Source organism: Hydrocarboniphaga daqingensis (assembly GCF_900129825.1).
GTDB lineage: Bacteria > Pseudomonadota > Gammaproteobacteria > Nevskiales > Nevskiaceae > Hydrocarboniphaga > Hydrocarboniphaga daqingensis.
Genome location: NZ_FQWZ01000004.1, coordinates 92,333 through 150,003, shown reverse-complemented (window position 1 = coordinate 150,003; position 57,671 = coordinate 92,333). Strand labels below are relative to the sequence as shown.

At 65.7% G+C, this 57,671-nt stretch carries 46 protein-coding genes and 1 tRNA gene; 29 read left to right on the top strand and 18 right to left on the bottom strand.

The genetic code is table 11. The features are described from left to right. Positions 1 to 161: 161 nt before the first annotated feature. From BUB09_RS09285 to BUB09_RS09245, 9 genes are all read left to right on the top strand, one after another. Positions 162 to 3,119, top strand: a complete 2,958-nt coding sequence (locus BUB09_RS09285; RefSeq protein ID WP_072896930.1) for a TonB-dependent receptor — start codon at positions 162 to 164, stop codon at positions 3,117 to 3,119. 317 nt (positions 3,120 to 3,436) lie between these two features. After that, the gene (locus BUB09_RS09280) at positions 3,437 to 6,031 is read left to right on the top strand and encodes a TonB-dependent receptor (protein WP_175550157.1); all 2,595 of its coding nucleotides are present in this window, start codon (positions 3,437 to 3,439) and stop codon (positions 6,029 to 6,031) included. 19 nt (positions 6,032 to 6,050) lie between these two features. Further along, positions 6,051 to 6,827, top strand: a complete 777-nt coding sequence (locus BUB09_RS09275) for a DUF3450 domain-containing protein (RefSeq protein ID WP_072896920.1) — start codon at positions 6,051 to 6,053, stop codon at positions 6,825 to 6,827. Next, positions 6,827 to 8,215 (top strand): MotA/TolQ/ExbB proton channel family protein, encoded by a 1,389-nt coding sequence (locus tag BUB09_RS09270; protein ID WP_084083304.1) that lies wholly within the window; start codon positions 6,827 to 6,829, stop codon positions 8,213 to 8,215. The genes BUB09_RS09275 and BUB09_RS09270 overlap by 1 nt, the downstream gene beginning before the upstream one ends. Further along, on the top strand, positions 8,208 to 8,732 hold the full coding sequence (locus tag BUB09_RS09265) for a MotA/TolQ/ExbB proton channel family protein (protein ID WP_072896918.1): 525 nt from the start codon (positions 8,208 to 8,210) through the stop codon (positions 8,730 to 8,732). The genes BUB09_RS09270 and BUB09_RS09265 overlap by 8 nt, the downstream gene beginning before the upstream one ends. 37 nt (positions 8,733 to 8,769) lie before the next feature. Further along, positions 8,770 to 9,192 carry an ExbD/TolR family protein gene (locus BUB09_RS09260; RefSeq protein ID WP_072896916.1) on the top strand — a complete coding sequence of 141 codons (423 nt, stop codon included), beginning with the start codon at positions 8,770 to 8,772 and terminating at the stop codon, positions 9,190 to 9,192. A gap of 29 nt (positions 9,193 to 9,221) precedes the next feature. Then, positions 9,222 to 9,635, top strand: a complete 414-nt coding sequence (locus BUB09_RS09255) for an ExbD/TolR family protein (protein ID WP_072896915.1) — start codon at positions 9,222 to 9,224, stop codon at positions 9,633 to 9,635. Between the two features lie 4 nt (positions 9,636 to 9,639). Then, positions 9,640 to 10,347, top strand: coding sequence for an energy transducer TonB (locus tag BUB09_RS09250; protein WP_072896913.1), 708 nt, complete (start codon positions 9,640 to 9,642; stop codon positions 10,345 to 10,347). 13 nt (positions 10,348 to 10,360) lie between these two features. Then, entirely contained in the window at positions 10,361 to 11,707 is a 1,347-nt protein-coding gene (locus BUB09_RS09245) for a tetratricopeptide repeat protein (protein ID WP_072896911.1), read from the top strand. An 84-nt stretch (positions 11,708 to 11,791) separates the two neighbouring features. Here the strand turns inward: BUB09_RS09245 and BUB09_RS09240 are convergent, their stop codons facing one another. Next, positions 11,792 to 12,610 carry an acyltransferase gene (locus tag BUB09_RS09240; protein ID WP_072896910.1) on the bottom strand — a complete coding sequence of 273 codons (819 nt, stop codon included), beginning with the start codon at positions 12,608 to 12,610 and terminating at the stop codon, positions 11,792 to 11,794. Positions 12,611 to 12,857: 247 nt separating this feature from the next. Between BUB09_RS09240 and BUB09_RS09235 the strand changes: the two genes are divergently transcribed. Further along, positions 12,858 to 15,173 carry an amidase family protein gene (locus BUB09_RS09235; RefSeq protein ID WP_175550156.1) on the top strand — a complete coding sequence of 772 codons (2,316 nt, stop codon included), beginning with the start codon at positions 12,858 to 12,860 and terminating at the stop codon, positions 15,171 to 15,173. Between the two features lie 47 nt (positions 15,174 to 15,220). Here BUB09_RS09235 and BUB09_RS09230 read toward each other — a convergent pair whose 3' ends face one another. After that, on the bottom strand, positions 15,221 to 16,249 hold the full coding sequence (locus BUB09_RS09230) for an acetamidase/formamidase family protein (protein WP_072896908.1): 1,029 nt from the start codon (positions 16,247 to 16,249) through the stop codon (positions 15,221 to 15,223). 147 nt (positions 16,250 to 16,396) lie between these two features. Between BUB09_RS09230 and BUB09_RS09225 the strand changes: the two genes are divergently transcribed. Next, positions 16,397 to 18,049: an amidase family protein gene (locus tag BUB09_RS09225; protein WP_245793218.1), complete on the top strand. Its 1,653-nt coding sequence runs from the start codon at positions 16,397 to 16,399 to the stop codon at positions 18,047 to 18,049. 35 nt (positions 18,050 to 18,084) lie between these two features. After that, entirely contained in the window at positions 18,085 to 19,686 is a 1,602-nt protein-coding gene (locus tag BUB09_RS09220) for an amidase family protein (protein ID WP_072896907.1), read from the top strand. 131 nt (positions 19,687 to 19,817) lie between these two features. Here BUB09_RS09220 and BUB09_RS09215 read toward each other — a convergent pair. The 3 genes from BUB09_RS09215 to rplM all read right to left on the bottom strand — a co-directional run bounded on the left by BUB09_RS09215 (position 19,818) and on the right by rplM (position 20,846). Then, positions 19,818 to 19,891: transfer RNA gene (locus BUB09_RS09215), tRNA-Gln, on the bottom strand. Between the two features lie 107 nt (positions 19,892 to 19,998). Continuing rightward, the gene (gene rpsI, locus BUB09_RS09210) at positions 19,999 to 20,394 is read right to left on the bottom strand and encodes a 30S ribosomal protein S9 (RefSeq protein WP_072896905.1); all 396 of its coding nucleotides are present in this window, start codon (positions 20,392 to 20,394) and stop codon (positions 19,999 to 20,001) included. A 14-nt stretch (positions 20,395 to 20,408) separates the two neighbouring features. Then, positions 20,409 to 20,846 carry a 50S ribosomal protein L13 gene (rplM, locus tag BUB09_RS09205; protein ID WP_072897431.1) on the bottom strand — a complete coding sequence of 146 codons (438 nt, stop codon included), beginning with the start codon at positions 20,844 to 20,846 and terminating at the stop codon, positions 20,409 to 20,411. A gap of 282 nt (positions 20,847 to 21,128) precedes the next feature. On the opposite strand from rplM, the gene BUB09_RS09200 reads away from it, so the two are divergent. Continuing rightward, positions 21,129 to 21,788, top strand: coding sequence for a lysophospholipid acyltransferase family protein (locus BUB09_RS09200; RefSeq protein ID WP_072896903.1), 660 nt, complete (start codon positions 21,129 to 21,131; stop codon positions 21,786 to 21,788). Positions 21,789 to 21,795: 7 nt separating this feature from the next. Here BUB09_RS09200 and BUB09_RS09195 read toward each other — a convergent pair whose 3' ends face one another. Genes BUB09_RS09195 through BUB09_RS09185 form a run of 3 tightly spaced genes read right to left on the bottom strand, consistent with a single transcriptional unit; the run spans position 21,796 to position 25,059 of the window. Beyond that, the gene (locus BUB09_RS09195; RefSeq protein ID WP_072896901.1) at positions 21,796 to 22,857 is read right to left on the bottom strand and encodes a PilT/PilU family type 4a pilus ATPase; all 1,062 of its coding nucleotides are present in this window, start codon (positions 22,855 to 22,857) and stop codon (positions 21,796 to 21,798) included. Then, positions 22,854 to 24,020 carry a PilT/PilU family type 4a pilus ATPase gene (locus BUB09_RS09190; protein ID WP_072896899.1) on the bottom strand — a complete coding sequence of 389 codons (1,167 nt, stop codon included), beginning with the start codon at positions 24,018 to 24,020 and terminating at the stop codon, positions 22,854 to 22,856. The genes BUB09_RS09195 and BUB09_RS09190 overlap by 4 nt, the downstream gene beginning before the upstream one ends. Position 24,021: 1 nt before the next feature. After that, complete coding sequence (locus tag BUB09_RS09185) at positions 24,022 to 25,059, bottom strand: type IV pilus twitching motility protein PilT (RefSeq protein WP_072896897.1); 1,038 nt, start codon at positions 25,057 to 25,059, stop codon at positions 24,022 to 24,024. Between the two features lie 93 nt (positions 25,060 to 25,152). Here BUB09_RS09185 and BUB09_RS09180 point away from each other — a divergent pair, with 93 nt between their 5' ends. Both BUB09_RS09180 and rpiA read left to right on the top strand, forming a co-directional pair. Then, positions 25,153 to 25,881: a YggS family pyridoxal phosphate-dependent enzyme gene (locus BUB09_RS09180; protein WP_072896895.1), complete on the top strand. Its 729-nt coding sequence runs from the start codon at positions 25,153 to 25,155 to the stop codon at positions 25,879 to 25,881. A 19-nt stretch (positions 25,882 to 25,900) separates the two neighbouring features. Continuing rightward, a complete protein-coding gene (gene rpiA, locus BUB09_RS09175; RefSeq protein WP_072896894.1) occupies positions 25,901 to 26,563 on the top strand; it encodes a ribose-5-phosphate isomerase RpiA in 663 nt (220 codons plus the stop codon). Positions 26,564 to 26,647: 84 nt separating this feature from the next. On the opposite strand, the gene BUB09_RS09170 is transcribed toward rpiA, so the two are convergent. Next, positions 26,648 to 28,120 (bottom strand): DEAD/DEAH box helicase, encoded by a 1,473-nt coding sequence (locus BUB09_RS09170; RefSeq protein ID WP_072896892.1) that lies wholly within the window; start codon positions 28,118 to 28,120, stop codon positions 26,648 to 26,650. Positions 28,121 to 28,390: 270 nt separating this feature from the next. Between BUB09_RS09170 and BUB09_RS09165 the strand changes: the two genes are divergently transcribed. After that, on the top strand, positions 28,391 to 28,882 hold the full coding sequence (locus BUB09_RS09165) for a DUF4399 domain-containing protein (protein WP_072896890.1): 492 nt from the start codon (positions 28,391 to 28,393) through the stop codon (positions 28,880 to 28,882). 42 nt (positions 28,883 to 28,924) lie between these two features. On the opposite strand, the gene BUB09_RS09160 is transcribed toward BUB09_RS09165, so the two are convergent. Further along, positions 28,925 to 29,803: an alpha/beta fold hydrolase gene (locus tag BUB09_RS09160; protein ID WP_072896888.1), complete on the bottom strand. Its 879-nt coding sequence runs from the start codon at positions 29,801 to 29,803 to the stop codon at positions 28,925 to 28,927. Between the two features lie 94 nt (positions 29,804 to 29,897). Here BUB09_RS09160 and kynU point away from each other — a divergent pair, with 94 nt between their 5' ends. From kynU to BUB09_RS09145, 3 genes are all read left to right on the top strand, one after another. Then, the gene (gene kynU / locus BUB09_RS09155; protein WP_072896887.1) at positions 29,898 to 31,130 is read left to right on the top strand and encodes a kynureninase; all 1,233 of its coding nucleotides are present in this window, start codon (positions 29,898 to 29,900) and stop codon (positions 31,128 to 31,130) included. Between the two features lie 2 nt (positions 31,131 to 31,132). Beyond that, positions 31,133 to 32,065, top strand: a complete 933-nt coding sequence (locus BUB09_RS09150) for an alpha/beta hydrolase family protein (RefSeq protein ID WP_217650276.1) — start codon at positions 31,133 to 31,135, stop codon at positions 32,063 to 32,065. Between the two features lie 134 nt (positions 32,066 to 32,199). Next, entirely contained in the window at positions 32,200 to 32,607 is a 408-nt protein-coding gene (locus BUB09_RS09145; protein WP_072896885.1) for a hypothetical protein, read from the top strand. 48 nt (positions 32,608 to 32,655) lie between these two features. On the opposite strand, the gene BUB09_RS09140 is transcribed toward BUB09_RS09145, so the two are convergent. After that, positions 32,656 to 33,867 carry an argininosuccinate synthase gene (locus BUB09_RS09140; RefSeq protein WP_072896883.1) on the bottom strand — a complete coding sequence of 404 codons (1,212 nt, stop codon included), beginning with the start codon at positions 33,865 to 33,867 and terminating at the stop codon, positions 32,656 to 32,658. Between the two features lie 141 nt (positions 33,868 to 34,008). On the opposite strand from BUB09_RS09140, the gene rnt reads away from it, so the two are divergent. Both rnt and BUB09_RS09130 read left to right on the top strand, forming a co-directional pair. After that, a complete protein-coding gene (rnt, locus tag BUB09_RS09135) occupies positions 34,009 to 34,704 on the top strand; it encodes a ribonuclease T (protein WP_084083300.1) in 696 nt (231 codons plus the stop codon). 111 nt (positions 34,705 to 34,815) lie between these two features. Beyond that, complete coding sequence (locus BUB09_RS09130) at positions 34,816 to 37,269, top strand: penicillin acylase family protein (RefSeq protein ID WP_072897428.1); 2,454 nt, start codon at positions 34,816 to 34,818, stop codon at positions 37,267 to 37,269. Between the two features lie 22 nt (positions 37,270 to 37,291). On the opposite strand, the gene BUB09_RS09125 is transcribed toward BUB09_RS09130, so the two are convergent. Genes BUB09_RS09125 through BUB09_RS09115 form a run of 3 tightly spaced genes read right to left on the bottom strand, consistent with a single transcriptional unit; the run spans position 37,292 to position 43,009 of the window. Next, a complete protein-coding gene (locus BUB09_RS09125; protein WP_072896882.1) occupies positions 37,292 to 38,704 on the bottom strand; it encodes an efflux transporter outer membrane subunit in 1,413 nt (470 codons plus the stop codon). Then, the gene (locus BUB09_RS09120) at positions 38,701 to 41,859 is read right to left on the bottom strand and encodes an efflux RND transporter permease subunit (protein WP_072896880.1); all 3,159 of its coding nucleotides are present in this window, start codon (positions 41,857 to 41,859) and stop codon (positions 38,701 to 38,703) included. The genes BUB09_RS09125 and BUB09_RS09120 overlap by 4 nt, the downstream gene beginning before the upstream one ends. 4 nt (positions 41,860 to 41,863) lie before the next feature. After that, complete coding sequence (locus BUB09_RS09115; RefSeq protein WP_084083298.1) at positions 41,864 to 43,009, bottom strand: efflux RND transporter periplasmic adaptor subunit; 1,146 nt, start codon at positions 43,007 to 43,009, stop codon at positions 41,864 to 41,866. 101 nt (positions 43,010 to 43,110) lie between these two features. Here BUB09_RS09115 and BUB09_RS09110 point away from each other — a divergent pair, with 101 nt between their 5' ends. The 8 genes from BUB09_RS09110 (at position 43,111) to BUB09_RS09070 (ending at position 52,460) form a co-directional block, all read left to right on the top strand. Then, positions 43,111 to 43,590 carry a MarR family winged helix-turn-helix transcriptional regulator gene (locus BUB09_RS09110; RefSeq protein WP_175550155.1) on the top strand — a complete coding sequence of 160 codons (480 nt, stop codon included), beginning with the start codon at positions 43,111 to 43,113 and terminating at the stop codon, positions 43,588 to 43,590. Between the two features lie 85 nt (positions 43,591 to 43,675). Continuing rightward, entirely contained in the window at positions 43,676 to 45,196 is a 1,521-nt protein-coding gene (locus BUB09_RS09105; RefSeq protein WP_072896876.1) for a glucan biosynthesis protein G, read from the top strand. A 55-nt stretch (positions 45,197 to 45,251) separates the two neighbouring features. Further along, positions 45,252 to 47,753, top strand: coding sequence for a glucans biosynthesis glucosyltransferase MdoH (gene mdoH, locus BUB09_RS09100; RefSeq protein ID WP_072897424.1), 2,502 nt, complete (start codon positions 45,252 to 45,254; stop codon positions 47,751 to 47,753). 138 nt (positions 47,754 to 47,891) lie between these two features. Continuing rightward, positions 47,892 to 48,683 carry a GNAT family N-acetyltransferase gene (locus BUB09_RS09095; protein WP_072896875.1) on the top strand — a complete coding sequence of 264 codons (792 nt, stop codon included), beginning with the start codon at positions 47,892 to 47,894 and terminating at the stop codon, positions 48,681 to 48,683. Between the two features lie 2 nt (positions 48,684 to 48,685). Further along, positions 48,686 to 49,471 carry a lysophospholipid acyltransferase family protein gene (locus tag BUB09_RS09090; protein WP_084083296.1) on the top strand — a complete coding sequence of 262 codons (786 nt, stop codon included), beginning with the start codon at positions 48,686 to 48,688 and terminating at the stop codon, positions 49,469 to 49,471. Between the two features lie 61 nt (positions 49,472 to 49,532). Next, entirely contained in the window at positions 49,533 to 50,513 is a 981-nt protein-coding gene (lipA, locus tag BUB09_RS09085; RefSeq protein ID WP_072896873.1) for a lipoyl synthase, read from the top strand. Beyond that, the gene (locus tag BUB09_RS17205) at positions 50,510 to 51,094 is read left to right on the top strand and encodes a hypothetical protein (protein WP_175550154.1); all 585 of its coding nucleotides are present in this window, start codon (positions 50,510 to 50,512) and stop codon (positions 51,092 to 51,094) included. The genes lipA and BUB09_RS17205 overlap by 4 nt, the downstream gene beginning before the upstream one ends. A gap of 136 nt (positions 51,095 to 51,230) precedes the next feature. Next, complete coding sequence (locus tag BUB09_RS09070) at positions 51,231 to 52,460, top strand: S8 family peptidase (protein ID WP_245793216.1); 1,230 nt, start codon at positions 51,231 to 51,233, stop codon at positions 52,458 to 52,460. 92 nt (positions 52,461 to 52,552) lie between these two features. On the opposite strand, the gene BUB09_RS09065 is transcribed toward BUB09_RS09070, so the two are convergent. The 4 genes from BUB09_RS09065 to murU form a co-directional block, all read right to left on the bottom strand. After that, on the bottom strand, positions 52,553 to 54,904 hold the full coding sequence (locus BUB09_RS09065; RefSeq protein ID WP_072897419.1) for a TonB-dependent receptor: 2,352 nt from the start codon (positions 54,902 to 54,904) through the stop codon (positions 52,553 to 52,555). Positions 54,905 to 54,979: 75 nt separating this feature from the next. After that, positions 54,980 to 56,344 carry a PepSY-associated TM helix domain-containing protein gene (locus BUB09_RS09060; protein ID WP_072896868.1) on the bottom strand — a complete coding sequence of 455 codons (1,365 nt, stop codon included), beginning with the start codon at positions 56,342 to 56,344 and terminating at the stop codon, positions 54,980 to 54,982. A gap of 69 nt (positions 56,345 to 56,413) precedes the next feature. Further along, on the bottom strand, positions 56,414 to 56,851 hold the full coding sequence (locus tag BUB09_RS09055) for a hypothetical protein (protein WP_072896866.1): 438 nt from the start codon (positions 56,849 to 56,851) through the stop codon (positions 56,414 to 56,416). 58 nt (positions 56,852 to 56,909) lie between these two features. After that, positions 56,910 to 57,593: an N-acetylmuramate alpha-1-phosphate uridylyltransferase MurU gene (murU, locus tag BUB09_RS09050; RefSeq protein ID WP_072897417.1), complete on the bottom strand. Its 684-nt coding sequence runs from the start codon at positions 57,591 to 57,593 to the stop codon at positions 56,910 to 56,912. Between the last annotated feature and the right edge of the window lie 78 nt (positions 57,594 to 57,671).

Sequence of the window (57,671 nt, the reverse complement as noted above, 5' to 3'; positions counted from 1 at the left end):
GTGCCGGCGACCGAGTCTGCTCCCGTCGCCTCGTCTTCTGCCAAAAGACGCGGCGAAGGTCGCGGTGGCGATGCCAAGGCGCAATGCGGATTCCGTCCAGAATGGCCTGTCCATACCAGGGCCGGCGACCCCGGCCCGTGCTGAGTGCTTTCGTTGCCACGATGACCGCCACCATGGCGATCGTCGCAACGGCCGCTGCGCAAGGTACGGCGACCACCGCAACGACGTTCCAGATCCCGAAGAGCCTGCTGGCCGACGCGCTGGATCGATTCAGCGAGCAAAGTGGCCTGCAGGTCGTCTACGACGATTCGCTACGGCCTTCGCTGATCGCGCCGGGGGCGCAGGGCACGATGCCGGCCGGCGAAGCGCTCGACCGGCTGCTGGCCGGCTCCGGCCTGCAATGGACGCTGATCAACAGCCAGACGATTGCGATCCGTCCAGCCGTATCACGCGCGCCGTTGCAGGTCCCGCACCAGGACGCGCCGAGCAGCAGCTTCGACTATGTGCCGCTGCCACGAACGGTCGACGGCAGCGTCGTCCTCAGCGAGTTGCATGTCGTCGAAGACCCCAACCGCGTGCTGCCGAGCGAAGTCAGCGGCAGCAGCTTTGGTTTTGCCAAGTCGCTGCTCGACACGCCGCGCTCGGTGTCGTTCATCAGTGAAGAGACGATCAACCGCTTCGGTATCGCTGCCGTCGAGGATCTGATGCGCGTCGTGCCAGGAACCTACACGCCGACGCGTTTCGGAATCCAAGGCGGCATCGACGTCCGCAGCGTGCCGGCCGACACGTTCTTCCGGGGTATGAAGCGATTCAACCTTCAGGGCCATGCGCCGACCGTGCTGTCGGCGATGGACTCGATCGAAGTCGTGCGCGGGCCGCCCTCGCCGATCTACGGCATGGGCAAGATCGGCGGCTATACGAATATGGTGCCTCGCTCGGGTCGCGCGGCCGACGGCAGCTATCTGGAGCAAAGCGTCGGCGATGTCCGCGCGGCGGTTGCCAGCTACGACCGCAGCGAGTTGAGCGTCAACCTGCGCGGACCGCTACAGGCTTTCGGACGGCATGGCGGCTACGACGCGTTTGTGATGAACATTGAGTCGGACAGTTATGCGCGCGGCGTGCCGGCCGACGCGAGGCTGGCGCAGGGCGCGGTCAGCCTGGAACGTATCGCCGGCGGATTCCGCCTGGAATCTGGCGTCAGCGTGCAGAGCTCGCGCAGTGCAGGCGCACTGCTTGGCCGCTTCACGCAAGACCTGGCCGACAACGGCCGCTATATCCGCGGAACGCCGCTGGTCAACCTGGACCTCAACGGCAACGGACGCATCGGCTATCGCGAGTACAACACCGCATCACCGGTGCGCGGCACGCTGAGCACCTACAACCAGCCTTTGGTCCAACGCTGGGACTGGCCGACCGACGCCGACGGTGTGCCGCTGCCGCTCGACCAGTTTCCGGTCGTACCCGGTATCCCGGAGTCGATGTACCAATACCTGAGCGAACATCCCGAGGCCGATCCCACCGGGCTGCTGCGAGCTCAGGGCGTCGGCGGACCGCGTCCGAACGGCAATGGCTATGTCCCGGTGGGCTTCGTTCTTGACCCGCGCACGGTCGGCTACGACCAGCTCGATCTGCGCCGCTTCACCGCGTTCGAGCGCGAACTGAAGGCCGAGATGCTGACGGCGTTCATCGACCTGATCGACGATCGCGATCCGGACTTCACGATCAAGAACCAGCTGTTCCTCGACACGATGGACCAGTACAAGATCAGCGAGCAGCCGTTCGGCACGGCCCAGCAGCCTCGCGTGATCGAAGACAAGTTCACGCTGACGCGCCGCTTGCGTGATCTCCCGTCATGGCTTCGGGTCAATACGCTGGCATCGGTCAATGCGCGATTCACGCTATCGCCGACGCAACAATGCTTCGGCGACTTCTCGACGCATCGCAGCGACGCGATGGCCAGTACGTGGACGACCAAGTCGGTCGGCATGACGCCGAACACGACCTTCGCGAATTGCCTGGAAAACTCCAACGTCGACGACGACGGCTTTCCGTTCACCAACGACGGTCAGACGCGCTACAGCGAACTCGGCGCCGGTGTGCTGTTCGATATCGAACTGTGGGAGAGAACCCAGTTGCTGGTCGGCGGCCGTCACGACGGCTCCGAGGCACGCAACGTCGAGTACGCGGGTACTTACAACTTCAATACCGGGACGGCGGCCAACCCGGGCGCGAAGGTCACGCAGACCACACGGGTTCGCGGCTGGGACACCGGGCCATCGTGGACGCTGAGCCTGTCGTATCAGCTGCCATGGAATCTACGGCCCTACATCACCGTCAGCGAAGCCAGCCTGACGCTCGACAACAACGCCAACCGGCTGACAGCGGCCGTGATCGAAGCCGGCCATATCGGGCAATCGCGGCTGACCGAAGTCGGAATCAAAGCCAGCTTGCTCGACCGGCGCTTGTTCTTCAGCAGTGCGCTGTATCAACAGCGGCGCATCAACGTCAGCGATCCGGATGATCCAACGATTACCGCCGAAGCGTCGTCGACGTTGACTGAGGGCTGGGAGACCGAAATCAAATGGGTGCCAATACGCGGCTTCTTCGCGTCGTTCTACGCCTTGACGCAAAAGACGCTGTACAGCCCCAACCGGGGCGGCTCGATTCTGATCGATGCACGCTCGCTAGGATTCCAGGATGTCGTCGACCCCGCGACCGGCGAGGTAATCTACCCAGCCGAAGCTTTCTTGTTCGGCGGTCGTGCCTTCGTGCAATTACCTGCGGGCGTCGACGCCTATCGCGAAAAGCAAGGCAACCCGAATACGCAGCTTGGCGCCACACTCAATGCGCAAACACGATCCGGTTTCGGCTTTACGCTGAGCGCGAACTACTTCTCATCGGTACCGGCAGGCCGCTTGCAACTGATTGAACTGCCGTCGGCCACCGTGTTGAACACGGGCGTGTTCTACGACGACAAGCGCTGGCATTTGCAGTTCGACGTCTTCAACGCCAATAACGAGCGCTACTTCCGTGCGCGCAATGGCGACACGCTCGCCGATCTGCCGGTGTCAGCAATGCCCGCACGCCGCTGGCAAGCCACGATCACACGTCGCTTCTAGCGGCACTCTACTGATCATGGTGGCTTGCGCGGCAACCCATGCAGCGCCAATGCCATGCCCGTGCCGTCGTCCGCGCGCTCGACCAACACTGCCACGCAACATGCAGCACCCGCAGCGGCTTGCTCGATCCAGGTAGGGGGCTCCGACAACGCGTCGTCTGACTCTATGACCGTTGCGTTCGCCGACACGAACGCCTTCAATCATTGGGAGATCACATGCGCAGTCGAGTCAAGCGTACGCCTCGCAGTACGACGTATCGCTTCAAAGCCACGGATCTCGCGATCGCGCTGGCCGCTTTTGCAACCCCAGGCCTTGCGATGGCGCAATCGTCCTCATCGACGAATACCGAGCTGACCGATGTCGTCGTCACCGAAGATCCGTTGACGGCCATTCTGAACGAATCGACCGGCTCATCGATCGGCTTCACCAAGCCGCTGCTGGAAACGCCGCGAACGGTGTCGTTCGTCAGCTCGGAGCAGATTGCACTGCTCGGCATCAGCTCGGTCGACGACCTGACGCGCGTCGTGCCCGGTACGTTCACGACGACGCGCTATGGCTTGCAAGGCGGCATCAACGTTCGCGGCGTCGCGGCCGACATGTACTTCCGCGGCATGAAGCGCATCAACATGCAGGGCCATGCGCGCACGTCGCTGGCGTCAATGGATTCGATCGAAGTCATCAAGGGACCGCCCTCGCCGATCTACGGCATGGGCAAGATCGGCGGCTACAGCAATCTGACGCCGAAATCCGGCCGCGCGAAGGTCGGCGGCTATCTCGACGACGTCAAGGGCTTTGCCCAGGTCATCGGCGGTGACTACCGCAAGTCGGAAGTCTCGGCCGGTGCCGGCGGGCCGGTGAACGTGCTCGGCAAAACCGGCGGCTACTACGGCTACGCGCTGCTCGAAAACAGCGAGTCGTACGTCAAGAAGGTCGGCGCCCAGCAGCGCATCCTGCAAGGCAGCATGAGCCTGGACAACTTCGTCGGTCCGTTCCGCTTTGAGAGCGGCACGCAGGCGCAGAACTCGATCACGTCCGGCGCGTATATGAATCGCACAACGCAAGCCCTGGTCGACGACGGCAAGTATGTATCCGGCCAGCCGCTGGTCAATCTCGACGTCAACGGCGATGGTGCCGTTGGCTTTCGCGAGACGCATCTGGCATCGCCGCTGAAGGGCAATGTCGGCAGCAATAACCGCCCGCTGTTCCAGCGCTTCAACTGGCCGAAGGACCCGGTGACTGGAAAGTACTACCCGATCGATCAGTTTCCGAAGATCGCCGGCATCCCGCAGACGATGCTCGACTATCTGAACGCCAATCCGTCGAAAGATCCGACCGGTGCGCTGCGCGCACAGGGTGCTGGCGGTCCGCTGCCGACGTCGGGACAGCTGCCGGTCGGCTTCGTGCTCGACCCAACCACGGTCGATGTCGTCGATGTAGACCTGCGTCGCAACGGTGCCTACGAGCGCGTGCAGGATGCCGAGCTGGCCGTCTGGTACGCCGACTTCGTCTATGACAGCGACCCGGACTTCACGGTCAAGAGTCAGTTCTTCAAGGACTACCTGAACTCGTTCAAGAACTCTTATCTGCCCTATGGCGAAAAGCAGGACATCCACGTCTGGGAAGAAAAAATCACGGTCACACGCCGCATCCCGGATGAAATCCTGCCGGAATGGTTGCGCATCAACTCCTTGGCCTCGATTAACTACCGCGAGACCAACGGCGAGATCTTCAGCTCCGGTGGCGACTTCGATTACCGCCAGGATGTGATGTTCCGCAACGGTGATCACTACCCGAATACGATCTTCTGGAACCAGCTCGACAACGACACCTACCAGACCGGCGCACCGAAAACCGTCGACCGCGAAAGCACGTTCAACGAAATGGGCTTCGGCGCGATGCTCGACATCGATCTGTTCAAGGACACCAACGTGGTGCTGGGTGCCCGTATCGACGGGTCCGAAGCCAAGGCGACCGACTTCCGCCGCTTCAACGAAAACTCCAGCAACGCCACCGTCGAAAAGTACCTCGACCCGATCACCGAGAAAGGATGGGACAAGGGCGTGTCCTGGAGCGCCAGCATCTCGCAGAAGCTGCCATGGGGTCTGCGTCCGTATGCAACGTTGGCTAAGTCCAGCGTGTCGCTCGATGGCGCCAATAACATCATGCTGGTCAATACCGTCACTGCACCGGGCGGTCACATCGGATCGGCCGAGTTGAAGGAAGGCGGACTCAAAGGCGCCTGGCTCAACGACAAGCTGACGTTCACCGGCGCCTACTTCGTGCAGACGCGTACCGACATCAGCAGCGCTGCCGATCCGACGGCCGGCGCCGAAGTGTCGAGCACCGAAACCAAGGGCACCGAGACCGAACTGCGCTGGACACCGATGCGCGAGCTGTCGATCCAGGCCTATGCGATCTGGATGAAGGCCAAGTACATCGTCGATGCGCCGGTCACGACGATGGAGCTCGATGCCCGCACGCTGGGCTTCCAGGACGTCTATGCCGACGATGGGTCGCTGCTGTATCCGGCCGAAGCCTTCCTGTATGGCGGCCGCTGGAACATCACGATCCCGACCGAACTGCTGCCGCAGTACCGCGACAAGGTCGGCACGCCCGAGCAGCAGTACGGCATCAACGCCAACTACACGATGAAAAACGGCGTCGGCTTCCTGCTCGGTGGCACGTACTTCTCGTCGACCTATGCCGACCGCTTGAAGACGCTGGAACTGCCGGCCGCTTTCAACTTAAACGCAGGCGTTACCTACGACAAGGGCAACTGGCACCTGCGCGTCAATGGCTACAACGTGCTCGACGAAGTCACGTTCCGCGCCCGCAACACCGATACCGGTACCAACCTGCTCTCGGTCATGCCGGGCGCGCGTTACGAAGTCACCGCCAAGCTCGACTTTTAATCAAGGATCAGACATCGCCATGTTCGACATCCGCAATAACCGTCTTCGCCTGATCGTCGTCGCTGCTTGCGCGATCTCGGCGCCCATCCCCTATGTGATCGCGGCCGAGCCGGCCAAGGTCGATGCCGTGATCGGCGAGCAGACCAAGTCGGTCAGCGCTGCCAAGACCTCGCAAAGCACGGTGACCAAGCTCGACGATGAAGCCGGCACGATGCTCGGCGAGTATCGCCAGGCGATCGAGGAATACCAGAGCCTGAAGGCCTACAACGACCAGCTGGCAACGCAGGTCAGCTCTCAGCAAGAAGAGCTGGCTGCGATCAACGCGCAGCTCGGCGACATCGACACCACCTCGCGCGAGGTGCTGCCGATGCTGATCCGCATGATGACGACGCTCGAACAGTTCGTCGCCGTCGATGTGCCGTTCCTGCCCGACGAGCGCGCCAAGCGGATCAAGACGCTGAAGACGACGATGGAGCGCGCCGACGTGTCGCTGTCGGAGAAGTACCGCCGCATCGTCGAGGCCTACCAGATCGAGATGGAATACGGGCGGACCATCGAATCCTACGCCGGCAAGATCGGCGACAAGACGGTGGAGTTTCTGCGCGCCGGCCGCGTATCGCTGCTGTACCAGACGCTGGACGGCAATGAGACCGGCTACTGGGACAACAGCAGCAAGAAGTGGGTCGTCGATAACGCGTACCGCGAAGACATCAAGTCGGCGATCAAGATCGCCAAGAAACAAGCCGCACCGAACTTTGTCGCGCTCGCCGCGCCTGCACCGAAGGAGGCCAAGTAATGTTCCGCCATACCCTGCTCAAGGCGATCGCCACCACGGCCTTCGCCATCACCGCCTCCGGTCTGTTCACCACCGGCAGCGCGCTGGCTGCAACCCCCGGCAACATGGACGAACTGCTGGAACTGACGCTGTCGCAGCGCGAACGCGACGCCGCCGCCAACGCCGAACGCGAAGCCAAGTTCCAAGCCCAGCGCGACAAGCAGGCGAGCCTGCTCGCCGAAGCCAAGGCCGAGTTGGCCGCCGAGCGCAAGCGCGGCCTGGACCTGGCCAGCGGCTTCGACGCCAACGAAAAAGCGATCACCGAAGCGACCGCGACACTGGAAACCCGCGCCGGCAATCTGGGCGAGATGTTCGGCGTCGTGCGTCAGGTCGCCAATGACTTCTCGTCGGTGGTCAACAACTCGATCATCAGCGCGCAGTTCCCGAATCGCAGCGAGTTCGTCGTCGGACTGGCGCAAACCAAGGAACTGCCGTCGATCAAGGTGCTGGAGCGGTTCTGGTACGAGCTGCTGCGCGAGATGGCCGAGAGCGGCAAAGTCGCACAGTTCAAGACCAAAATCGTCGAGCCGGATGGCAAGCCAGCTGAAGCGCTGGTGACCCGCGTCGGTCCGTTCAATGCGACCAGCAACGGCCGGTATCTGAACTACCTGCCCGGCCCTGGCCAGCTTGCCGTGATGGCACGCCAGCCCGGCGCCGAGTTCGAAGCCGCGGCCAAGACGCTCGAGGCAGCCAAGAGCGGCTACGTCAAGACGGTGATCGATCCGACGCGCGGTGTGCTGCTGTCGATCTACGCCCAGCGCCCGAACTTGAAGGAACGCATCGACCATGGCGAAGCGGTCGGCTACGTGATCATCACCGTCGGTGTGATCGGTGCGCTGCTGGCGGTCTATCAGTTCGGTTACCTGTTCCTGGTTCGTCTGCGCGTCAAGCGGCAGCTCGCGTCGATCGAAGCCCCCCAGGCCGACAACCCGCTGGGTCGCGTGCTGAGCACGTTCGAAGGCAGCGCAGCCAAGCTCGAAGAAGACGCCGAGATCGTCGAGCTGCGCATCTCCGAAGCCGTGCTCAAGGAAGTGCCGGCACTGGAGCGCTTCCAGTCGTTCCTGAAGCTCGCCGTCGCTGCCGGCCCGCTGCTCGGACTGATCGGTACCGTGATCGGCATGATCGTCACGTTCCAGTCGATCACCGAATCGGGCTCGTCCGATCCCAAGCTGATGGCAGCCGGCATTTCGCAGGCGATGATCGCCACCGTGCTGGGCCTGGGCATCGCGATTCCGCTGCTGTTCGCTCATGCCTGGCTGGCCTCGCTGTCGAAGTCGATCCTGCAAGTGCTCGACGAACAAAGCACCGGCCTGCTCGCCGGTCGCCTGGAGGCAGCGCGCCATGCTTGAAGCCCTGCTGACACCGTTCCAGATCCTGGTCGAGATGCGTCACCTGGGCGGACCAGTGGTGCTGGGTATCTTCGCGGCCTGCGTGCTGATGTGGACCATCGTCATGGAACGACTGTGGTTCTTCACCGGCGTACTCCCGCGGCAGGCTGAGCGCCTGCTGCAGGAGTGGCAGGCGCGGCCCGAGCACCACAGCTGGCGCGCCCACCAGATTCGCAAGGCGATGATCTCGACGCTCAACGCGGGCATGAACTCGAACATCCAGCTGCTGCGCGTGCTGGTGCCGATGTGCCCGCTGCTGGGCTTGCTCGGCACCGTATCCGGCATGTTGGCGGTGTTCGACGCGATGTCGGCACGCGGCTCGGCTGATGCCCGGTCGATGGCCAACGGCGTGTCCGAGGCGATGATCTGCACGCTGACCGGACTGGCCGTCAGCATCACCGGCCTGTACCCGGTCTATTACTTCCGTCGCCGGATTCGCCACGAGACCGAACGTCTCGCCGACAAGTTCACGTTCTGACGTCGCCCCCAACACCGAACGATCCCTACGGACTGCCATGAGCCTTCGCCATCGCCGTATCAGTGAGCACAACGCCGACGAAACCGGCATCGACCTTGCGCCGATGCTCGACTTCGTCTTGAACCTGCTGATCTTCTTCATCATCACGGCCGTATTCCTGAAGGAAATCGGCATCACGGTCAGCCGGCCCAATGCATCGTCGAGCGTCGAGAAGAAAGAGTCGAGCAGCATCGTCATCGCGATCGATGCCGCCGGCGACATTCTGGTTGACCGCAAGTTGACCGACGAGCGCAGCGTGCGCGCCGCGATCGAACGCCTGCACGCACAGCGTCCCGAGGATGCCGTCGTCGTCGTTGCTCACGAAGATGCCCCGACCGGCATTCTGGTCAGCGTGATCGACCAGGCGCGTCAGGGCGGCGTCATGGCCGTATCGATCGCCGCCTCGCAAAACGCGATGTAGCGCGTCCCCCACCCGTACCGAGCCCCGCCATGAAATCCAATCGACATGCCGCAGCCGAAAGCGATGAGACCGGCATCGACCTCGCGCCGATGCTCGACTTCGTGCTGAACCTGCTGATCTTTTTCATCATCACCACGTCGTTCGTCAAGGAATCGGGCATCAGCGTCACCCGACCCGAAGCGCTGACGGCCGAAAGCCGCGAGGACGGCAACATCCTGATCGCAGTGCGTCCCAACGGCGACGTGTGGATGGACAAGCAGAAGATCGACGTACGCGAGATCCGCAACGCGATCGAGCGCCTGCATATCGAACGGCCCGAAGACACCGTGGTCATCATCGCCGACAAGGATTCCAAGACCGGCGTGCTGACCAAGGTGATGGATCAGGTCAAGCTCGGCGGTATCGGCGACGTGTCGATCGCCGCTGCACCGCCGCGGGGTTGAGGCCATGGCGATCACAATCCGCAACAAGCAGCCAATGATGGCGTCGATGGCCGGTTCGCCGACGTTCGCCGCCATGCTGCGATCCAAGGAAGTCCGTCGCCCGCGTGGCTGGCTGGTGGCCCTATTCAGCTCGCTGACACTGTCGACGGCGATCTTCTGCGGCATGCACGCGTTGATCAACGGTGGCGGCCACGGCGTGGAAAAGCGCGACAACCTGCCGACCATCGACTTCGTCCGCTTGAAGCGCGACACCAACGTGACGCCCAATGAGCGGCGCAAGCCGCCCCCGCCGCCGCCGCCGAAGTCACCGCCGCCAACGGCCAAGATGAGCGTTGCCACCGATACCAGCACCGCGAGTGCCGGCATCGAAGTGCCTGGCAATCTCGATCTGTCGGCCTCGACGGGTGATGGCGGCCCGAGTGTCGGTACCGGCATGTCCGATGGTGACCTGGTGCCGTTGCAGCGCGTCAATCCGGTGTATCCGCAGGAAGCGCGTCGCAACAAGATCGAAGGCTACGTGAAGCTGGAGCTGGTGATCTCGCCCGAAGGCGGCGTGATCGGCGCCAAGATCATGGAAAGCAAGCCCAAGGGCCTGTTCGACTCGGCGGCGGTACAAGCCGTCTACAAGTGGCGCTTCAAGCCCAAGACCGTCGACGGCCGTGCCGTCGAGCAGAAGGGCACGCAGCGTGTCGTATTCGAGCTGACCAAGTAAGCGGAGACCGATCATGAAGCGCACCCCATCTCGCCATGCGTCAACCCAGGTCGTGTCATCGCCCAGCCGCGTTCCGCTGCGGCGCGACGCCGTCGCCCGGCTGCTGCAGGCCGCGGTGATCGGCAGCATCGGCCTGCTGTACGCGACACCGTCGAATGCGGCACCGGACTGCGTCAACGTCCGCAAGAGCGCACCCGACATGGCGGAAGCCACGATCGATGCGGTGCGTCGCGCCTCCGACCTGCTGCAGAAGAAGCAGACCGACGACGCGATCACCAAGCTCAATGGCTTCATCAGTCGTGGTGAGCCGATCGACAAGGCGATGATCTACTTCAATCTCGGCGTCGCCTACAGCGAGAAAGAGCAGTACCTCGACGCGGCCAAAGCATTCGCCACGGCGATCGGCTTCAACGTGCTGCCGCAGAACCAGACCGAGCAGATCCAGTTCAACATCGGCCAGCTGTATGTGGCCGGCGGCCAGCAGGCCGACGGCATCACGGCGCTGCAGACCTATATGGCGATGACCTGCAGCCCGATCACACCCGAGGCGCATATGTTCCTGGCCAGCGCACTGGCCGAGCAGAAGCGCTTCGACGAGGCGCTGCCGCAAGTCGATCTGGCTTTGTCCAAGGCCAAGGCACCGAAAGAGAGCTGGCTGCAGTTCCGGCTCGGCGTCCAGTACGAGATGAAGCAGTATCAGGCGGCTGCCGAAACGCTGCTGACGCTGATCGCGATGACGCCGACCAAGCCGGATTACTGGAAGCAGCTGTCGGCCGTACTGCTGGAAATGGAGGACAAGGAAAAGTCGCTGGCGGTGATGGCGCTGGCCGAGCAGCAGGGCTTCATCGAGAAGCCCGGCGACATCATGAATCTGTACAACATCTACATGATGATCGAAGTACCGCTGGCCGCAGGCCAGCTGATCGAAACCTCGATCGCCAACGGCAAGCTGCCCGAGGACGAGAAGAGCGTCGAAGCTGCTGCCAACGCCTGGATCAATGCACGCGAATCGGACAAGGCCGAAGCGGCGCTGATCAAGGTTGCCGGCATGGCCGATCGTGGTGAGTACTACTACCGGCTCGGCGGCATGTACGTCGATCAGGAGCGCTGGGAAGAAGCACGCAAGATGCTCGGCACTGCCGTGCAGAAAGGCGGTTTGAAGCGGCCCGGAGAAGTGCTGTACCGGCTGGCGATCGCCAACTACCGGCTCGGCGACTTGCGCGGCGCGATTGCCGCACTCGACAAGTCATCCCAGCACGACGAGACGCGTCGCCAAGCCGGCGAATGGTTGAATTCGCTGCGTGCGGAGTTGGCGGCTGCCGAAGCAGTGCCGGTGGCCGTCGCCGCCACTGGCGGTTGAGCCAAGCTGGCACACGCCGGGTCGATCAGCGCGTGACGATCCACGACGACGCGGCCTTAGTGCAGCGTCGTCGTGGACCAGCGACTAGCGAAACCGCTTCGGAACGCCGTCATAGGCGGCCGAGCGCGACCATACGATGCCCTCGCGCACCTTGCGTGCGGGAACGCCGGCATAGACGCATTGCGCGTCGAGCCGCCCGCTGGCTACCGAGCACTGCCCGACGACGGTTCCAGCGCCGATCCGCGTGCCTTTGTTGATGCGGACACTGTTGGCCAGCCACACATGCGGGCCGATCACGACCGAAGCCGGAACGTTGAGCTGGCGCTGACTGCTGCGATCGAAAATCGAATGACCATCGCTGGTCCGGATGATCACGCCATGCGCCATCATGCTGTCGTCGCCGATGATCACCTGGGTATCGTCGCCTTCGCACATCACTTGGTTGCCATTGCCAACCCAGGTCGACTGCGCGCCGATCAAGATCGCCGTATTGCGGCCGCGCAGCGACAACCGCAGATTGCGAAGCTTGGCGCCGGGGCCGATCACGACCACGGCGGACTCACCGCCGATGTCGAACGTGCAGCCTTCGAGCTGCGCCTTGGCCGCGACGATCACGCGATGAGCGCTGCCTTTGATGACGATCGCCGACTTGCTGTTGATGACGGCCGATTCGTGGAAGTACAGCGCAGCATCGCCGTCGGAGCTGATTGCGCATTCGATGCCGGCACCGCGGCCGGGGACGACGGGCGCAGCATCGGCCAGGCCCAGTTCGCAATCACCTTGCATTGCCGATACCAGGCCGGTGACGCGCTCGATCAAGGCTGGCGGCAGCACTGACGGGGAGGCCGCATCGGCTGGGGTTTCGACGCTGTTGGAATGCTGATGGGGATTCAGATGAAACATGGAGTTGCCAGCCGTAGTCGTTGAGTGTCGAAGCATCGCCGCCGCAGCGGGCCCACGCGATGGTGGCAGGCTCATCGCACGAAATCGAGACGGTGTCGGCCGCACAACGGCTTGGCATGCAGGTGGGGTCCGGCACCGGCATCGCGTCTGAAGCCTCAGAACGAGCCGCTGCGGCTCGATGGCGAGACTCCCGATGATGCGCATGCCCCACTCGATTCCAGCGCCCAGGAGCGCTCTGCAACGCGCCATGCGGCATGGTGTGCTGCCCAGCGCGCTGGCACTGATCGCCGCGGCCTGCGGCAAACCGGTGGCAGCGCCGACGGCGACGCCGTCACCGGCTGCATTTGCAATCGAAGAAGCGACGATCGCCGGCATCCATGCCGCGATCACATCGGGCCAAACCACATGCGTCGGCGTCGTACAGGCGTACGTCGACCGCGCCCGCGCCTACAACGGCATCTGCACGGCGCTGTTGACGGCCGACGGCGCCGACGTTGCGCCGGTCAGCGGCTATGTCCGCGCCGGTGCGGCGCTGAAGTTCCCGACGACGACGGTCAAGGCCGACCGTGTGTTCCCGAATCTGGATCAGTACGCCGGGCTGCCGCTGGACTATGGGCGCATGGAGCCAACCGTCAGCGATCCCAGCGTCCAGGCGCAGATGGGCATGCGTGTCGGCATGCCCGACGCCGGGCAGTTGAATGCGCTGGAGACGCTGAATCTTCGCGGCGAGCGCTCGGTGACCTGCAAGGGCCGCTACGACGCGCATCCATCGACCGGACCGCTGCCGGCCGATGCGCCGGCGCCGTGCGAAGCGTTTCGCCAGCAACCGGATGCGCTGGAGCGCGCCGCCGAACTCGACCAGCGCTACGGCCGCAAGCCCGACCTGCAGGCGATGCCGATGTACTGCATCACCACTGCGGTCAAGGACGTCTACGACACGCGCGACATGCGCACCACGGCCAACAACGACGTGAACTTTGCATTCGACGTGCCGCCGCGCGACGCCACGATCGTCGCGCAGCTGCGTGCCAAGGGCGCCATCCTGTACGCCAAGTCGGTCGCGCACGAATTCAACGGCGGCCCCGGTGATCCGGGCGGCGATGCCAAGCCGCTGACCAACGCGCCGGCTGGCGGCCAGACAATGGGCGCCTGGGCGGGCCAATCCTGCAATCCCTACGACACCGAGCGGGTCTCGCGCGGGTCCAGCGGCGGCAGCGGCGTCGCCGTCGGCGCCAACCTGGTGACCATCGGCATTTGCGAACAGTCGGGCGCGTCATGCCAGGGGCCGGCATCGCGCAACGGCATTGCCACGCTGCTGACGACCAAGGGCTTGCTGCCCGATAACGGCGGCATCGGCTATCAATGGTTCAACGACCGCGCGGGTATCCACGCGCGCACGCTGGCCGACGCGGCCAAAGTACTCGATGCGGTCAAAGACCCGGTCAGCGGCTACTACGACACGCTCGATCCGTTTACGGCGCTGCCCAAGGCCCTGGTGTCGACCGAGCCCTACGCGCGCTCCACGATCGATGACGCGCAACTGCAGCGGGCACCGCAGGCGCTGAAAGGACTGCGCGTGGCGATTCTCCGCGATCACATGGTCAAGAAGACGCCGAACCATGAAGCGATCAGCGACCAGATCGACGCCGAGATCAAGACCGTGCTGCGCGATCGCCTCGGCGCCGAGTTGCTGGAATCGCTCAGCGATGAATATCCGGACGACCCCGGCGTCGAGAACCTGCGCTACACATTCCGCGATGCGCTGTCCGAAATCCTGCCGCGGCTGATGCCGGAGATCTTCACGCGTCGCAACAAGGCCGGCGATCTGGTGTTTGCGGTACCGGGCTACGATGTGACGAGCTACGACTACCTGCTGAAGCTGAGCCGTCGCCAGGCGCCGCTGACGCCGGCCGTCAACATCACCAACTTTGCCAACTTCGGCGCGATGCCCTGTCACTCGGCGCTGTGCGCCGACCTTGCGTTCGATATCGACCGCTACCTGCTCGACCGCGGCGATGCGCGCATCAAGGACTGGGCTGCCTGGGCCGCGAATGCCAAGTTTCGCGAGGACGAATCACGCGCCGGCGCCGCCAACTGGATCGCGTTCAAGGGGCATCTGGCGGATGGCAAGAGCGACCGGCTGGCGCGCAGCTACATCGCGCGACTGGCGCTGCTGCGCGTGATGTACGAAAACGACATCGACGTGTTCGTGCACCCTGAGAACACGGTGCCGACGCCGAAGATCCAGGGACCGAACATCGGCTCGATCAGCATGGATGGCATCTCGCCATTCTTCCAGATTCCGCGTGTCGCAGTCCCGGCCGGCTTCACCGACGTGGTGTACGAGCCGCAGTACGCGCTCAACGCCGACAAGACTGACTACATCGCGGTGCTGGCACCCGGCACGCCGAAGACGAAGCTGCCGCATCCGATGCCGATCTCGATCACGTTCTTCGCCGGCCAAGGCGACGAACCGACGCTGATCAAAGTCGGTACCGCTTACGAATCAGCGACGCATCACCGCCGTCCGCCGCCGGATTTCGGGCCGGTCAGCAGCCGCTGATCGCAGCACACCGCTGCATCGTGACCACGATGCAGCGGTGCAAGGCCTCATTTGCCAGCGGCGAAAATCGATTTGGGCAGCAGGCCGTGTACGCCCTTGGTGCCGTCGACGACCTGCGTGACCGTCAAGTCCATCGCCGCGCTGCACAGCAGATAGGCGTCATCGCGACTCAAGTGTCGTGTCTCGACCAGGAACGCCACCATCTCGCGCGTCGCCATCCGCGCGGCTTCGTCGAGGTCGGCGTCCAGGCCGATGCTCATGTAGTGCGTCGGCGTTTCGGCGCGCGGCGACTTGATCCGCAGGTTTTTGTGCAAGATCACCTGGATCTCGCCTTTGAGCGAGGTTTCGACGGCCGACAAACTGACTTCGCCATGACCCTGCGCCGCATGGCCATCCCCGATCGACAGCAGCGCACCGGACGTCTGCACCGGCAGGTACAAGGTCGATCCCGCACCAAGGTCGTGGTTGTCCATGTTGCCGCCGAATACGTCGGGCGGGCCGCTGGGCACGCGACCGCGCTCCGGCGTCGGTGCAACCGCGATCACGCCCCAGAACGGCTTCAGCGGCACGACGACGCCCGGTGCGTACTCGACCGTTTGCCGCTGCAAGTCGAGCCATAGCACGCGGTCTTTCTGGTACGGAAAATCATCGGGCAAGGCACCGCGACCGGGTCGGAAGCCTTGGCCTGCAATCGGCAGCCGCGCGGCAACCGACAAGATGCGGACTTCCAGCGTGTCGCCCGGCTCGGCGCCTTCGACCGCGATCGGCCCGTTCAAGGTGTGATCGCCACGTCCCGCACCTTCGACGCCGTCGTAGACCGCATACAACTCGGCGGGAATGCGCTCGCGCGGCACGCCGAGCGCCTCGAAATAGCGAGGGTTGCCCGATGCGGTTTCGAGTTTGACGCGATCGCCCGATGCAATCGTCAGCACCGGCTTCAGCGACGCGTCAAAAAAACCGCGATGCACGGTTTGCGGCGTCGCCTTCAATTCGTAGATGCGTGAGGCGGCGTCGGCGACGCCGGTCAGCGCCAGGCCGACAATGCCGACCCACAACGGATGACGAGATGCGGACATCGGAAGCTCCTGCTGGGCGCTTGGCCCGTCGATGGGTTCAAGCGTTCAGACGCGCACAGAGCGCCGCACCCTAAGCCGACGGCCAGAACGTAGGGTCCGACGCGGCAGCGGGCGTCTTATCGACAACAACCGCCACCGAGATCGAACGTGCACGCTCAAGTGATTCCGCTGCGCCGCCTTGCTGCATCCGCTGCTTTCGCCGCTGCATTGGCACTGTCGTGCGGGTCTGCCGCCAACGCTGCGACGCTAGACATCGACAAGGCCAGCATCGCCGATCTGAATGCCGCATTCGCAGCCGGACTCACGTCGGAACAGCTGACGACGGCGTATCTGAAGCGCGTTGCGGCCTATGACAAACAAGGGCCGTCGATCAACGCCGTGATCACGCTCAATCCCAAGGCGATCGACGAAGCACGCCGGCTCGACGCCGAACGCAAGGCCGGCAAGCTGCGCGGCCCGCTGCACGGCGTGCCGATCGTGCTGAAAGACAACTTCGACACCGTCGACCTGCAAACCACGGGCGGCTCGCAGCTGCTCGAAGGCCATCTGCCGCCCGACGATGCCTTCGTCGTCAAGAAGCTGCGCGAGGCCGGCGCGGTGATCGTCGCCAAAGTGAATCTGTCGGAATGGGCCGGCAGCGGCGGCAGCGTCAGCGGTGCGCCCGAAGCGATCGCCAAGAAGGGCCGCGTGCCCAACGGCTTCAGCAGCGCCGGCGGCCAGACACGCAATCCGCATGATCTGACGCGCGGGCCGTCGGGCTCGTCGGGCGGCACCGGCGCTGCGATCGCGGCCGGCTTTGCGCAGTTTGGCTTGGGCACCGACACCGGCGGTTCGGTGCGCGGTCCGTCGTCGGCCAACGGCATCGTCGGCCTGAAGCCGACGCGCGGCTTGATGAGCCGCGACGGCATCATTCCACTCGGCTTGTCGTTCGACACCGGCGGGCCGATGGCGCGCAGCGTCTACGACATCGCCGTGTCGCTCGGCGCGATGACCGGCGTCGATCCAGCCGACAGCGCGACGACGCCCAGCGCCGGGCAGTTCAAAACCGATTACACGCCGTACTTGAAGAAAGGCGCACTGAAGGGTGCGCGCATCGGCATCGCGCGTGATTTCATGGGCATCGATACCGGCACCGATCAGGTCGTCGAAGCGGCCGTGGCCACGCTCAAAAAGCTCGGTGCCACCGTGGTCGACGTGAAGTATCCCGACCCGATCCTGCAGAACCGCCAAGGCATCTACAACACCGTCGTCAGCGCCGAGTTCAAGCACGACCTGGCCGAGTATCTGAAGACGACCAAGGCGGGCTATCCGAAAACGCTCGATGAAGTCGTCGCGCGCGTCAACGATCCCAAGACCGGCTATCGCAGCCCCGAAAAAGCCGTCGGCCTGAACTACACCAACTCGGTGGCGCTGACGCTCGACGACCCGCTGTATCTGGCGACGAAGAATCAAGCGCTGGCGGCGACCAAGGCCGGCATCGACGCGGTGTTCGCCAAGTATCAGGTCGATGCGATCGTCTACCCGACCTCGCCGCGTCCGGCGACGCCGATCATTCCCGAAGAGCGTCCGCCGGGCGGCGGTTTGTCGGCGACCAACTTCGCCAATCAGACCGGCTATCCCGATCTGATCGTGCCGGCCGGCATGACGGCCGACGGGCTGCCGGTGACGATCTCGTTCTTCGGGCCCGCGTGGAGCGAGCCCAAGCTGCTCAGCTACGGCTATGACTTCGAGCAGGCGACGCATGCGATCCAAATGCCGAAGCACACGCCGGCGCTGCCCAGCGACCTCATCCGCTACTAAGCCCTTTTCGACGTCATCCCTTGCAGGTGCTCCCAATGAAACCTTCGTTGAACACGATGCTGTTCGCTGCCGCGCTGGCGCTGAGCTTTCCGACGCTGGCCGATGCCAAGACCTTCGACCTGCAGAACGCCGGCATCCAGGAGATCCAGGACGCGGTTGGTGCCGGTGCGCTCAGCTACGAAAAGCTGACGCAGCTGTACCTGGCGCGGATCGCCGCTTACGACAAGCAAGGGCCGTCGCTGAACACGGTGATCACGCTGAACAAGGCGGCGCTCGATACCGCGCGTGCACTCGACAAGGAACGCAAGACCAAGGGTCTGCGCTCGCCGTTGATGGGCATTCCGATCCTCGCCAAGGACAATTACGACACGGCCGACATGCCCACCAGCGGCGGCAGCTTCGTGTTGGCGAACTCGCTGCCGTATCAGGATGCGCCGAGCATTCGTCAGCTGCGCGAAGCCGGCGCGATCATCTTGGCCAAGGTCAACATGGATGAATTTGCTCACGGCGGCATCGGCTATTCGTCGCGTCTCGGACAGACCTTGAACGCACACGATCCGCGTCGGCATCCGGCCGGGTCCTCGGGCGCCACCGGATCAGGCCTGGCCGCGTGGTTCGCGCCGCTGGGCTTAGGCTCGGACACCGGTGGCTCGATTCGTGGGCCGTCGTCGGCCAACGGCGTCGTCGGCATCAAACCCACGAACGGCCTGATTTCACGCACTGGCATCATGCCCTGCGTGTTGAGCTTCGACACGGGCGGGCCGATGGCGCGCACCGTCTACGACGCCACGGTCGCGCTCGGTGCGATGACCGGCGTCGATCCCCAAGATCCACTGACGTCGACCAGCGCTGGGCTCTACTACAAGGACTACACCCCGTTCTTGAAGAAGGACGCGCTCAAGGGCGCACGACTCGGCGTGATCCGCGACTTCCAGGGCACCGATCCGGAAGTCGACCGCGTGTTCGATGCGGCGCTGCTGGAACTGAAGGCGCAAGGCGCGGTGCTGGTCGACGGCTTGAAGTATCCGGCGATCGCGATCAACAACCGCAGTGACGTGATGGACCCGATGCGCGCCGAGGTCAAGGACAACTACGTCGCGTATCTGGGCACGCTGCGTCCGGGCTTGCCCAAAACCGTGACCGAAATGGCCGAGCTCGGCATGAAGCTGACCGCACCCCAGGGCGAGTTCCGTCCGCATCCTTCGGTGTTCACACGCTTCAAGGCGCTGGGCGAGCGCGAGCCGATCACGAATCTCAGCTACACCTCGGCCAAGCAGTACGGCATGAAGGCCGTGCAAGGCGCCGTGCTCGGCTTGATGGAAGCCCATCAAGTGCAGGCGCTGGTGTACCCGACGCGCTCGCGCCAGCCGGAGATCATCGACCCGAACGTGGCCAACGTCGTCGACCGCAAAGGCGCGCCGTCGCTGACCAGCATCGCCAACGTGACCCAGTTTCCGGACGTGATCGTGCCGGCCGGCATCACCAACGAAAAGATGCCGGTGACGATCAGCTTCCTCGGCCCGGCGTACAGCGAACCGCGGCTGCTCGGCTACGCCTACAGCTACGAGCAGGCCACACACCACCGCGTGTCGCCCGCGACGACGCCGCCGCTGCCGGGCGAACGCTTCGACTACTGAGCGCAGCGCACCAGCCCGCTGCAGCACACGGCAAGCCGAGACGGTTGCCGGCCGTCGCCGAAGCCCGCGCAGGCTGCAGAACGCAAAAGCCCCCGTCACTCGCGTGACGGGGGCTTTTGGGTGCCGAAGAGTGGCTGGGGGACTAGGACTCGAACCTAGATAACGGGAATCAGAATCCCGGGTCCTACCATTAGACGATCCCCCAGTAGGAATCGTGAGAAGCGCGATATTAACGCTTCTCGACACTCTCCCCAAGGCTGACGCCGCAACATCCGGCGCCAGCTCTGGAGAGCCAAACGAAAACCCGAAGGTTTAGCGCTTGGAGTACTGCGGAGCGCGACGGGCCTTGTGCAGACCGACCTTCTTACGCTCGACTTCACGCGCGTCGCGAGTGACCAGACCGGCATCACGCAGCGTCTTGCGCAGCGTTTCGTCGTACTGGATCAGCGCGCGGGTGATGCCGTGGCGGATCGCGCCGGCCTGACCCGACGGGCCGCCACCGGTGACGGTGATGTAGATGTCGAAGCGGGTGACGGCGTCAACCAGTTCCAGCGGCTGACGAACCAGCATGCGGCTGGTTTCGCGACCGAAGTACTGCTCGACCGTCTTGCTGTTGATCGTGATGTCGCCCTTGCCGGGCTTCAGGAACACGCGGGCCGCGGCGGTCTTGCGGCGGCCGGTGCCGTAATTCTGTTGAGTCGTAGCCATGTTCGAAGACCGGATTAGATGTTGAGCGGCAGCGGCTGCTGGGCGGTGTGCGGGTGCTCGGCACCGGCGTACACCTTGAGCTTGCGGAAGTTGGCGTAGCCCAGCGGGCCCTTGGGCAGCATGCCCTTGACCGCCTTCTCGAGCACGCGCTCCGGATGCTTGGCCATCATGTCGGACAGCGCCGTCTGCTTGATGCCGCCCGGGTGCATCGTGTGACGCCAGTAGATCTTGCCGTCCATGCCGTTCATCTTGTTGCCGGTGAAGGCAAGCTTCGCGGCGTTGATCACGACGATGTAATCGCCGGTGTCGACGTGCGGGGTGAATTCGGGCTTGTGCTTGCCGCGCAGGCGGCGAGCGATTTCCGAGGCGAGTCGGCCGAGCGTCTTGCCGTCGGCATCCACGACATACCAGTCGCGCTTGACGGTTTCGCCCTTCGCCATGAAGGTCTTCATCAGTGTCATCCAGCTAGCCCACGCATGTGGGTCGTTATAGTTCAGTTTCCCGACCGCGTTGCGGCCACTGCTATGGGAAACCTCGTGAGGGCGCGGATTGTAGAGATCAGCCGGTGGAAAATCAAACCGGTGACGCCTGCGGGACAACAGATCCGCGCGGCAGGTTAAGCTGATCGCCTCGCGGGGCCAACGGCGCTCCGGCGACAAGGCGCGCGTCTTCCCGTATCGCGCGCCGGCAACGCCCGGGGGATCGCCAAACCTGGGGCCTTGCCCTGGAGCCTCTTGCTCAATCGATTGCTGTTGTTCCCGCTGATCTACGCGGTCGTGCGCCTGTTCGATCTGACCTACCGGTTCCGCAGCCAGTTTCCGGCGGTCGCGGCCGACGCCGCGATCCAGAGCTACGTGCTGGCGATCTGGCATCAGAACTTGTTCTCGGGAATCCTCGCGCAGCAGCGCCGCCATTGCGTGATCGTGTCGCGCTCGCGAGACGGCGATCCGGTGACCTTCCTGTGTCGCAAACTCGGCCACGAGGTCGTACGCGGCAGTTCCCGCCGGGGCGGCCGTGATGGCCGCGACAAGGGCGGCAAAGAGGCCAAGGACGAAATGATTGCCCGGCTCCAGGCGGGCCTGCCAGGCGCGGTGACCGTCGATGGTCCACGCGGTCCGGCACACCAGGTCAAGCCCGGCATCATCGAGATGGCACGCGTGGCCGGCGTGCCGGTGGTGCCCTATCTGACGCTGGCGCAGCGCTACTGGACGTTCCGCAGCTGGGACGCCTTCCGAATGCCAAAACCGTTCACGCGGGTCGAAGTCTGCTACGGCGCGCCGATCCCGATCCCGCCCGATACCGCGTTCGAAGACTTTGCTGGCTATCAGCAGCGTATCGCCGACGCACTGCAGGCGCTCGAGATCGAAGCCCGGCAGCGCTTGCTGACGCCCTGAAACAGCGTCAGCCGCCGAAGGCGATACGCGCCTCCAAGTTGGAGCGGGAATCTGCGTTGTCGAGCGCTTCTGAAAGCTCGATCTTGCCGGACTTCCAAAGCTCATGCAGCGACTGGTCGAAGGTCTGCATGCCATTGCTCGACGACTGGTCCATGACATTCTGAATTTCGTCGATGCGCTGCGTCAGGATCAACTCCTGAACGAACGGCGTATTGATCAGCACCTCGTACGCCGCGCAGCGCCGGCCATCCTTGGTGCGAACCAAGCGCTGCGAGACGATCGCACGCAGTGTCAGCGACAGATCCAGATACAACTGCTGGCGGCGATCGGCCGGATACAGATTGACGACGCGCTGCAGCGCTTGCGCCGCGTTGTTGGCGTGCAGCGACGACAGCGCGAGGTGACCGGTATTGGCCAACTGTACGCAGGCATCCATCACCTCCCGCGTGCGGATCTCGCCGACCATGACGATGTCGGGTGCTTCGCGCAGCGCACTGGCCAACGCACGCTCGAAGCTGGCCGTATCCTGGCCGACCTCGCGTTGATTGACGATGCACTGATGATTCGGATGCAGGAACTCGATCGGATCCTCAACCGTCAAAATGTGCCCACCACCGCTGTGGTTACGGTGGCGGATCATCGCCGCCAATGTGGTGCTCTTGCCGGACCCCGTCGCACCGACGACCAGAATCAAGCCGCGCTTGAGCAGACTCAGCGACTTGAGTACCTCAGGGGCCGCAACATCATCGAGTGTCGGGATGTCGGCCTTGACGTGCCGCAGCACCATGCCGACATGACCGCGCTGATGGAACAAATTGACGCGGAACCGACCGAGCGTTCCGACATGCAGTGCCAGATCAAGCTCCAGATCACGGGACAGCTTCTCGCGCTGCTGTGGCGTCACGGCATCGTCGACCAGCTCACCCAAAGTCTGCGGCGTCAGCAGAATCTTGCCGACCGCCATCATCACGCCTTCGATCTTCAGCATCGGCGGTGCGCCGACCGAAAAGAACAGATCAGATCCGTTCTTGTCGACCGCCAGCTTCAGGTACGGCAGTAGCTTGCTCATCGACGGCGCACGTCGTTTGCGTCTTCTTTCTTGATCGCAAGCTGGGACAGCGCGTCGCTGGCCATCAGGTCGGGCGCCGCACGACGGGATTCGAGCTTGACGCGCAAGCGCAGCTCGTTCTGCGAATCAGCGTTGCGCAACGCCTCCTCGTAGCTGATCTGCCCGTCTTCGTACAGCTTGAACAGACATTGGTCGAAGGTGACCATGCCTTGCTCATTGCTGCGCTTCATGACCTCTTTGATGCTGGCAACCTCGCCCTTGAAGATCAGGTCGGCGATCAGCGGCGAATTCAGCAGGATCTCGATCGCGGCCGCACGTCCGCCGCCTTCCTTGCGCACCAGACGCTGCGAGATGATCGATCGCAGATTCAGCGACAGATCCATCAACAGCTGCTCGCGCTTTTCCTCAGGGAAGAAGTTGATGATGCGGTCGAGTGCCTGGTTGGCGCTGTTGGCATGCAGCGTTGCCAGTACCAGATGACCGGTTTCAGCAAAGTTGATCGCGTACTCCATCGTTTCGCGGGTACGGATCTCACCGATCAGAATCACATCGGGCGCCTGGCGCAGCGTGTTCTTCAGCGCCATTTCCCAGCTTTGCGTGTCCGAGCCCACTTCGCGCTGCGTGATGATGCAGCCGCCGTGAGGATGGACGAACTCGACAGGGTCCTCGATGGTGATGATGTGACCTTGGGAGTTTGCGTTGCGGTAGCCGAGCATCGCCGCCAGCGACGTGCTTTTGCCTGAGCCGGTCGCACCGACCATCAGCACCAAGCCGCGCTTGGACATAACCACTTGCTGCAGCGTGGCCGGCAGGCCTAGATCCTCGAACTTCGGGATCGTCGTATTGATCGTACGCAGCACGCCGCCGACACGGCCCTGCTGCACGAACGCATTGACGCGGAATCGGCCGATGTTCGGCGGCGCGATCGCGAAATTGCATTCGCTGGTCGCTTCGAAATCCTTGAGCTGCCGGTCGTTCATGATCGCGCGCACGATCAACGACGATTCTTCGGCCGTCAGCGGCTTGTCCATGACCGGCGTCAGCTTGCCGTCGATCTTGATGGCCGGCGGAAAGCCTTCGGTCAGGAACAGGTCGGAGCCGTTGCGCTGCTTCATCAGCAGCAATAGCTGCTGTACCAGCTTGATCGCCTGGTCGCGCTCCATGTCAGACCAGCTCCATCGGCTTGTTGGCTTTGCGCTTGGCTTCGGCCGGGTCGATCAAACCGCGGCGGACCAAGTCGCGCAGGCATTGTTCGAGTGTCTGCATGCCGTCTTTCTGGCCGGTCTGGATCGAAGAGTACATCTGCGCGACCTTGTTCTCGCGGATCAGATTCCGGATCGCCGGCGTACCGAGCATGATCTCGTGCGCGGCGATACGACCGCCGCCCTTTTTCTTCATCAGCGTCTGCGAAATCACCGCACGCAGCCCCTCGGACAGCATCGAGCGGACCATATCCTTCTCGGCAGCGGGGAAGACGTCGACGATGCGATCGATGGTCTTGGCCGCCGACGAGGTGTGCAAGGTGCCGAGCACCAGATGTCCGGTTTCGGCGGCGGTCAGTGCCAGCCGTATCGTTTCCAGGTCGCGCAACTCGCCGACCAGGATCGTGTCGGGGTCCTCACGCAGTGCCGATCTTAGAGCCTCGTTGAAGCCCAGCGTGTCGCGATGCACCTCGCGCTGGTTGATCAGGCATTTCTTCGACTCATGAACGAATTCGATCGGGTCTTCGATCGTCAGGATATGGCCGTACTCGGTATTGTTCTTGTGGTCGACCATCGCGGCCAGCGTCGTGCTCTTGCCGGAGCCGGTCGGTCCAGTGACCAGAATCAGACCGCGCGGGGTGTCGGCCAACTCACGAAAGATCGGCGGGCACTTGAGGTCGTCCAGCGACAGAATCCGAGACGGAATCGTGCGGAACACGGCGCCGGCGCCGCGTGCTTGGTTGAAGGCGTTGACTCGGAAGCGCGCCAGACCGGGAATCTCGAACGAGAAGTCGGTCTCCAGATACTCGTCGTAGGCCTTGCGCTGCTTGTCGTTCATGATGTCGTAGACCATGTCATGAACCTGACGATGATCCATCGGCGGCAAGTTGATCCGCTTGACGTCACCGTCGACTCGGAGCATCGGCTCGACCCCGGCCGACAAGTGCAGATCGGAGGCTCCTTGCTGCACGCCGAAGGTCAGCAATTGCGCAATATCCATCCGTCGCGAAGCCTCATGTTGTGGAGCGATTGGTTCGGCGTGACACTATCGGCTATCCCCCCGCTGCCGCAACGATAACCCACGCCATTACGGATGTCCGATCTCGCCGCCCGTCTGGAACATGTCATGGACCGCATTCGCACCGCCTGCGTCGCAAGTGGACGCGACGCGAGCGCGGCCCGGCTACTCGCGGTATCCAAGACGGTGCCGGTCGACACGATCGCGTACGCGCGGTCGCTCGGGCTGCGCGAGTTCGGCGAGAGCTACCTGCAGGAGGCACTGCCGAAGATCGCGGCGCTGGCCGCGGACCGGCCGGTCTGGCATTTCATCGGGCCGGTGCAGTCGAACAAGACACGCGACATCGCGGCTCATTTCGATTGGGTCCACGGCGTCGACCGGCTGAAGATCGCCGAGCGCCTGTCGGCACAGCGTCCGGCGTCGATGACGCCGCTGAACGTCTGCATTCAGGTGAACATTTCCGGAGAGCCGAGCAAGTCGGGCTGCGAGCCGGGCGAGACGCTGGCACTGTGCCTGGCCGTGGCCGGCCTGCCGCAGTTGCGCCTGCGCGGCTTGATGGCGATCCCGGCACCGTTGCCGGATGACGCGAGCGCCGAGCAAGCGCGCGCACCGTATGCGCTGCTGCGCGGCATCGCACAGCAGGTAAAATCGGCGCTCGCAGCACGATCGCCAGAACACGCGGCCGACTTCGACACATTGTCGGCCGGCATGTCCGACGATCTCGAAGCGGCCATTGCCGAAGGCAGCACGCGGGTCCGTATCGGCAGCGCGTTGTTCGGCGAGCGTCCCTCCCACACTGTTTGATTGCAGACGAGACACACTCATGAGCCAGGACCTGGCCAAGCGCAAAGCCGCCGAAGCGGCGCTCCGTTACGTGGTGCAAGGCGAGATGCTCGGCGTCGGCACTGGGTCGACGGTCAACCACTTCATCGACCTGCTCGCCGAGCGTCATTTCGATATCGCGGCCGCCGTATCCTCGTCGGAGGCCAGCACCGAGCGCCTGCGCGCGCACGGCTTCAAGGTGATCGACCTCAACGCCGCCGGTCCGCTGTCGGTCTATGTCGACGGCGCCGACGAATCGAATCACCAATTGCAGCTGATCAAAGGCGGCGGCGCGGCACTGACCCGCGAGAAGATCATCGCGGGCGCATCGGCGGTGTTCGTCTGCATCGCCGACGAATCCAAGCTGGTGGACACGCTGGGCGCGTTCCCGCTGCCGGTCGAGGTGCTGCCGATGGCGCGCAGCTTCGTCGCACGCGAGCTGGTCAAGCTCGGTGGCGAGCCGGTGCTGCGCGCCAACGTGATCACCGACAACGGCAACCCGATCATCGACGTGCGCGGCTTGCGCATCACCGACCCGCGGGCGCTGGAGACAGCGATCAACACGATCCCCGGCGTCGTCACCGTCGGCCTGTTTGCGCACCGCCCGGCCGACCGGCTGATACTCGGCTCGCCCAGCGGCGTTCGCGAAGTCGTCGCGCGCTGAGTCGCCGCTGCCCGGCACCCGGATCGCAGGCACAAAAAAGGCGGCGCCAATCGGCGCCGCCTTTTTCACATCGACCGCAAGCCTTTAGCGCGGACCGCGCGGGCTGCTGCTGTGCGGACGCGCGCCACCACCACCGTTGCGCGGACGGTTGTCGCCGCCACGGCGGTGCGACGACGGCGCCGTCTCCCCACCGCGATTGACGTTGATGCTCGGGCCCGGCTCGGCCCGAGGACCACGCGGCTGACCCTGTCCGCCACCGCCGCCGGCCGGCGCTGAACGCTGACCGTGGCGCGCGCCCTGGCCGTGACGCTGCGGCTGGCCGTTGCCGCCACCCGGGCGCTGGCCCTGACGCTGACCGTGACGCTGCATCGGCGGACGCGGCGCTTCTTCGGGCTCGGGATTCAGACTCTTGCTGCCGAGCTCGAAGCCTTCGACGATGAAGCCGGGCAGTTCCTTCTTCAGCAGGCGACGGATCGACTTGAGGTCGTCATGCTCGTCGGCCGACACCAGCGAGATCGCCTCGCCGTTGCTGCCGGCGCGACCGGTACGACCGATGCGATGGACGTAGTCCTCCGGCACGTTCGGCAACTCGAAGTTCACCACGTGCGGCAGCTGCTCGATGTCCAAGCCACGCGCCGCGATGTCGGTGGCGACCAGCGCGCGGATCGCGCCGCTCTTGAAGTCGGCCAGTGCCTTGGTACGCGCGTTCTGCGACTTGTTGCCGTGCAGCGCAGCGGCCGTGATATTCCACTTGTTGAGCTTTTCGACGAGGCGGTTGGCGCCGTGCTTGGTGCGCGCAAACACCAGCGTCTGCTGCCAGTTGCTGCTGCTGATCAAATACGCCAGCAGTTCACTCTTGCGCGCCTTGTCGACGAACACCACGCGCTGCTCGACGGATTCGGCCGCCGAGTTGCGCGGCGCGATGTCGATCGTCGCCGGGTTGTGCAGGAAGCTGGTCGCGAGCTTGCGGATATCATCCGAGAACGTCGCCGAGAACATCAGGTTCTGGCGCTGCTTCGGCAGCTGCGCGATCACGCGCTTGATATCGTGGATGAAGCCCATGTCGAGCATGCGGTCGGCTTCGTCGAGCACCAGCATTTCCACAGCCGACAGGTCGATCGTGCGCTGACCGACGTGGTCGAGCAGACGGCCCGGCGTGGCGACCAGAATGTCGACGCCGTTGCGCAGGATGTCGATCTGCGGGTTGATGCTGACGCCGCCAAAGATCACGGTCGTCTTCAGCGGCAGGTGGCCGCCGTAGGTGCGCACGCTTTCAGCGACCTGTGCCGCCAGTTCGCGCGTCGGCGTCAGCACCAGCGCCAGCGGCTTCTTCGACTGCGTCTTCAAGCCTTCGGCGCGGCGCTGGATCAGCCGATGCAGCATCGGCAGCGTAAAGGCCGCCGTCTTGCCGGTGCCGGTCTGCGCCGCAGCGAGCAGGTCGCCGCCCTTGAGGATGACCGGAATCGCCTGAGCCTGGATCGGCGTGGGCTGGGTGTAACCTTCTTGCGCAACAGCGCGCAGCAGGCCTTCTTCAAGGCCCAGTTCTTCAAACAACATACGGGTGTGACTCCTGAACGCGCCTGCGCCATGACGTGCATGGGCGAACCGGTTCAGGCCGCTGGTTGGGGGATCGGGCAAGTGCTGCGAAGCGGCGCCTACCACGAGGTTTGCGGATGCGAGCGGGCCATTGTGTAAGGCCCAGGCTCATGGCGCCAACCGGTGGGCGCCTCGACAAACGCCGACACTATAGCGATGTCGGTGCCTCACCGCCATCACGCATCCCGCGCAGTATCATCGTGCCGCCCCTTACTGCTCAGGAAACTCCGCATGAAGCGTCTCCCTATCGCCCTGACCCTGATCGCGCTTGCCACGGCGCTGCCTTCGACCGCCGCCGACAAGTTCGCCGACTACAAGGCGATGGCCAAGCAGCAGGCCAGCAACTACGCCGCCGAAAAACTGAACCTGCCGACCCCGGCGCCGGCCGGTGCCCGGGCCTACTTCCCGACCTTGAAAGACGGCGACACGGTCAGCTCGCCGGTGACGGTGGTGTTCGGCGTCAGCAACATCGGCATCGCACCCGCCGGCACGCAGGTCGATGGCACCGGCCATCACCATCTGCTGATCGACGACCCGACGATCGACTACACGGTGCCGATGCCGGCCACCGACAACGTCAAGCACTTCGGCAAGGGTCAGACCGAAACCGTGCTGGCGCTCAAGCCCGGCAAGCACACGCTGCAGCTGGTGTTCGGCGACTGGAAGCACCAGGCGTTCAATCCGTCGATCCAGTCGGACAAGATCACGATCACGGTCAAGTAACCGCGCTCGCGTCGCAAGCCGGCGGCCGATGCCGCCGGCTTGTTAGTCGTCGCGCAGAAAATCGATCACCAGCTGCGAGAACGCGGCCGGTTGTTCGATCTGCATGAAATGGCCCGTCTCCATCCGCTGCACGTCGAGCCCGGCCGTGAACAGATGCTCCTGGTGCGAGAACATCTCGGCGCCGACGGCACCGTCGCGCACACCATAGATCAGCCGCGCCGGTACGCTCACCGGGCTGCTGGCCAAGCGCCACACTTCGCTGTCGCCGAACAAGCGGCGCAGCCCCCGGTAGTAACTAAGCGCCGCCGTCAGCCGCCCCGGCTCGGCGAACGCAGCCTTCAGCGATATCCACCATTCGGCGTTGTTGAATGCGAGCCCCGGTGAGGCCACGGCAATGCCCTTGGCCAGCATCTCGAAGTCGTTGCGCATCAGCCGGCGTTCGGCGCTGCCGGCGAACTGGAACGCGAAGATGTACCAGGACCGCCGCAGCTGGGCCCAACTCGGCCGCAGCATGAAACGCCGCAAATGCGGCACGGCCGCGCAGACCATTTTGCGGATGCGGTCCGGCCGCAGGTTGGCAGCGGCATAGGTGACGGCGGCGCCCCAGTCGTGCCCGACGACGCAGGCCTGCTCGGCGCCGAGTTCGTCGATCAGTGCGACGACATCCATCGCCAGCGCGGTCAGCGAATAGTCGCCGTCGGCCGGCATGCTGCTCGGCGCGTAGCCACGAAGATACGGCGCCACCGCGCGGTAGCCTTCGGCAGCCAAGTCGCGCAGCAGCGGAACGAAGTTCTCAGCGCGGTCAGGGAAGCCATGAAGCACCAGCACCAGCGGCCCCTGCCCCAGCGACAGGCAGACAAAGTCAATGCCATTGGCGCGGATCGCCAGCGACTCGGGTACCGCATTGTGGAAATCGCGCATGCAAGGCCTCGCAAGACAAGCCGCGATTGTACTCAGGCACAGGCCGGCAACGAGGCGTTAGGCTAGATCGCCGATCCAACTGCAGACTGCCGATATGCCGACACGCGACGAACTCAGGCGCTGGGACCTCGCCGATCCGCTGGCGCCGATGCGCGCGCAGTTCGTGCTGCCCGAGGGCGTGATCTACCTCGACGGCAACTCGCTCGGCGCGATGCCGCGCGCTGCGGCCGAGCGCGTGCGCCGCACGCTCGACCACGACTGGTCGCAGCAACTGGTGCGCAGCTGGAACAGCGCTGGCTGGGTCGATCTGCCGATCGCGGTCGGCGCGCGGATCGGCCGACTGATCGGCGCGCGCGACGGCGAGACGCTGGCCTGCGACTCGACGTCGATCAATCTGTTCAAGCTGCTGTCGCTCGCGGTCGCGCAGCGCCCGGGACGCAAGCTGATTCTGTCGGACACCGATAACTTTCCGACTGACCTGTACATGGCCCAAGGCTTGGCCGCGCTGCTCGCCAACGGTCTGGAACTGCGCACGGTCGGGATGGACCAACTGATCGACACGATCGACGAGCGCGTCGCCGTCGTCTCGCTGAGCCACGTCAATTACCGCAACGGCGCCTTGTACGACATGGCCGCCGTCACTCGGCGCGCGCACGAGGCCGGCGCGCTGATGCTGTGGGATCTGGCGCATTCGGCTGGCGCGCTGCCGATCGCGCTGGCCGACTGCGACGTCGATCTGGCGGTCGGCTGCGGCTACAAGTACTTCAACGGCGGGCCCGGTGCGCCGGCCTTTCTATACGTATCGCGAGCGCTGCAACAGACGGCCGCAACACCGCTGACCGGCTGGTTCGGCCATGCACGGCCGTTCGACTTCGTGCCCGGTTACGCGCCGGCCGACGGCGTGGCGCGGATGCAGGTCGGCACGCCGCCGATTCTGTCGATGGTCGCGCTCGACGCGGCGCTCGACGTCTGGGACGGCGTGTCGCTGCAACAGGTCCGCGACAAGTCGATCCGCCAGTGCGAGTTGTTCGTCGACTTGGTCGAGCAGACCATGCCCGGCGTGTTCGAGCTGTACTCGCCGCGCGACGCGGCGGGTCGTGGCAGCCAGGTCTGCCTGCGCCATGCCGATGCCTGGCCGATCATGCAGGCGCTGATCGCCGACGGCGTGATCGGCGACGTACGTGCGCCCGACATCCTGCGGTTCGGCTTTACGCCGTTGTATCTGTCGTATTGCGACGTGTACGACGCCGCCGCCAAGCTCGGCGCGATCATGGCCAGCGGGCGCTGGCGCGAGCCGCAGTTCCAGGCGCGGGCCAAGGTCACCTGATGATGCGCAAGACGCTGTGGCTGGCCTTGCTCGCGATCAGCGCCTGCGCGTCGCCCGCTCGCCATCATTCCGACCCGGTTCCCATGGCAAACAAGGACCCTGCTGCGATGCTGACCTGGACCGAACTATCGGCGCGGCCACTGCCTCCGTCCGGACTGCGCATCGCTTACGGCGACGGGCCCGAGCAGTTCGGCGAACTGCGACTGCCGGCCAGCACCGGTCCCCATCCGGTGGTCGTGCTGATCCACGGCGGCTGCTGGCTCAGCGACTTCGACTACCGCTACATGACCCACCTCGGCGACGCGCTGGCGACGCAGGGCTATGCCAGCTGGACGATCGAGTATCGCCGCCTCGGCGCCTCGGGCGGCGGCTGGCCGCAGACATTCACCGACGTTGGCCTCGCGCTCGACGCGCTGCGCGACATCGCGGCGACCCAGCCGCTGGACCTGGGCCGGATCGTCACCGTGGGGCATTCGGCGGGCGGGCAGCTGGCGCTATGGCTGGCCGCGCGCCCGCGCCTCGCCGCCGACAGCGAGCTTCGAGGTCCAGCGCCGCTGCCGGTGCGCGGCGTCGTCGGCCTGGCGGCGATCACCGATTTGGCCGAATACCGGATCGGCCCACCCGACTCCTGCCACGCTTCGGTCGACCCGCTGCTCGGCGGCACGCCGGACACGGTGCCGCTGCGCTACGCGCAGACCTCACCGCGCGCGCTGCTGCCGCTGGGGGTGCCGCAGTGGCTGATCCAGGGGCAACGCGATCCGATCGTGTCGGCTGATTCGGTCGAGCGCTTTGTCCAGGCTGCGCGGCATGCCGGCGATCGCTCGCAAACGCGGTTGCTCGACGTCGGCCACTTCGACGTGGCTGCGCCTGACCACGAAGCGTGGGCAGCCTTGCAATCGGCCTTAGCCGAAGCGCTGGCCGGTGCACCGCCGTAAGGCGGCGACCGTCGGTCTGCGCTAATCAGCCGCCGGCACCCTCAGGTGCCGGATCGGGAGATTTTGACCATGGCCGCGCCGGCCTCGAGCGCGCACTGTGGATCGACTCATCCGTCAGCCGCTCCGAGTTGCCCATGATCATCCGCCCGCTACTGCGCACCCTGCCGGGGCTGCTGCTGTACTTGGTCGCCCATGTCAGCGCCGCCTATGAACTGACGGCCGCCGACTACGCGGCGATGGGCGATGAGCTGCCGGCCTGGGACCACAACGGACGCCTGCCGGAAGGCGCGTCGCAACAATACGAGTTGGAGCGGATCGACCAGCAGATCGAGGAGCGCCTGCAGCGACTGCGCGTTTCGGCGTTCCTGCTCAAGCAAATGGAATCGATGAGCCCGGACCCAGAGCGCTTTCGTAGCGTCAGGGCCGACTACGCCACGCAGCAGCGCAGCTTTGCGCTGTGGCGCGAGTCGGCCGAGCGGCGGCGCGAGGCGATTCTCGGTCAGCTCGGCGGGCCGAGGCTGGCCGTCACCGGCCAGCGCTGAATCACCACGATGACCGGAGCGCCGCAGGGCGCCCCGGTCGCAGCGCGACTACTGCCGGTCGCGCTTGGCGCCGGTACGCAGGCGCAGGCCGTTCAGGCGAATGAAGCCTTCGGCGTCCTTCTGGTTGTAGGCGCCGCGGTCGTCTTCGAACGTCGACAGCGTGGCGTCAAACAGCGTGTCCTTGCTGCGACGGCCGGCGTTGTAGACGGCGCCCTTGTACAGCTTCAGCCGCACTTCGCCGTTGACGCGGGTCTGGGTGTCGTCGATCAGCGCCTGCAGCATGCGGCGCTCCGGACTGAACCAGTAGCCGTTGTAAATCAGCTTGGCGTAGCGCGGCATCATCTCGTCCTTCAGATGCGCCTGCTCACGATCCAGGCACAGTGATTCGATCGCGCGGTGCGCCTTCAGCAGCACCGTGCCGCCGGGCGTTTCGTAGCAGCCGCGGCTCTTGATGCCGACGTAGCGGTTTTCGACCAGATCGAGCCGGCCGATGCCGTGCTTGCCGCCGAGCTTGTTCAGTGCATCGAGCACTTCGAACGGCGTCATCTTCACGCCGTTGACCGCGACCGCGTCGCCGCGCTCGAACTCGATGGTGATGTACTCCGCTTCGGCCGGCGCGTCTTCCGGGTTGGTGGTCAGACGCCAGATGCTGTCGTCCGGCGTCCACCACGGATCTTCCAGGCCGCCGCCCTCGTAGCTGATGTGCAGCGCGTTGGCGTCCATCGAATAAGGCGAGCCGCCGTCCTTCTTCTTGGTGATCGGGATCTGGTGCTTGGCCGCGTATTCCAGCAGCTTTTCGCGCGAGTTCAGGTCCCATTCGCGCCACGGCGCGATCACGTTGACTTCAGGCCACAGCGCGTAGGCGCCGAGTTCGAAGCGCACCTGGTCGTTGCCCTTGCCGGTCGCGCCGTGGCTGATCGTGTCGCAGCCGGTCTGGCGGGCGATCTCGACCAGGCGCTTGGCGATCAACGGGCGCGCGATCGAGGTGCCGAGCAGGTATTCGCCCTCGTACACGGCGTTGGCGCGGAACATCGGGAACACGAAGTCGCGGACGAACTCTTCGCGCAGGTCGTCGATGAAGATTTCCTTGACGCCCAACTGCTGCGCCTTCGGGCGGACGTGGTCGAGCTCCTCGCCCTGACCGATGTCGGCGGTAAACGTCACCACCTCGCAGCCGTAGGTGTCCTGCAGCCACTTCAGGATGACGGAGGTATCCAGCCCGCCGGAATAGGCGAGCGCGACTTTGCGGGGTTTGGTCATGGCAGCGTCAGGGCGTCAGAAAGGGAACCGGCCGGGTGCCGGGGGCGCGATTATAGTGTGGCGCTCCGCGATGCGGGCTCGCCGGGCAGCCGGTATAGTGCCAATCCGCGGCGCAAAGCCGGCCAGCAGCTTCCCTCTCGCATGGATTCACCCGTAAAACCCCCGCGTGTCGGTCACCGCTTTCGCGGCTTCTTGCCCGTGGTCGTCGACGTCGAAACCGGTGGCTTCAACAACCAGACCGACGCCCTGCTCGAAGTCGCCGCCGTGATCCTGGGCGTGGACGAGGCCGGCAATCTGGTGCCCAAGCAGACCGTGTTCTCGCACGTCGAGCCCTTTCCGGGTGCCAACCTTGAGCGGGCGTCGATGGAGGTCAACGGCATCAAGGTCGACAACCCGCTGCGGCTGGCGCGCAAGGAACCCGAGGCGCTGGCACACATTTTCAAGCCGATCCGCCAAGCGGTGTCCGAACAAGGCTGCACGCGGGCGATCCTGGTCGGCCACAACGCGCATTTCGACCTCGGCTTCCTGAACGCGGCAATCGCGCGCACCGCGATCAAGCGCAGCCCGTTCCACCCGTTTTCGGCATTCGACACGGTGTCGATCGCCGGCGCGATGCTCGGCCAGACGGTATTGGCCAAGGCGCTGGTGGCGGCCGGCTTGCCGTACGACACGCGTGAAGCCCATTCGGCGATCTACGACGCTGAACGTACCGCCGACCTGTTCTGCCTGCTGGTCAACAAGATGCGGCCGCTGTACGAAAGCCTGGTCGGCGCCCAGCCGAACCTCGCCGAAACCTACGCCGACCCGCTGGACCCGCCGGGCGCCGAAGCGCAGTAGACGCATCGCCGATCCACCCGAACGGACGTAGCGCCGGCCGCGGTCGTCCGCTAGCGTCGTCACCGATGCGCAGGCCATGACCTGCGCCCCGAACAGGTGACGGAGGACGACATGCAAGCCCATCGACTCGGCCCGGTGCTGGCCCTGGCGCTGCTGGTCGCCGCTTGCGGCGGCGGCGGTAGCGACGACAACCGCAGCACCGGCGGCGGCAACCCGGGCGGCAGCAGCGGCACCTACGATGTCACCGTGGTGCGTACCCGCTTCGGCATTCCGCATATCAACGCGCGTGATTTCGGCAGCCTCGGCTACGGCTACGGCTACGCTTTTGCCGAAGACAATCTTTGTACGATGCTCGACGACTACGTGACGGTACGCGGCGAGCGCGCGCGTTACTTCGGTCGCGACGGTTCCTATTCGATTCCAGCCGTGCCGGTCACGGCGAACAACGTCGACAGTGACTTCTTCTGGAAACTGCTGGCCGACAACACGGCCGTTGCGCGCTTCAAGGCCGGCGCCGCGCCCGAGGTGCAGCAGGCTTCGCGCGGCTACGTCGCCGGCTTCAATCGCTACATCGGTGAACTGAAGGCCGGCCAGCACCCAGGCCGGCACGTTGCCTGTGCCGGCAAGCCCTGGCTGCAGAACATCACCGAGGACGACATGTACCGGCGGTTCCTGCGGCTGGCGGTGATCGCCAGCGGCAGTGCGCTGACCACCGAAATCGCCACGGCTCAGCCGCCGCTGATTCCGCCGACGGCCAGCGCGGCGCGCGGCACTGCGCAAGATGCGCTGAACAACGCCGCGCTGGCGCGGCTGTCGCCGGACGCCGAACCGTTCGCGCGGCTGCGCGAGCACCGCTTCGGCAGCAATATGTACGCGCTCGGCAAGCAGGCCAGCGCCACCGGCCAACCGATCGTATTCGGCAATCCGCACTTTCCGTGGACCGGCACCGAGCGCTTGTATCTGGCGCATCTGACGATACCGGGGCGGCTCGACATCATGGGCGTCGGCCTGTACGGCGTGCCGCTGGCGCTGATCGGCTTCAACGACAAGCTGGCGTGGAGCCATACGGTATCGACCGCCTACCGATTCACGCTGTACCAACTGGCGCTGAACCCGCTCAAGCCGACGCAGTACTTCTACGAAGGCCAGCTCAAGGACATGGAGGCCGTACCGCTATCGATCCAGGTGGCCGAAGCCGACGGCAGCCTGAGCACGCAGACGCGCACGCTGTATCGAACGCAGTACGGGCCGATGCTCGAAATCAGCGCGGCAGGCGTGCCGGTACTGGGCTGGACGACGACCACCGGCTTCACGATGCGCGACGCCAACTACGAAAACACCCGGCTGATCGACCAGTTCTACCGCTGGAATCTGGCTACCAGCCTCGACGAATTCAAAAGCCTGCACAAAAGCATCCTCGGCACGCCGTGGGTCAATACGGTCGCCTCGGGACCGGACGGACGCGCGTACTACGGCGACGTCACCGTCGTGCCCAATGTGCCCGATGCCAAGGTCGCCGCCTGCAAGCCGCCGATCACCGGCACGCTGGTCGGCGCGTTGGTGCCGGGCCTGCCGCTGCTGTATGGCAATCGCGCGCAATGCCAGTGGGACACCGACGCCGACGCGCCGGCACCCGGCATCTTCGGCCCCGGCAATCTGCCGACGCTGGAGCGCGACGACTTCGTCCACAACTCCAACGACAGCTATTGGCTGACCAACCCTGCCGCGCCGATCACCGGCTTTGCCCGGATCATCGGCGACGAGGGCACCGAACGCAGCTTGCGCACGCGGCTGGGCCTGCTGCAGGTGCTGCGCCGGCTCGACGGCAGTGATGGTCGGCCCGGCCGCACATTCGACCTGCCGACGCTGCAGCAGACCGTGCTGTCGAGCCAGATCTACAGCGCGGAACTGGCGCGCGACGCGGTCGTCGCCGACCTGTGCGCTGGCGGCACGCAAGCGGCCGCCTGTGCGGTGCTGGCGCAATGGGACCGGGCCGACAACGTCGACTCGGTTGGCGGGCATCTGTGGCGCGAATTCTTCCGCAACGCCGCGTCGGCCACCGCGCTATGGAACACGCCGTTCGACCTGGACGACCCGGTCAATACGCCGCGCGACTTGAACACCGCCTCGCCGCAAGTGCGCAGCGCATTCAGTGACGGCATCGCGGCGGTGAACGCAGCCGGCATCGCGCTCGATACGCCGATGGGCCAGATCCAGCACTCCGGTGTCAGCCGCCGTCCCAACGGCGAGCCGATTCCGGTGATCGGCGGCGAAGGCTTCGAAGGCGCGTTCACGATCGCCAGCACCAGCGGGCCGATCGGCCGCGAAGGCTATCCGGTGGACTTCGGCAACAGCTATATCCAGACCGTGACGTGGGAAGGCAGCGGCAGCAGCGCGCGCGTGCGCGCCGAAGGCTTCGTCACCTATTCGCAGTCGACCGATCCGGCCAATCCGCACTACCGCGATTTCACCGAGGCCTACGCGCAGAAGCAGTGGCTGCGCTTCCCGTTCCACGCCGATGAAGTGGCTGCGGCCAAAGAAAGCGAACAGCGGCTGACCGAGTAAGCGCGCCGCTTCTGCTGTGGCGTCAGCCGCCGGTTGCAGCAGCCGGCGGCGGCGCGGCCTGCCACCCACCACCGAGCGCCTGATACAGCTGCACGCTGGCGAGCAGCGTGTCGAGCCGCGCCTGGGTCAGCGTCAGCTTGGCGGCGAACAGATCGCGGTCGGCGTTGATCACGTCGAAGTACGACGAATAGCCGACCTTGTAGCGCGCCAACGCGATCTCATGCGCGTCGTTCTGGGCGCTAACCAGCGCGGCCTGTGCCGCCTCGTATTCCGCCGTTTTCTGGCGCCCGACCAGCGCATCGGCGACTTCGCGGAACGCGGTGCGCACGCTGCGCTCGTAGCCGAGCAGCGCGACGCGGCGGCCGGCATCAGCAAAGTCGACCTGATAACGGTTGCGATCGGCATCGAGCAGCGGCTGCAGCAGATTGACGCCGATCGACCAGTTCTCGGCCGGACTGGTGAACAACTGCGACATCTCGTTGGACAGGCTGCCGTAGGACCCGGTCAGCGAGATCGTCGGAAACAGCGCCGCCTTGGCGACGCCGACACGGGCATTGGCCGCCACCAGCGCCTGCTCGGCTTGGCGCAGGTCGGGACGGCGCTCCAGCAGCGACGACGGCAGCCCGGGCGGCAGCGACGGCGACACCGGCTGCGACGCCAGCTCGTGTGGCGGTCGCGCAACCGCTGCAGGATCGCCACCGAGCAACAGGCTCAGCTGGTTTTCGGTCTGCGCGATGCGACGCTCCAGCGTCGGTACGTTGGCCTGTGCCGTGGCCAGCTGCGCTTGCGCGGTGGCCACGTCCAGGCCGCTGACGGTGCCGCGCTCGAACTGCGCCTGCGTCAGGTCGACGAAAGCCTTGCGCAGCTCCAAGGTGGCGCGGGTGATGTCCAGCTGCTGGTCCAGCGCCAGCAGCGTGAAGTATTGCGTGGCGACGGCGGCGACCAGCGACACCTTGACCGCCTGGCGCGACGCGTCCGACGCCAGCAGGTCGGCGCGGGCCGCTTCGCGAGTGCGGCGGATACGGCCCCAGAAATCCAGCTCCCAGGAAAGATCGGCCGACAGCGAACTGCGCTCGAAGCGACGATCGGGCAGCGGCGCGCTGAACGTCGACACGCGTTGCTCGCCAAGACTGGCGCCGGCCGACAACTGCGGCAGCAATTGCAGTCCGGTCGCCTGCAGGCTGGCACGAGCCTGATCGACCCGAGCCGCCGCGATGCGCACGTCGAGGTTGTTCTGCAGCGCGCGTGCGATCAATTCGGCCAACGTCGGATCACGATAGACCTGCCACCAGCCGCTATCACCGAGCGAGTCGGTTGAGCCGCTGGTGTCGAGACGGAACTGCGCCGGCAGTCGCAGATCCGGACGCTGATAGTCGGGGCCCAGCGCACACGCCGACAGCAGCGCCGCGGCGGCCATCAGGGTCAGTCGTCTCATGCGACGCTCCCGCTATCGGTGCCCAGAGACGGACCGCGCGGGCGACGTCGCATTCGTTCGCTGAGCCCTTGGATCAAGACGTAGAACACAGGCGTGATGAAGATGCCGATCAGAGTGGCGGCCAGCATACCGAACACCACGGCGGTACCGAGCACCTGGCGCGCACCGGCGCCGGCGCCGGTGGCGATCACCAACGGCAAGGTACCGAGGATGAAGGCCAGCGAGGTCATCAGGATCGGCCGCAAGCGCAGTCGCGAGCCTTCGATCGCAGCCTCGACCAGCGGCATGCCGCGTTCGTGAGCCAGCTTGGCGAACTCGACGATCAGGATCGCGTTCTTGGCCGCCAAGCCGATCAGCATCACCAAGCCGATCTGCGCGTAGATGTCGTTGGCCATGCCGCGTACCGTGAGCCCGAGGTAGGCGCCGAACACCGCGAACGGAATGCCGAGCAATACCGCGAACGGCACCGCCCAGCTTTCGTACTGCGCGGCCAGTACCAGAAATACGAACAGCAGCGCCAAGCCAAAGATGTACGGCGCCTGCCCGCCGGATTTCTTCTCTTGATAGGTCACGCCGGTCCAGTCGAATGTGAAGCCGGCGGGCAGCGTTTGCGCCAGTTGCTCCATCACCGCGACCGCCTCGCCCGAGCTGTAACCGGGCGCCGCCGAGCCGTTGATCGTGGCCGCGCGGAATACGTTGTAGCGCTCGATGTACTCGGAGGTGCTGTTGGTCTTGATCGATACCAGCGTCGACAACGGCACCATATGCCCAGTGCTGGATCGCACGTACAGATGATTGACCGCCTCAGGCGTTGCGCGGAACTCGCCTTCGGCCTGTGCCGTGACGCGGAACGTGCGTCCGTACAGATTGAAGTCGTTGACGTAGCTGCCGCCGAGGAAGGTCTGCAGCGAACCGAAGATGTCCGACAGCGGAATGCCGAGCGTCTTGGCGCGCTCGCGGTCGATCACATATTCGATCTGCGGCGAGTTGGCGTTGTACTGGGAGAACACGCGCGTCAGCTCCGGCCGCTTCGCCGCATCGCCGAGAAACTGTTGCAGCACGCTGTTGAAGTTGCGGATGTCGCCGCCGGATCGATCTTCGAGCACGAACTCGAACCCGCCCGCCGCCCCGATACCGGGAATCGACGGCGGATTGAGCACGATGAAGTTCGCGTCCTGGATCTGCGACAGCGCGCCGCTGAGTCGCTTGACCAGCGCGGTCGACGACTGATCCGGGCCGCTGCGCTCGGACCAGGGCTTGAGCGTGACGAAGATCGTCGCGTTGTTTGCGGAATTGACGCCGGTCAGCAGATTGAAGCTGACCAGCGACACCATGTTCAGCGTCTCCTGCTGAGCGCTGATGATCTGCCGCGCTTGCTCGACAACGGCTTGCGTGCGCTGCTGCGTTGCGGCCGGCGGCAGATTGACCGCCATGATCAGATAACCTTGATCCTCGTCGGGCAGGAAGCCGGTCGGGCGCGCCATCAGCAGCCATAGCGCGGCCAGCGTCAGCGCAGCGAACACGGTCAGCGCAATCACCGAACGGCGGATCGCAAAACGCACGCTGCGGCTGTAGCGCTGCGTGACGCGGGCGAAGCCGCGATTGAACGCACCGAAGAATCGGCCGAGCGGGCTGCGTGACGGCTGCTCCGGCGGCGGCTTGAGCAGCAGCGCGCATAGCGCTGGTGTGAACGTCAGCGCCACCAGGGCCGACAGCAACACCGACACCGACAGCGTCAGTGCGAACTGCCGGTAGAACTGGCCGGTGAGGCCCGGCAGAAATGCCACCGGGATGAACACCGCCGACAGCACCAGGGCGATCGCGATCACCGGGCCGGTGACGTCCTTCATCGCCGCTCGCGTGGCCTCTCGCGCCGGCATCTTGTGCTCGACCATTTTCTCGGTGACCGCTTCGACGACGACGATCGCGTCATCGACGACCAGGCCGATCGCCAGCACCAACGCGAACAGCGTCAGCGTGTTGATCGAAAACCCGAGCGCGACGAATACCGAGAACGTGCCGATCAATGACACCGGCACGGCCAGCATCGGGATCAGCGTGGCCCTCCAGTTTTCGAGGAACACGAACACGACCAGCAGCACCAGCAGCACGGCTTCGACGAAGGTGTGCTGGACTTCGCGCACCGACTCGGTGACGAACAGCGTGGTGTCGAACGGCACGACGTAGTCGATGCCCTGTGGGAAGGTCTTCGACAGATCGGCCATCGCCGCGCGCACGCGCCGCGCCACATCCAGCGCATTGGCATCGGGCAACTGATAGACCGCGATCATCGCCACCGGCGTGCCGTTGAGCAGCGACGAGCGACCATAGTCCGTGGCACCGAGTTCGATCCGCGCGACATCCTTCAGATGCACCACCGAGCCGTCGCTGCGCGAGCGCAGCACGATGTTCTCGTACTCGGCGGGATTGGACAGGCGGCCCTGGACGCGCACCGAATACTGCTTCTGCTGCCCTTTCGGGATCGGCTCAGCGCCGATCGCGCCGGCGGGCGCGACCACGTTCTGTTCGGTCAGCGCGGCGTTGATGTCCTGCGTGGTGATGCCGAGTCGCGCCATGCGGTCGGGGTCGAGCCAGACGCGCATGCCGTAGTCGCGAGCGCCAAGCACCACCACCTGCCCCACGCCGGGAATCCGCGCCAGCGCGTCGTAGACGTTCAGCGTGGCGTAGTTCGACAAGAACAAATAGTCGTAGCGCGGATCGCTGGCACGCAGCGCGGTGATCATCAGCACTTGCGGCTGGCGTTTGAACACGCTGACGCCGGCCCGCGTCACGTCGGTTGGCAGCTGGCGCTGCGCGATCGACAGCCGATTCTGGACGTCGACGGCGGCCAGATCCTGATCGGTGCCGATGTCGAACGTGATGTTCAGCGAATAGCTGCCGTCGTTGGCGCTCTTGCTGTTCATGTACAGCATGTTGCGCACGCCGTTGACCTGCTGCTCGATCGGCGCGGCCACCGAGGCTTCGACCGTGCTTGCATCGGCGCCCGGAAAGCTCGCCGACACGACGACCGACGGCGGCGTGATCGGCGGAAAGCGGGCGATCGGCAACTGGCTCAGCGCGATCGCGCCGGCCAGCGTGATGATGATCGACAGCACCGTGGCGAAGATCGGCCGGTCGATGAAGAAGTTGACCATCGCGCTAGCTCTTTGAGGCAGCGGGCGCTGTCGGCGGCGCGTCGCTGAGAATCACGCCGGGACGTACCTTGCCGAAGCCGTCGACGACGATGCGGTCGCCGGCCTTCAAGCCGTCCTGCACCAGCCAGTCACTGCCGATCCGCGCACCCATGCGCACGTCCTGCGACACCGCCTTGCCGTCGGCATCGGCCTTCCAGACGTAGGTCTTGCCCTGCAGTTCCTGCACGGCTTTCTGCGGCACCAGGATCGCATCGGGCAGGTTCTGCGCCGCCACCACGACGCGCGCAAACTGCCCGGCGCGCAGCGTGCCGTCGGGGTTGGGTACTTCGAGCCGCACCGGCAGCGTGCCGGTGGTGCGATCAACCGCAGCATCAATCAAGTTGAGCCGCGCCGGCTGCGGATACTCCGAGCCGTCAGCGAGCACGATACGGAACTGCGACGCCGACTTGCCGGACGGTTCGCGTCCGCCCCACTGGCGCTGCAACTCCAGCATCCGTTGTTCGCTGATACTGAAATTTACGTACATCGTCGTCGTGTCGTAGACGGTGGTCAGCAGCGAGGTGTAGGCGGTCACCAGACCGCCGGTGCGGAACTGCGCGCGGCCGACCAGCCCGTCGATCGGCGAACTGACATTGGTGTAGTCCAGATTCAGCTGCGCGGTCTGCACGCCAGCGCGAGCGGCTTCGACGGCTGCCTTGCCGGCGTTGGTGCGCGTCACCACCGCGTCGTATTCCTGCTGGCTGACGGCGTTGATCTCCGACAGCGGCTGCACGCGCGTCAGATCGCGCTGCGCTTGGTCCAGCGTGGCTTGGGCTTGCGCCAACGCGGCTTTGGCGTTGGCCAGCGCGGCAACGTAGGGCTGGGCATCGATCCGGAACAGCACTTGTCCGCGCTTGACCCGTTCGCCTTCAAGCGCCGCCTGCTTTTCGAGCAAGCCGCCGACCCGCGGCCGGATCTCGACGGTGTTGATCGCGTCGATCTCACCGACGTAGTCGATCGTCACCGTAGCCGCGCGCGGCGTCACCGTGGCCAGCGTCACCGGCACCGGCGGGGGTGGCGGAGGAGCGGACGCCTTGGAGCAAGCGCCGACGGCCAGTGCGCAGAGCACCGACAACACGGTGGTGTGATGAAGGGGACGAGACAGGCGCATCGCAATCCTTGGCTTGAGCCCGCGATCCGGGCATGACGGGCGGATACCGCCGGCGGCGATTGGTTAGATGCTAATCGATAGCATGCTAACCTTTCGACATGATGACCGATTTGAACGCTGGCGTCGCCACCGGCTGTCCCGACCCGCTCAACGACGGCAGCGTCGAAGAAGAGCTGGCCGTGCTAATGCGCGATCTCAACCGGATGATGCGGGCGGCTGTCGACCGCCGCCTCGAACCCTTGGGCCTGTCGCAGGCGCAGTGGCGACCGTTGCTGGTACTGCACCGCGCTGGCCAGCCGCTGACGCAAATCGAGCTGGCGCGCCAACTCGACATCGAAGCGCCCACGCTGGTGCGGCTGCTGGACAGGCTCGAGCGCAAGCAGTGGATCGAACGACGGCCGATCGCTGGCGACCGTCGCATCCGCCACATCGTGCTGACGGCATCGGCCTGCGAACTGATCCGCACGATCCTGCCGCTGGTTCGCGCCGTCCGTGACGAGGCGTTTGCCGATTTGAATGCGGACCAGCGGCTGGCCTGCCTGCGCGCGCTGCAACAGGTGCGCGACCGCTTGCGCGGCTGATCCGGCAATGCGCACCGTCCGCATTTCTCGTTCAGCTCGATCCCCGTAGACTATTCATCACTCTGGCTTTTTTCTGGACTCATCAATGTCGCTTCGGACGCCTGCCGCCGCGGGCCGCTTGTTCGCATGCCTGCTGGCCCTCAGTGTGCTGCCTGCTTTCGCCTTCGGTTTCGAGGACGTCGCCAAGCGCGCTCAGGACCTGGCCGGCACGCCCTACAAGAAACCCGACGCCGCGCTGCCGCGCGACCTTGCCGACCTGGGTTACGACCAGGTCCGCGACATTCGGTTCAAGCCGGACAAGGCACTGTGGCGCAGCCGCAAGCTGCCGTTCGAAGTGCAGTTCTTCCACCCGGGCGGCGTCTACAACGTGCCGGTCCGGATCAACCTGATCGGCACGGGCGGCGCCCAGCCGGTGCCGTTCAACCCGGCCGACTTCGATTACGGCAACAACAAACAGCTGGACCCGACCAAGTTCAAGGACATCGGTTTCGCCGGATTCCGCGTCCACGCCAACGTCAATGGCCCCGGCTACAAGGACGAAGTGCTCGTGTTCCAGGGCGCCAGCTACTTCCGCGCACTGGGCAAGGACCAGCGTTACGGTTTATCGGCGCGCGGTCTGGCGGTCGACACCGCGCAGTTGTCGGGCGAGGAATTCCCTTACTTCACCGAGTTCTGGCTGGCGTGGCCGTCGGCCAAGGACGACCATCTGGTGATCTACGCGCTGCTCGACTCGCGTCGCGTCACCGGCGCCTACCGCTTCGAGCTCAAGCCCGGCACGACCACGCTGATGGACGTCGACGCCCGGCTGTTCCTGCGCGAAAAAGTCGACAAGCTCGGCATCGCGCCGCTGACCAGCATGTTCTTCTTCGGCGAAAACCAGCGCTCGGCCGTCGAGGATTACCGGCCGGAAGTCCACGACTCCGACGGCTTGCTGGTGCATACCGGCAGCGACGAGTGGATCTGGCGGCCGCTGTCGAACCCGCGCCGGCTGCTGGTCACCAGCTTTTCGACGACCAATCCGAAAGGCTTCGGCCTGATGCAGCGTGATCGCAACTTCGCCAGCTACGAAGACCTCGAAGCGCGTTACGACAAGCGCCCCAGCACCTGGGTTACGCCCAAGGGCAACTGGGGCGCCGGCCGCGTCGAACTGGTCCAGATTCCGTCGCCGGACGAAACCAACGACAACATCGTGGCCTACTGGGTCCGCGACGAGGCCGCGGCGCCCGGCAAGCCGGTCGACATCAGCTACTCGGTGGCCTGGCAGCGCAGCGAGATCACCGCGCCCCCGACCAGCGCGGTGGCGCAGTCGCGCCGCGGCCACGGCTGGCAGCGCGAGCAGGACAATACGTTCCGGATGATGGTCGACTTCCAAGGCCCGGCACTGACCGGCCTGGGCAAGGACGACAAGGTGTTCCCGGGCCTGTGGCTGTCGGACAACGGCGAGCTGCTCGAGCGCCAGGTGTTTCCGAACGAGGCCACCGGCGGCTGGCGACTGAGCTTCCGCTTCCGCCGGCTCGATGCCGAAAAGCCGGTCGAAATGCGCGCCTTCCTGCGTCGCGACCAGGAAGCGATCTCCGAGACCTGGAGCTACATCCTGCCGCCGTAAGCGGCGGCCACGTCAACGCGCAGACCGACCTGCTGCATTGCGGCACAATACCGTCGTGAACGATCCCCAAGTCCCTGTATCGGCCCCGGCCGGCCGCGTTGCGGCCTATCTCGAACGCTTGCGCCTGTCGGCCGAGCGGCGCCAGCAATTGCTTCAGGCTGCACTGAGCGCTCAAGACCCCTGGACGACGGTCCATTCCGGTCTGTCGGCGCAACCGCTGCCCGCGGATACGCCCTCGCCGGCCTGGCAGTCGATGCCCGAGCGTCTGCATCAGATCTGGCCCGAAGACAGCCGTCGGCTCGACGAGCAGACGCGCAAGGTCATCCAGACCGACAACCACGGTCGCACCCGGCTGCACACGATGCCGCCGATCAGCCGGGCGTTCATGAGCCCGCGTCCGTGGTCGACCAATCCGGTCCAGCGCCTGTGGCGCAGCACGTTCGGCAAACGCGGCCGGCTGGCGTCGCGGCTGGACGAAGACGTCAAGCCCGACTCGCCCGATCCGGTCGGACGCTGGCGCTGGGCGGCCACACTGCGCCGCTTGGTGCTGCTGGGCTTCGTCATCGGCCAGACCTATCTGGCCGTGTACCTGATGACCGCCGTGCTGCCCTATCACGGCAGCCATTGGCTGGAGATGATCATCCTGGTGCTGTACGCGATCCTGTTCGCCTGGGTCGGCTCGGGCTTCTGGACCGCACTGATGGGCTTCTGGGTGCTGCTGTGGGGTCGTGACCGCTACTCGATCAACGCGCACACCGCGGCCGACCACCCGATCGCCGCCGACAGCAAGACGGCGATCCTGGTGCCGATCTTCAATGAGGACGTGGCGCGCGTGTTCGCCGGCGTCCGCGCCACCTACGACAGCATCGCGCGCACCGGCAAGCTCAAACATTTCGAGTTCTTCGTGCTGTCGGACTCGATCGACTCCGACACGCGCGTCGCCGAGCTCAATGCGTGGCTGACGATGTGCCGCGAGGTCAACGGCTTCGGCCACATCCATTACCGGCGGCGCACGCACCGGATCCGTCGCAAGAGCGGCAACGTCGCCGACTGGTGCCGGCGCTGGGGCAGCCGCTTCAACTACATGGTCGTGCTGGACGCCGACAGCGTGATGTCGGGCGACTGCTTGGTGCGGCTCACCCAGCTGATGGAAGCCAACCCGAGCGCCGGCATCATCCAGACCGCGCCCTGGGCTTCGGGCCGCGAAACGATGTACGCGCGCATCCAGCAGTTCGCGACCCGCGTCTACGGCCCGCTGTTCACGGCTGGCCTGCACTTCTGGCAGCTCGGTGAGAGCCACTACTGGGGCCACAACGCGATCCTGCGCGTGGCGCCGTTCATGCGGCACTGTGCGCTGAGCAAGCTGCCGGGCAAGGGCTCGCTGTCGGGCGAGATCCTGAGCCATGACTTCGTCGAGGCGGCGCTGATGCGCCGCGCCGGCTGGAGCGTCTGGATCGCCTACGACCTGCCCGGTTCTTGGGAAGAAATGCCGCCGACGCTGCTTGATGAACTCAAGCGCGACCGCCGCTGGTGCCAGGGCAATCTGATGAACTTCCGGCTGTTCATGGCCCAGGGCCTGCACCCGGCGCACCGCGCGGTGTTCATGACCGGTGTCATGGCCTACTTGTCCGCGCCGTTGTGGTTCCTGTTCCTGGTGCTGTCGACGGCGCTGCTGGCCGTCAACGTGCTCAGCGAGCCGGTCTACTTTACGCAGAGCTACCAGCTGTTCCCGAACTGGCCCGAGTGGCATCCGGAATGGGCAGCGCGCTTGTTCGGCGCCACGGCCACGCTGTTGTGGCTGCCCAAATTGCTGGCGGCGCTGCTGGTGATCGTCAAGCCGAGTCAGTGGCGCGGCTTCGGCGGGCCGATCCGGCTGTTCTTCAGCGTCGTACTCGAATCGCTGTTTTCGGCCGCACTGGCACCGATCCGGATGCTGTTCCACGCCAAGTTCGTCACGCTCGGCTTGCTGGGCGTCGCCATCACCTGGAAGTCTCCGCCGCGCGACGATGCCGAAACGCATTGGGCCGACGCATTCACCCAGCATTGGGGCGGCACCGTGCTCGGCCTGGTGTGGGCCGGCTTCGTCTATTGGCTGCAACCGGAGTTTCTGTTGTGGCTGCTGCCAGTGGTCGGGTCGATGATGCTGGCGATCCCGCTGTCGGTGCTGTCGTCCCGAGTGCGTCCGGGCCGGGCCTTGCGCGCCGCTCGCATGTTCCTGATCCCGGAAGAATCACTGGCGCCGCGTGAACTGCGTTGGATGCGCCTCGCGCTGCGCCGCGGCCGTCGCCTGAAGGCAGGCTTCGTCGAAGCCGTCGTCGACCCGGTGATGAACGCAATGCTCGCGGCGGACAGCATCCCGCGGTTGCGGCTGTCGTCGGACGCGCGCAAGCAGCGCGATGCCCTGGTCGAAGCCGCGCTCAGCGGCGGTCCCGACCAACTCGACGAGCGCCAGCGCAACACCTTGCTGTCGGATCCGATTTCGCTGTCGCGGCTGCACCAGCGCGTCTGGGCGTCGCCGCAATCGCATCCGGACTGGGCGATCCCACCAGCGCCGTAGCGCGTTTGCTGCAGGCTGTCATGCGCCGTCACGGAACGACGGCGCACCGTCGCGAATGTAAGCAAATCGTCACGCCGGAGTCACATCGGCTCAACCTGTCGTCCATAGAGTCTCGCGCACTGCGAAAGGACTGACCCTATGTCACAGATCATTGCCAGCGCCGCCGAATCCAAGACCGAAGCCCGCTTCACGGCCAGCTTCGCCACCACGCCCCAGGCGATTCTCGAAACCCAGAAGCTGCGGTACCAGATCTTTGCCGGCGAACTGGGCGCGCAGATCGACGGCGGCGCCGACGGCGTCGACCGCGACGAATACGACGCGCACTGCCAGCACCTGATCGTTCGCGACGCCGACGGCAAGCTGGTTGCCTGCACGCGCATCCTGACCGACGAGGCCGCTGCACGCGCCGGTGGTTTTTACTCCAGCGGCGAGTTCGAGCTGAGCATGATCGACTCGCTGCCGGGCCGCGTCATGGAAGTGGGCCGCACCTGCGTCCACGCCGACTACCGCAGCGGTGCGGTGATTGCCACGCTGTGGCAGGGCTTGGCGGCGTTCTTCACGCGCAATGGCTACGACTACTTGTTCGGCTGCGCCAGCATCGGCCTGGAAGATGGCGGCGCGCAGGCGCATGCGATCCTGCGCCAGGTGCAGGCCAAGTACATGGCGCCGAGCTATCAGCGCGTACGTCCGTACCACAGCTTGCCGGCCAGCGACATCGCGCCGCCGGACAAGGTGCGGATGCCGCCGCTGCTGAAGGCCTATGTCAGCCTCGGCGCCAAGGCCTGCGGCGATGCATACTGGGATCAGGACTTCAACTGCGCCGACGTGTTCATGCTGCTGAACGTTTCCGACATCTGCCCCCGTTACGCGCGCCATTTCCTCGGCATCCAGCCAGCGACCAGCGCGACGGTCGTGCGCGTCCAGGCCTGAGCGTGCTGGCGACAGCAGGACGATTCGCCTATCGCAGTGTCTGGCTGACGGCCCACTTGCTGCTGGGCCTGATCCTGGTGGTGATGCTGCTGTTGCCGTTCACCGGGCGCGTCCGCCCCGAATTGCTGACGCAGTGGTGGAATCAGCGCCTGTTCGGCATCTTCGGCTTGCGCATCCGCATCATCGGCGCACCGGTGACCGGCGGCCACGTCACCGTTGCCAACCATGTCTCGTGGCTGGACATCTCGCTGATTGCCGCCTGCGAGCCGACCCGCTTCGTGTCCAAGGCCGAAGTCCGGCACTGGCCGATCATCGGCCAACTGGCAACCGCAGCCGGTACGTTCTATCTGCGCCGGGGCCGTGGTGGCACCCGGCCGCTGCTGGAGCACCTGACGCCGTTCCTGCAACGCGGCGGCAGCGTCACGATCTTCCCCGAAGGCACGACCACCAGCGGTGAGTCGGTATTGCCGTTCCATGCCCGGCTGTTTGCAGCGGCGGTCGACGCGCAGTTGCCGGTGCAGCCCGTGGCGATCCGCTACGGCCGTACAGCCGACGGCCGCAACATCGCGCCCTACGTCGGCGATGACACGCTGCTGTGGCACATCCTGGCGATGTTGCGTAATCCGGGACTCGACGTCGAAGTGCAGTATCTGCCGCCGATCGAGCCTGGCACACAGGACCGCAACGCGCTGGCGAGCCTGGCGCGCGACGCGATCGTCGCCGTGCTGCAACCGCTGCCGCCGACGCCACAGCCCGCCAGCAACCAGCCGGCACGCGCGGCCGCCTGAATCCGCAGCCGGCCGCGGCATCGGCGTAAACTGCGCGCTGGCTTCTATCTGCGCGGCTGCCATGTCCGTCCCTCCTGAAACCCCCGCTCCCGCCCGCCCTGCCCCGGTCGTCGCGGGCGTCAAACTCCGCGGCGCCGAGAAGATGGCGCGCATTCCGGTCAAGGTCGAAGCCCCGGCCGAAGGTCTGCTGCGTAAGCCGGAATGGATCCGCGTCCGCCTGGGCCAGAGCCAGGAAGTCGACCGGATCAAGGGCATCCTGCGCGAGCAGAAGCTGCATACCGTCTGCGAAGAAGCCAGCTGCCCGAATCTGTCGGAATGCTTCGGCAAGGGCACCGCGACCTTCATGATCATGGGCGACATCTGCACGCGTCGCTGTCCGTTCTGCGACGTCGGCCATGGTCGCCCCAAGCCGCTGGACACCGACGAACCCGGCAATCTGGCGCGGACCATCGCGGCGCTGAAGCTCAAGTACGTGGTCATCACCAGCGTCGACCGCGACGACCTGCTCGACGGCGGTGCGGCGCACTTTGCGGCTTGCATCCGCGAGTCGCGTGCGCTGTCGCCGCAGCTGACGATCGAAGTGCTGGTCCCCGACTTCCGCGGCCGCATGGACCCGGCGCTGACGATCTTCAAGGACACGCCGCCGGACGTGTTCAACCACAACCTGGAAACGGTGCCGCGCCTGTACAAGCAAGCTCGGCCTGGCTCTGACTATCAGTGGTCGCTGGATCTGCTAGAGCGCTTCAAGGGCTTTCACCCGAATGTGCCGACCAAGTCCGGCCTGATGCTGGGCCTGGGCGAAGAACCCGGCGAGATCGAGCAGGTGATGGAAGACCTGCGTGCACACAAGGTCGACATGCTGACGCTGGGCCAGTATCTGGCGCCGTCCAAGCACCACCACCCGGTCATGCGCTACGCACACCCCGACGAGTTCGAGCGCCTGCGCGTGCTCGGCGAAAAGATGGGGTTTTCGCATGTGGCCAGCGGCCCGATGGTGCGGTCCAGCTACCACGCCGATCAACAGGCGTCGCACGTCCTGTGAGCAGCACCTGGGCTCGATGGATGGTGGCCGCGGCCCTGGGCTGCGCGGCCGCGCCGGCTGCGGCCGTGGCCGATGCGCAACTGCAGCATTGCCGCTCGATCGGCGATGCTGCCGCGCGGCTGGCCTGCTACGACGCGCTGACGCCGGCTGTCGTCTCGGCGCCCGCCGCCGCAAGCGCGGCAGCGGTCGACATCGCTGCGCCGGTCCCGCCGACGGCCGCACCCGCGCCGACGGCGTCGGCGCCCACTGAAGCAGCCGCTGCGACTACCGCGACCGCGACCGCGACCGCGAACGAAGCCGCAACGGATGCCAACTTCGGCGCCGAAGCGCTGCGCCGCAAAGAAATCACGGCGGCCTCGCCGCAGCAGTTGCAGGCGCGCGTCGTCGGCACCGTCGACAGCTTGTTCCGCGGCAGCCGACTGAAGCTCGATAACGGCCAGGTCTGGCAGTACCTCGATTCACGCGAACTGCTGCTCGACCTGCGCGATCCAGCGGTGACGATCGAGCGCAATTTCATCGGCAGCTACTGGATGCATTTCGACGGTCACCGTACGTCGATCAAAGTCCGGCGTATCCAGTAGCGCAAGCCGGCAGAGCGACCGCTCGACCAGGGAAACCCATCTGTTCGTCGGCGCCGGCTTTGGCTAGAGTCGGGGCAGGCGTCGCAAGGTGGCGATGCCACAACGACCGAGACGGTCACAAACAGCGGAGAACCCTGTGAACCCCATCTTCAAGCGCGCGGCCCAAGCCGCTATCGCGCTCGCCGGCCTGGCCGTCGCGAGCGCCGCCACGAGCGCCCCGTTGAATGTCCCGGAAGGCAACCGCGTCATTGCCGACCAGTACATCGTCGTACTCAAGCCCGAAGCAGCGCGCACGCCGGTCCGCAACATCGCGCTGGGCCTGGTCGGCAACGTTGGCGGCGGTGAACTGCTGCAGGTCTATGACCGCGCGCTTAAGGGCTTCGCCGTGCGCCTGCCGGAAATCGCCGCCCGCGCGCTGGCCAACCATCGCAGCGTCGCCTACATCGAGCAGGACCAGTTCCTCGAACTGGTCGACACGCAGACCAACGCCATCTACAACCTGGATCGCGCCGACCAGCGCACGCTGCCGCTGTCGGGCACCTACAGCTATCCGTCGAACGCCGGCGTCGGCGCCCACGTCTACATCATCGATACCGGCCTGCGCTCGACTCACGTCGACTTCGCCGGCCGCATCGGCGCCGGCCGCAACTTTGCGCCCAATAGCAGCGGCAGCCTGCTGTGCTCGCTGCTCGGCGTTGGCTGCCCGACGCCGGACCCGACCAACACCAGCGACTGCAACGGCCACGGCACGCACGTCGGCGGCACGGCGCTGGGCACCAGCTACGGCATCGCCAAGAAGTCGCTGATCCATCCGGTGCGCGTGTTCGGCTGCGCCAACTCGACGTCGACCTCGACGATCATCGCCGGCGTTGACTGGGTGACGGCCAATCGCATTCTGCCGGCCGTGGCCAACATGTCCCTCGGCGGCGGTGCGTCGACCGCGCTCGATACCGCGGTGACCAACCTGATCAACAGCGGCGTCACCGTCGTCGTGGCGGCCGGCAACGAAAATGCCGATGCCTGCGGCTCGTCGCCGGCCCGCGTGCCGGCGGCGATCACGGTCGGCGCGACCACGCGCACCGACGCGCGCGCCTCGTACTCGAACTTCGGCACCTGCCTTGACGTGTTTGCCCCGGGCGACCAGGTCGTGTCGGCGAGCTTCCAGAGCGACACCGGCACGTCGACGCTGAGCGGCACGTCGATGGCTGCCCCGCTGGTGGCCGGCATCGTTGCGCGCTATCTCGGCGTGACCCCGGGCGCCACGCCGGCGCAGAACGCCAGCACGCTGATCAGCACGGCCACGCCGAACCTGGTCACCAATCCGGGCGCCGGCTCGCCGAACCGCCTGGCCTACATCGCGCCGTAACCGCGCGCATCGCGGTTACGCTCGACGCAGTCAAAGCCGCGGTCGCCTGATCGGCGACCGCGGCTTTTTTATTGCCTGATGCGGGTCGCAGCTCAGAAGCGGTAGCTGGCCTCGGCGAATGCCGTGCGCTGCGTGAACGGATGGAACAGGAAGTAGCGCTCGTTGTTCAGGTTGTCGATGCCGGCAGCGAGCTGCCAATGCGCATCGAGCTGCACGCTGACACGAGTGTCGATCACCGTGTAACCGTCAAAGCCCATGTAGGTGTCGGCACGAACGTCGCTGTTGTCGACGGTGGCGTACTGGCGCGTGGAATGGCGCCCGGCCAGCGTCAGCGCCCAGCGATCGTCGGGACGATAGACCGCCATCGCCGTAAACCGCCATTTCGGCACGAACGGCGTGCGCTGACCCACGGAGCGCGCATCCGGCGTATTGGCCGGCGCGACGTAAGTGTCGTTACGCAGGATCTCGGCGTCGACGTAGGTGGCGCTGGCGTTGAGTTCGAGCCCGGTGATCAGCGCGTTCTGCCGCGCAGCGACCAGTTCGACGCCACGCTGGCGCGTCTTGTCGAGGTTCTGCACGAACGAGGTGGTGAACGTCTGCGACGGTCCGATCTGCGCGTTCTGCGACACCAGCAGATCCTTGACCGTCTCTTGGAACACCGTTGCGCGCAGGTCGTTGTCGCCACGCTGCCAGTGGGCGCTCAGTTCAGCGGCCAGCACGTCCTCGGGCGCCAGATCCGGATTGGCCTGCGTGAACGTCGTGCCGGTGGCCACGTTCTGGTACAGCTCGCCCACCGTCGGGAACCGCAACGCGCGTCCGACCGAGGCCTTCAGTTCCAGCGCCGGCGTGGTTTGCCAGGCGACGGTGGCCTTCGGCGAGAAGCCGCTGCGATCGACGGTCGGCTGATCGACGTCGAAGTACGTGAACGTCCCACCCGAGCCGCTGCGATTGCGATTGAAGCCGTCGAACGCCTTCCAGCGTTCGTAACGGCCGCCGACGGTCGCCGTCCACTGCGGCGCAAAACGCCATTGGTCCTGCAACCAAGCCGCGAGCGTGCGCGTCTTGCCACGCGAATCGCTGAAGATCGCGCCGCGCGCGCCGCTGGCCCACTCGCGCGTATCGAACACCGGGCTGCCGAGTTCGTACTGATCGGCGTGGAGACCGGCGCCGAGCGCATGCGCGCCGTTCGGACGCCAGCCGATGCGGGCATCAGCGGTGCGCCAGCCGGTATCGCCGGCATCGGCGATGCGACCGGCCGAGGCTTGGTAGCCGTTGCTGCCGAAGCTGGGCGCCGACACGCGCTGCTCGTCCTTCAGGTACTGGAAGTCGCTGACCGACACGCTCCAATCCCAGGTTGGATCGCCGTAACTCAGCGTCAGGGCCTGGGTCAGCCGCTGCTGTTCGAGCAGGCCGTTGGTGAACAGCGGCGCCAATGCGCTGGCGGCGTAGCTGAAGCCGCCGATGTTGACGCGACCGTTGCTGCCGGCCGTCTCGCCGCGGTACTCGCTGCCGTCGGCCAGCGACAGGTAGCTGTCCGGCCGGGTCGTCGCATCGTTGATCCAGATCGCGCCGTTGTAGGCCAGCTTCAGCGCCGGCGTCAGTGAATAAACCAGGCGCGTGCTCAAGCTGTCCTGCTGCGTGCGGGTCAGGTTGCCGGCACCGAGCACCTGAATCGGCGCATCGACGCGGTTGCGGTCGGCGAATGCGCCCGTGATCACCGGCTCGCCATCAGCGGGCGCCGTCGTCGACTGCGCAATCGTCTGATAGATCACGGGCTGACTGTCGCTGACCAGATGGTTCAGCCCGACGCGCCAGCTCAGCGCACCGCGGCGATCACCGACCGATGCGCTGAACTCGTAGGCAGGATAAGCGTCGTCGGTACCGTACTGATCAAAGCGCTGATAGGCGCCGTTGAGCTTGATCTGGCCCTCGAACTGCTCGGGCTCGCGTGTCGTGATGTCGACCACCGCGCCGTAGGAGTTGCCGGCATAGGCGGCCGAATACGGGCCATACAGCACATCGATATGGTCGATGGCGCCCGGCGGCACCAGAAACCAATGCGGTGAGCCGTTGCCGTTGTTGTTGTTGACCAAGGTCGACAGCAGCAGACCGTCGGCAAAAATCAGGCTGCGGGCGCTGGCATTGATGCCGGTCGTCCGCGTTGCCACGGGGGCATTGGTGTCGCCGATGAAGCGCTTGCGGACCAGCAAACTCGGCAGGTACTTCAGCGCATCTTCAGTGTTGATCAGGTTGGTGGTTTGCGCCAGCGTCTCGGCGTCAATGCGTACGGCCGTGGCCGGCGTGTCGGCGGGTTCGGCGGGCTCGGCCCGACGTCCTTCGACCAACACGGTTTCCAGTTGGGCAACCTCGACCTGGGCAGCGGCGCTGCCACTGGCCAGCAAGACGAACACGCCGCTCGCAGCGGAACAAACAGATGTTTTCATGGGATTCGATTTCGGTTGGGACCGACGCGGCAAGCCGGCGCCACGATCGCGGGCGCAGCGGATGCCGTCGGTCAATCAGATGTTTTTTGGGTTCGAAACGGGCGCTAGGCCGACGAAGCGGCGCGCCGCCGGCCAGCGCCTCAGCACCGTGCGCTCGGTCAGCAGCACGGCGACCAGCGACAGGCCCAGCATCGGCAGCAGCAGGCCCAGCCCGACCAGCAGCGCGACGAACGACGCCGGCAGCGGTCCGTCGTCGATCGGCGCAGGCGCGCCCAGCTGCTGGGCCGGCCGGCGCTTCCACCACATCGCCACGGCGCTGACGCACAGCAGGATCAGGCTCAACGCGGTGAACACGCCCAGCGCTTGGTTCCATGCGCCGAACAGCTGGCCTTCATGCGCCGCCACACCAGTGCCGACGATGCGGTCGATCAGCGGACGCTGCGCGAAGTCCTGCCGGCTCAGAATCAGACCGCTGTCGCCGGCCACGCTGAGCGTGACGCGGCGCGGCCGGTTCTGTGGTTCGGCGCGTACCGACCAGACGCGGGGCTCGGCTGCCTTCGGCGGCGCCACCAGCACCGGCGCCGGCAGTTGCAGCGGCTCGACGGCGGCCACGACGCGATCCAGTGCCGGCAGCGGGTCAGCATCGGCGACATCGACGATGCCCGCCTCGGCACGATGCGCGGCATGCGGGTCGACGGCGCCGATCACCCAGTCGGGCGTCGGTGCCAGCCGGTCGGCGGCCGAACGCAGCGCGCTCAGCCCGCCGCCCCAGACCGTGGTCCACGGCAGACCGGTCAGCAGCAGGAACAGCGCCAGCGCGCTGACCCAGAAGCCGATCACACCATGCAGGTCGCGCCAGAAGCGCCGTCCACCAGCATCGCCTCGGCTCAGCCGCGGATAGACCACCCCGCCCAGTCCGGTCGCCTGCCGCGGCCACCACAGCACCAGGCCGCTGACGATCATCACGATCGCCCACGACGCGGCCAACTCCACCAGCAGCGATCCGGGTGTCCCCGCCCGCAGACTGCCGTGCAAGCTGGACAGCACTCGCATCGGTCGCTCGTCTTCGGCTTGAACGCGCAGCACGGCGGCGCTGCCAGGATCGAGCAGCACGCGATAGCGCTCGCCTTGGTAGCGCAGCTGCACGCGCGCCGCCGCCCCAGGCGTCGGCGGCAGTTCGTAGGCAACGAACGCCGCGCCCGGCAGCGCCGCCAGCGCGGCTTGCACCTGACGCGACGGTGCCGCGCGTGCGCCGTCGAATGGCCGGCTGTCGTAATCGCGGTCGAGCCAGGCTTCGATCTGCGGCTTGAACAGGTAGATCGAGCCGGTCGTCGCCAGCCAGATCACGAACGGGATGCAGAACAGGCCGGCATAGAAATGCCAGCGCCAGATCGCACGGCGGCCGGGCCAACGGCGCGGCGTTGTTGCTTGGTGGGACATCGTCGAACCTCGCGGCGCCGCGCCTGCGGGCCGCCTGCCAGAAGAGCCGCGCCGGACGGCGCGGGTCGGTCAGCTGATGAGGACGATCGACGGCGGGCCGCGCGACGGCGGCGTCAGATGGGGCCGGTGCGCAACGGCGACCCGATGCTCGGCCCGCGGCAAGGCCGGTGATGCTGCCAGCAACTGCAACGCCGGCACATGGCCACCCAGCGCGGCGGTTCCCGGCGCGGACATGCCAGCGCAGTCGTCGCAAGCCGCGTGCACCGCCAGACGCGCGGCCGCGCTGTCGGTGCGGGCACGCACCAGCGCCTGCACCAGCTCGGGCGGCGCGGTGTCGCGCAACTGCTGCAGCGCACCCGGCGAGGCCAGGCCGCAGAACGCCATCTGCAACGGGTCGTGGCCCGCCTGCGCCATCGCCAGGGCATGGCGCATCGGCAGCAGCAGCTGGGCGAGGATCGCCAGCAGCGCGAGGCCATGCAGCAAACGGTGGCGGCGGAGGAAGTTCATGCGGCGCCGCATTGTCGTCAGCGCGACCGGCGCTGTGCAAGCCGCGCCGGTCGCCGGCTCAGCGCGGTGCCTGCAGCTGCGATTCCAGTTCGGCCAAGCGCTGCGGCGTGCCGACGTCGGACCAGCGTCCGTCGTAACGCTGGCCGCCGACCTGACCGCGCGCGGCGGCAGCGCGCCACAGCGGCGCCATCGGAAACCGGCCGGGCGTGCAGCCGTCGAACAGCTGCGGCCGCAGCACGGCGATGCCCGAATACGTCAGCCGCGGCGCCGCGGGGTCGGCCGGCTCGACGATCGCATAACCGTCCAGCACGAAGTCGCCGCCACGATGAAACTCGGGGTTGGGCACCAGCACCAGATGCGCCAGCCGATTCGCTGGCAGCGCAAGGGCCAGCGCTGCCAACGGCGCCAGATCGAGTTCGGCATAGACATCGGCGTTGACGACCAAGAACGGCTCCGCGCCGAGCAGCGGCAACGCATGCAACAAGCCGCCACCGGTTTCCAGCGGCGGATCGCCCTCTTCGGAATAGCGGATGCGCGCGCCCCAGGCCGCGCCGTCGCCGAGATGCTCGCGGATCTGCGCGCCGCGATAGCCGAGGTTGATGACGATGTCGCGGACCCCGGCGGCCAGCAGCCGGCCCAGCGCGTGCTCGATCAACGGGCGGCCCGCCAGCGGCACCAGCGGCTTGGGCAGCCGGTCGGTCAAGGGGCGCATCCGCTCGCCGCGTCCGGCGGCGAGGATCATCGCAACCGTCACGCCTCGCTCCTTGCGCCGTCCGGAAGCCCGCGTCCGCACCCACGCCTGCGGCGACACCGTGACGCG

Excerpts from the sequence above, each read along its gene's own strand:
- BUB09_RS09285 (WP_072896930.1), top strand. The coding sequence starts at position 162 with ATGACCGCCACCATGGCGATCGTCGCAACGGCCGCTGCGCAAGGTACG.
- BUB09_RS09280 (WP_175550157.1), top strand. The coding sequence starts at position 3,437 with ATGGCGCAATCGTCCTCATCGACGAATACCGAGCTGACCGATGTCGTC.
- BUB09_RS09275 (WP_072896920.1), top strand. The coding sequence starts at position 6,051 with ATGTTCGACATCCGCAATAACCGTCTTCGCCTGATCGTCGTCGCTGCT.
- BUB09_RS09270 (WP_084083304.1), top strand. The coding sequence starts at position 6,827 with ATGTTCCGCCATACCCTGCTCAAGGCGATCGCCACCACGGCCTTCGCC.
- BUB09_RS09265 (WP_072896918.1), top strand. The coding sequence starts at position 8,208 with ATGCTTGAAGCCCTGCTGACACCGTTCCAGATCCTGGTCGAGATGCGT.
- BUB09_RS09260 (WP_072896916.1), top strand. The coding sequence starts at position 8,770 with ATGAGCCTTCGCCATCGCCGTATCAGTGAGCACAACGCCGACGAAACC.
- BUB09_RS09255 (WP_072896915.1), top strand. The coding sequence starts at position 9,222 with ATGAAATCCAATCGACATGCCGCAGCCGAAAGCGATGAGACCGGCATC.
- BUB09_RS09250 (WP_072896913.1), top strand. The coding sequence starts at position 9,640 with ATGGCGATCACAATCCGCAACAAGCAGCCAATGATGGCGTCGATGGCC.
- BUB09_RS09245 (WP_072896911.1), top strand. The coding sequence starts at position 10,361 with ATGAAGCGCACCCCATCTCGCCATGCGTCAACCCAGGTCGTGTCATCG.
- BUB09_RS09240 (WP_072896910.1), bottom strand. The coding sequence starts at position 12,610 with ATGTTTCATCTGAATCCCCATCAGCATTCCAACAGCGTCGAAACCCCA.
- BUB09_RS09235 (WP_175550156.1), top strand. The coding sequence starts at position 12,858 with ATGCGGCATGGTGTGCTGCCCAGCGCGCTGGCACTGATCGCCGCGGCC.
- BUB09_RS09230 (WP_072896908.1), bottom strand. The coding sequence starts at position 16,249 with ATGTCCGCATCTCGTCATCCGTTGTGGGTCGGCATTGTCGGCCTGGCG.
- BUB09_RS09220 (WP_072896907.1), top strand. The coding sequence starts at position 18,085 with ATGAAACCTTCGTTGAACACGATGCTGTTCGCTGCCGCGCTGGCGCTG.
- rpsI (WP_072896905.1), bottom strand. The coding sequence starts at position 20,394 with ATGGCTACGACTCAACAGAATTACGGCACCGGCCGCCGCAAGACCGCC.
- rplM (WP_072897431.1), bottom strand. The coding sequence starts at position 20,846 with ATGAAGACCTTCATGGCGAAGGGCGAAACCGTCAAGCGCGACTGGTAT.
- BUB09_RS09195 (WP_072896901.1), bottom strand. The coding sequence starts at position 22,857 with ATGAGCAAGCTACTGCCGTACCTGAAGCTGGCGGTCGACAAGAACGGA.
- BUB09_RS09190 (WP_072896899.1), bottom strand. The coding sequence starts at position 24,020 with ATGGAGCGCGACCAGGCGATCAAGCTGGTACAGCAGCTATTGCTGCTG.
- BUB09_RS09185 (WP_072896897.1), bottom strand. The coding sequence starts at position 25,059 with ATGGATATTGCGCAATTGCTGACCTTCGGCGTGCAGCAAGGAGCCTCC.
- BUB09_RS09180 (WP_072896895.1), top strand. The coding sequence starts at position 25,153 with ATGTCCGATCTCGCCGCCCGTCTGGAACATGTCATGGACCGCATTCGC.
- rpiA (WP_072896894.1), top strand. The coding sequence starts at position 25,901 with ATGAGCCAGGACCTGGCCAAGCGCAAAGCCGCCGAAGCGGCGCTCCGT.
- BUB09_RS09170 (WP_072896892.1), bottom strand. The coding sequence starts at position 28,120 with ATGTTGTTTGAAGAACTGGGCCTTGAAGAAGGCCTGCTGCGCGCTGTT.
- BUB09_RS09165 (WP_072896890.1), top strand. The coding sequence starts at position 28,391 with ATGAAGCGTCTCCCTATCGCCCTGACCCTGATCGCGCTTGCCACGGCG.
- BUB09_RS09160 (WP_072896888.1), bottom strand. The coding sequence starts at position 29,803 with ATGCGCGATTTCCACAATGCGGTACCCGAGTCGCTGGCGATCCGCGCC.
- kynU (WP_072896887.1), top strand. The coding sequence starts at position 29,898 with ATGCCGACACGCGACGAACTCAGGCGCTGGGACCTCGCCGATCCGCTG.
- BUB09_RS09150 (WP_217650276.1), top strand. The coding sequence starts at position 31,133 with ATGCGCAAGACGCTGTGGCTGGCCTTGCTCGCGATCAGCGCCTGCGCG.
- BUB09_RS09145 (WP_072896885.1), top strand. The coding sequence starts at position 32,200 with ATGATCATCCGCCCGCTACTGCGCACCCTGCCGGGGCTGCTGCTGTAC.
- BUB09_RS09140 (WP_072896883.1), bottom strand. The coding sequence starts at position 33,867 with ATGACCAAACCCCGCAAAGTCGCGCTCGCCTATTCCGGCGGGCTGGAT.
- rnt (WP_084083300.1), top strand. The coding sequence starts at position 34,009 with ATGGATTCACCCGTAAAACCCCCGCGTGTCGGTCACCGCTTTCGCGGC.
- BUB09_RS09130 (WP_072897428.1), top strand. The coding sequence starts at position 34,816 with ATGCAAGCCCATCGACTCGGCCCGGTGCTGGCCCTGGCGCTGCTGGTC.
- BUB09_RS09125 (WP_072896882.1), bottom strand. The coding sequence starts at position 38,704 with ATGAGACGACTGACCCTGATGGCCGCCGCGGCGCTGCTGTCGGCGTGT.
- BUB09_RS09120 (WP_072896880.1), bottom strand. The coding sequence starts at position 41,859 with ATGGTCAACTTCTTCATCGACCGGCCGATCTTCGCCACGGTGCTGTCG.
- BUB09_RS09115 (WP_084083298.1), bottom strand. The coding sequence starts at position 43,009 with ATGCGCCTGTCTCGTCCCCTTCATCACACCACCGTGTTGTCGGTGCTC.
- BUB09_RS09110 (WP_175550155.1), top strand. The coding sequence starts at position 43,111 with ATGACCGATTTGAACGCTGGCGTCGCCACCGGCTGTCCCGACCCGCTC.
- BUB09_RS09105 (WP_072896876.1), top strand. The coding sequence starts at position 43,676 with ATGTCGCTTCGGACGCCTGCCGCCGCGGGCCGCTTGTTCGCATGCCTG.
- BUB09_RS09095 (WP_072896875.1), top strand. The coding sequence starts at position 47,892 with ATGTCACAGATCATTGCCAGCGCCGCCGAATCCAAGACCGAAGCCCGC.
- lipA (WP_072896873.1), top strand. The coding sequence starts at position 49,533 with ATGTCCGTCCCTCCTGAAACCCCCGCTCCCGCCCGCCCTGCCCCGGTC.
- BUB09_RS09065 (WP_072897419.1), bottom strand. The coding sequence starts at position 54,904 with ATGAAAACATCTGTTTGTTCCGCTGCGAGCGGCGTGTTCGTCTTGCTG.
- BUB09_RS09060 (WP_072896868.1), bottom strand. The coding sequence starts at position 56,344 with ATGTCCCACCAAGCAACAACGCCGCGCCGTTGGCCCGGCCGCCGTGCG.
- BUB09_RS09055 (WP_072896866.1), bottom strand. The coding sequence starts at position 56,851 with ATGAACTTCCTCCGCCGCCACCGTTTGCTGCATGGCCTCGCGCTGCTG.
- murU (WP_072897417.1), bottom strand. The coding sequence starts at position 57,593 with ATGATCCTCGCCGCCGGACGCGGCGAGCGGATGCGCCCCTTGACCGAC.